Origin of the sequence: Burkholderia sp. MSh2 (assembly GCF_000731655.1) — a bacterium.
Classification (GTDB): Bacteria; Pseudomonadota; Gammaproteobacteria; order Burkholderiales; family Burkholderiaceae; genus Burkholderia; species Burkholderia paludis.
Map to the genome: position 1 here is coordinate 114,515 of NZ_JPGM01000029.1, position 56,302 is coordinate 170,816.

52 protein-coding genes and 1 pseudogene (1 of these 53 only partly in view) are annotated in these 56,302 nt (G+C 66.8%); 29 read left to right on the plus strand and 24 right to left on the minus strand.

Annotated elements, in window-relative coordinates; translation table 11 throughout:
* A protein-coding gene (locus tag GQ57_RS19275) for an HAD family hydrolase (protein ID WP_034198738.1) crosses the window boundary here: on the plus strand, window positions 1-268 show its final stretch. The gene continues 1,010 nt to the left of window position 1, outside the view; only the last 268 of its 1,278 coding nucleotides appear in the window; its start codon lies beyond the left edge, outside the window; its stop codon occupies window positions 266-268.
* Window positions 269-311: 43 nt separating this feature from the next.
* Here GQ57_RS19275 and GQ57_RS19280 read toward each other — a convergent pair whose 3' ends face one another.
* From GQ57_RS19280 to GQ57_RS19290, 3 genes are all read right to left on the minus strand, one after another.
* Window positions 312-1,085, minus strand: a complete 774-nt coding sequence (locus GQ57_RS19280; RefSeq protein ID WP_034198739.1) for a slipin family protein — start codon at window positions 1,083-1,085, stop codon at window positions 312-314.
* Window positions 1,082-2,632, minus strand: a complete 1,551-nt coding sequence (locus tag GQ57_RS19285; RefSeq protein ID WP_034198740.1) for an NfeD family protein — start codon at window positions 2,630-2,632, stop codon at window positions 1,082-1,084. The genes GQ57_RS19280 and GQ57_RS19285 overlap by 4 nt, the downstream gene beginning before the upstream one ends.
* Window positions 2,633-2,743: 111 nt before the next feature.
* Complete coding sequence (locus GQ57_RS19290; protein ID WP_034198741.1) at window positions 2,744-3,778, minus strand: AraC family transcriptional regulator; 1,035 nt, start codon at window positions 3,776-3,778, stop codon at window positions 2,744-2,746.
* Window positions 3,779-3,915: 137 nt separating this feature from the next.
* On the opposite strand from GQ57_RS19290, the gene GQ57_RS19295 reads away from it, so the two are divergent.
* The 6 genes from GQ57_RS19295 (at window position 3,916) to GQ57_RS19320 (ending at window position 11,540) form a co-directional block, all read left to right on the plus strand.
* Window positions 3,916-5,049: an acyl-CoA dehydrogenase family protein gene (locus GQ57_RS19295; RefSeq protein WP_031398759.1), complete on the plus strand. Its 1,134-nt coding sequence runs from the start codon at window positions 3,916-3,918 to the stop codon at window positions 5,047-5,049.
* Window positions 5,050-5,349: 300 nt separating this feature from the next.
* Complete coding sequence (locus GQ57_RS19300; RefSeq protein WP_034198742.1) at window positions 5,350-7,056, plus strand: AMP-binding protein; 1,707 nt, start codon at window positions 5,350-5,352, stop codon at window positions 7,054-7,056.
* 109 nt (window positions 7,057-7,165) lie between these two features.
* Window positions 7,166-8,695: a CoA-acylating methylmalonate-semialdehyde dehydrogenase gene (locus tag GQ57_RS19305; RefSeq protein WP_031398761.1), complete on the plus strand. Its 1,530-nt coding sequence runs from the start codon at window positions 7,166-7,168 to the stop codon at window positions 8,693-8,695.
* Between the two features lie 18 nt (window positions 8,696-8,713).
* Window positions 8,714-9,613 (plus strand): 3-hydroxyisobutyrate dehydrogenase, encoded by a 900-nt coding sequence (gene mmsB, locus GQ57_RS19310; RefSeq protein WP_031398762.1) that lies wholly within the window; start codon window positions 8,714-8,716, stop codon window positions 9,611-9,613.
* Complete coding sequence (locus GQ57_RS19315; RefSeq protein WP_031398763.1) at window positions 9,613-10,404, plus strand: enoyl-CoA hydratase; 792 nt, start codon at window positions 9,613-9,615, stop codon at window positions 10,402-10,404. The genes mmsB and GQ57_RS19315 overlap by 1 nt, the downstream gene beginning before the upstream one ends.
* Entirely contained in the window at window positions 10,401-11,540 is a 1,140-nt protein-coding gene (locus GQ57_RS19320; protein ID WP_034198743.1) for an enoyl-CoA hydratase/isomerase family protein, read from the plus strand. The genes GQ57_RS19315 and GQ57_RS19320 overlap by 4 nt, the downstream gene beginning before the upstream one ends.
* A gap of 40 nt (window positions 11,541-11,580) precedes the next feature.
* Here GQ57_RS19320 and GQ57_RS19325 read toward each other — a convergent pair whose 3' ends face one another.
* On the minus strand, window positions 11,581-12,516 hold the full coding sequence (locus tag GQ57_RS19325; RefSeq protein ID WP_031398765.1) for a LysR family transcriptional regulator: 936 nt from the start codon (window positions 12,514-12,516) through the stop codon (window positions 11,581-11,583).
* A 178-nt stretch (window positions 12,517-12,694) separates the two neighbouring features.
* On the opposite strand from GQ57_RS19325, the gene GQ57_RS19330 reads away from it, so the two are divergent.
* A complete protein-coding gene (locus tag GQ57_RS19330) occupies window positions 12,695-14,233 on the plus strand; it encodes an MFS transporter (protein ID WP_034198744.1) in 1,539 nt (512 codons plus the stop codon).
* A gap of 33 nt (window positions 14,234-14,266) precedes the next feature.
* Here the strand turns inward: GQ57_RS19330 and GQ57_RS19335 are convergent, their stop codons facing one another.
* The 8 genes from GQ57_RS19335 to GQ57_RS19360 form a co-directional block, all read right to left on the minus strand.
* Window positions 14,267-15,640, minus strand: a complete 1,374-nt coding sequence (locus GQ57_RS19335) for an efflux transporter outer membrane subunit (protein ID WP_034198745.1) — start codon at window positions 15,638-15,640, stop codon at window positions 14,267-14,269.
* Window positions 15,641-15,652: 12 nt separating this feature from the next.
* The gene (locus GQ57_RS19340; protein WP_034198746.1) at window positions 15,653-17,740 is read right to left on the minus strand and encodes a MacB family efflux pump subunit; all 2,088 of its coding nucleotides are present in this window, start codon (window positions 17,738-17,740) and stop codon (window positions 15,653-15,655) included.
* A 2-nt stretch (window positions 17,741-17,742) separates the two neighbouring features.
* The gene (locus GQ57_RS19345) at window positions 17,743-18,930 is read right to left on the minus strand and encodes an efflux RND transporter periplasmic adaptor subunit (RefSeq protein ID WP_200880667.1); all 1,188 of its coding nucleotides are present in this window, start codon (window positions 18,928-18,930) and stop codon (window positions 17,743-17,745) included.
* Window positions 18,931-19,307: 377 nt separating this feature from the next.
* Window positions 19,308-20,030 (minus strand): DsbC family protein, encoded by a 723-nt coding sequence (locus GQ57_RS39705; protein ID WP_081896709.1) that lies wholly within the window; start codon window positions 20,028-20,030, stop codon window positions 19,308-19,310.
* A 19-nt stretch (window positions 20,031-20,049) separates the two neighbouring features.
* The gene (locus GQ57_RS39710; protein ID WP_081896710.1) at window positions 20,050-20,832 is read right to left on the minus strand and encodes a DUF3658 domain-containing protein; all 783 of its coding nucleotides are present in this window, start codon (window positions 20,830-20,832) and stop codon (window positions 20,050-20,052) included.
* A gap of 960 nt (window positions 20,833-21,792) precedes the next feature.
* Window positions 21,793-22,368, minus strand: coding sequence for an HD domain-containing protein (locus tag GQ57_RS19350; protein WP_034198748.1), 576 nt, complete (start codon window positions 22,366-22,368; stop codon window positions 21,793-21,795).
* A 99-nt stretch (window positions 22,369-22,467) separates the two neighbouring features.
* Window positions 22,468-22,677 carry a hypothetical protein gene (locus tag GQ57_RS19355; RefSeq protein ID WP_031398771.1) on the minus strand — a complete coding sequence of 70 codons (210 nt, stop codon included), beginning with the start codon at window positions 22,675-22,677 and terminating at the stop codon, window positions 22,468-22,470.
* A 114-nt stretch (window positions 22,678-22,791) separates the two neighbouring features.
* Window positions 22,792-23,358, minus strand: coding sequence for a helix-turn-helix domain-containing protein (locus GQ57_RS19360; RefSeq protein ID WP_034198785.1), 567 nt, complete (start codon window positions 23,356-23,358; stop codon window positions 22,792-22,794).
* Between the two features lie 585 nt (window positions 23,359-23,943).
* Here GQ57_RS19360 and GQ57_RS19365 point away from each other — a divergent pair.
* From GQ57_RS19365 to GQ57_RS19375, 3 genes and pseudogenes are all read left to right on the plus strand, one after another.
* Window positions 23,944-24,440, plus strand: a pseudogene (locus tag GQ57_RS19365) (DUF308 domain-containing protein); the annotation flags it as partial.
* A gap of 66 nt (window positions 24,441-24,506) precedes the next feature.
* Window positions 24,507-25,085, plus strand: coding sequence for a hypothetical protein (locus tag GQ57_RS19370; RefSeq protein ID WP_031398774.1), 579 nt, complete (start codon window positions 24,507-24,509; stop codon window positions 25,083-25,085).
* A 196-nt stretch (window positions 25,086-25,281) separates the two neighbouring features.
* Complete coding sequence (locus tag GQ57_RS19375; protein WP_031398775.1) at window positions 25,282-26,013, plus strand: ribonuclease T2; 732 nt, start codon at window positions 25,282-25,284, stop codon at window positions 26,011-26,013.
* A 55-nt stretch (window positions 26,014-26,068) separates the two neighbouring features.
* On the opposite strand, the gene GQ57_RS19380 is transcribed toward GQ57_RS19375, so the two are convergent.
* Window positions 26,069-26,935 carry a metal-dependent hydrolase gene (locus GQ57_RS19380; protein ID WP_034198750.1) on the minus strand — a complete coding sequence of 289 codons (867 nt, stop codon included), beginning with the start codon at window positions 26,933-26,935 and terminating at the stop codon, window positions 26,069-26,071.
* Entirely contained in the window at window positions 26,932-29,631 is a 2,700-nt protein-coding gene (locus GQ57_RS39715; RefSeq protein WP_081896712.1) for a fatty acid desaturase, read from the minus strand. The genes GQ57_RS19380 and GQ57_RS39715 overlap by 4 nt, the downstream gene beginning before the upstream one ends.
* Before the next feature lie 61 nt (window positions 29,632-29,692).
* On the opposite strand from GQ57_RS39715, the gene GQ57_RS19390 reads away from it, so the two are divergent.
* Both GQ57_RS19390 and GQ57_RS19395 read left to right on the plus strand, forming a co-directional pair.
* Window positions 29,693-30,403, plus strand: coding sequence for a hypothetical protein (locus tag GQ57_RS19390; RefSeq protein ID WP_031398778.1), 711 nt, complete (start codon window positions 29,693-29,695; stop codon window positions 30,401-30,403).
* A gap of 9 nt (window positions 30,404-30,412) precedes the next feature.
* Entirely contained in the window at window positions 30,413-31,528 is a 1,116-nt protein-coding gene (locus tag GQ57_RS19395) for a hypothetical protein (RefSeq protein WP_034198751.1), read from the plus strand.
* Here the strand turns inward: GQ57_RS19395 and GQ57_RS19400 are convergent.
* Both GQ57_RS19400 and GQ57_RS19405 read right to left on the minus strand, forming a co-directional pair.
* The gene (locus tag GQ57_RS19400; protein ID WP_034198752.1) at window positions 31,516-32,415 is read right to left on the minus strand and encodes a hypothetical protein; all 900 of its coding nucleotides are present in this window, start codon (window positions 32,413-32,415) and stop codon (window positions 31,516-31,518) included. The genes GQ57_RS19395 and GQ57_RS19400 overlap by 13 nt on opposite strands.
* Window positions 32,412-33,308: a metal-dependent hydrolase gene (locus GQ57_RS19405; protein WP_034198753.1), complete on the minus strand. Its 897-nt coding sequence runs from the start codon at window positions 33,306-33,308 to the stop codon at window positions 32,412-32,414. The genes GQ57_RS19400 and GQ57_RS19405 overlap by 4 nt, the downstream gene beginning before the upstream one ends.
* A 95-nt stretch (window positions 33,309-33,403) precedes the next feature.
* On the opposite strand from GQ57_RS19405, the gene GQ57_RS19410 reads away from it, so the two are divergent.
* Genes GQ57_RS19410 through GQ57_RS19420 form a run of 3 tightly spaced genes read left to right on the plus strand, consistent with a single transcriptional unit; the run spans window position 33,404 to window position 37,078 of the window.
* A complete protein-coding gene (locus tag GQ57_RS19410; protein WP_034198754.1) occupies window positions 33,404-34,342 on the plus strand; it encodes a fatty acid desaturase family protein in 939 nt (312 codons plus the stop codon).
* Entirely contained in the window at window positions 34,342-35,937 is a 1,596-nt protein-coding gene (locus GQ57_RS19415) for a GH3 family domain-containing protein (RefSeq protein ID WP_034198755.1), read from the plus strand. The genes GQ57_RS19410 and GQ57_RS19415 overlap by 1 nt, the downstream gene beginning before the upstream one ends.
* Before the next feature lie 13 nt (window positions 35,938-35,950).
* Window positions 35,951-37,078: an aromatic ring-hydroxylating oxygenase subunit alpha gene (locus GQ57_RS19420; RefSeq protein WP_235215094.1), complete on the plus strand. Its 1,128-nt coding sequence runs from the start codon at window positions 35,951-35,953 to the stop codon at window positions 37,076-37,078.
* 54 nt (window positions 37,079-37,132) lie between these two features.
* Here the strand turns inward: GQ57_RS19420 and GQ57_RS19425 are convergent, their stop codons facing one another.
* The 3 genes from GQ57_RS19425 to GQ57_RS19435 all read right to left on the minus strand — a co-directional run bounded on the left by GQ57_RS19425 (window position 37,133) and on the right by GQ57_RS19435 (window position 39,201).
* Window positions 37,133-38,062 carry a fatty acid desaturase family protein gene (locus tag GQ57_RS19425; protein ID WP_031398787.1) on the minus strand — a complete coding sequence of 310 codons (930 nt, stop codon included), beginning with the start codon at window positions 38,060-38,062 and terminating at the stop codon, window positions 37,133-37,135.
* 105 nt (window positions 38,063-38,167) lie between these two features.
* Window positions 38,168-38,509: an aromatic-ring hydroxylase C-terminal domain-containing protein gene (locus GQ57_RS44275; RefSeq protein ID WP_425321991.1), complete on the minus strand. Its 342-nt coding sequence runs from the start codon at window positions 38,507-38,509 to the stop codon at window positions 38,168-38,170.
* 59 nt (window positions 38,510-38,568) lie between these two features.
* Entirely contained in the window at window positions 38,569-39,201 is a 633-nt protein-coding gene (locus tag GQ57_RS19435) for a cysteine hydrolase family protein (protein WP_034198757.1), read from the minus strand.
* 336 nt (window positions 39,202-39,537) lie between these two features.
* Here GQ57_RS19435 and GQ57_RS19440 point away from each other — a divergent pair, with 336 nt between their 5' ends.
* Both GQ57_RS19440 and GQ57_RS19445 read left to right on the plus strand, forming a co-directional pair.
* Window positions 39,538-39,927, plus strand: a complete 390-nt coding sequence (locus tag GQ57_RS19440) for a VOC family protein (RefSeq protein WP_031398790.1) — start codon at window positions 39,538-39,540, stop codon at window positions 39,925-39,927.
* An 85-nt stretch (window positions 39,928-40,012) separates the two neighbouring features.
* The gene (locus tag GQ57_RS19445; protein ID WP_034198788.1) at window positions 40,013-40,525 is read left to right on the plus strand and encodes an AAA family ATPase; all 513 of its coding nucleotides are present in this window, start codon (window positions 40,013-40,015) and stop codon (window positions 40,523-40,525) included.
* A 103-nt stretch (window positions 40,526-40,628) separates the two neighbouring features.
* Here the strand turns inward: GQ57_RS19445 and GQ57_RS19450 are convergent, their stop codons facing one another.
* Window positions 40,629-41,159, minus strand: coding sequence for a hypothetical protein (locus GQ57_RS19450; protein WP_031398792.1), 531 nt, complete (start codon window positions 41,157-41,159; stop codon window positions 40,629-40,631).
* A gap of 377 nt (window positions 41,160-41,536) precedes the next feature.
* On the minus strand, window positions 41,537-43,642 hold the full coding sequence (locus GQ57_RS19455; RefSeq protein ID WP_160257534.1) for a carboxypeptidase-like regulatory domain-containing protein: 2,106 nt from the start codon (window positions 43,640-43,642) through the stop codon (window positions 41,537-41,539).
* 592 nt (window positions 43,643-44,234) lie between these two features.
* Between GQ57_RS19455 and GQ57_RS19460 the strand changes: the two genes are divergently transcribed.
* Window positions 44,235-45,401: a LuxR family transcriptional regulator gene (locus tag GQ57_RS19460; protein WP_235215095.1), complete on the plus strand. Its 1,167-nt coding sequence runs from the start codon at window positions 44,235-44,237 to the stop codon at window positions 45,399-45,401.
* Here the strand turns inward: GQ57_RS19460 and GQ57_RS19465 are convergent.
* Entirely contained in the window at window positions 45,385-45,609 is a 225-nt protein-coding gene (locus tag GQ57_RS19465; protein ID WP_034198759.1) for a hypothetical protein, read from the minus strand. The genes GQ57_RS19460 and GQ57_RS19465 overlap by 17 nt on opposite strands.
* 1 nt (window position 45,610) lies before the next feature.
* Between GQ57_RS19465 and GQ57_RS19470 the strand changes: the two genes are divergently transcribed.
* The 3 genes from GQ57_RS19470 to GQ57_RS19480 all read left to right on the plus strand — a co-directional run bounded on the left by GQ57_RS19470 (window position 45,611) and on the right by GQ57_RS19480 (window position 48,312).
* Entirely contained in the window at window positions 45,611-46,015 is a 405-nt protein-coding gene (locus GQ57_RS19470) for a hypothetical protein (protein WP_034198760.1), read from the plus strand.
* 317 nt (window positions 46,016-46,332) lie between these two features.
* Complete coding sequence (locus tag GQ57_RS19475; RefSeq protein WP_235212688.1) at window positions 46,333-47,001, plus strand: alpha/beta fold hydrolase; 669 nt, start codon at window positions 46,333-46,335, stop codon at window positions 46,999-47,001.
* Window positions 47,002-47,391: 390 nt separating this feature from the next.
* Window positions 47,392-48,312, plus strand: coding sequence for a proline dehydrogenase family protein (locus GQ57_RS19480; RefSeq protein ID WP_031398798.1), 921 nt, complete (start codon window positions 47,392-47,394; stop codon window positions 48,310-48,312).
* A gap of 254 nt (window positions 48,313-48,566) precedes the next feature.
* On the opposite strand, the gene GQ57_RS19485 is transcribed toward GQ57_RS19480, so the two are convergent.
* Together GQ57_RS19485 and GQ57_RS44380 are read right to left on the minus strand one after the other, a co-directional pair.
* On the minus strand, window positions 48,567-49,550 hold the full coding sequence (locus GQ57_RS19485; RefSeq protein WP_081896714.1) for a helix-turn-helix domain-containing protein: 984 nt from the start codon (window positions 49,548-49,550) through the stop codon (window positions 48,567-48,569).
* A 104-nt stretch (window positions 49,551-49,654) separates the two neighbouring features.
* Complete coding sequence (locus tag GQ57_RS44380) at window positions 49,655-49,873, minus strand: DUF4189 domain-containing protein (protein ID WP_081896715.1); 219 nt, start codon at window positions 49,871-49,873, stop codon at window positions 49,655-49,657.
* Between the two features lie 563 nt (window positions 49,874-50,436).
* Here GQ57_RS44380 and GQ57_RS19490 point away from each other — a divergent pair.
* The 7 genes from GQ57_RS19490 (at window position 50,437) to GQ57_RS41895 (ending at window position 56,164) form a co-directional block, all read left to right on the plus strand.
* On the plus strand, window positions 50,437-51,582 hold the full coding sequence (locus GQ57_RS19490; protein WP_034198761.1) for a helix-turn-helix transcriptional regulator: 1,146 nt from the start codon (window positions 50,437-50,439) through the stop codon (window positions 51,580-51,582).
* Between the two features lie 447 nt (window positions 51,583-52,029).
* Complete coding sequence (locus GQ57_RS19495) at window positions 52,030-52,347, plus strand: hypothetical protein (RefSeq protein WP_034198762.1); 318 nt, start codon at window positions 52,030-52,032, stop codon at window positions 52,345-52,347.
* Window positions 52,348-52,487: 140 nt separating this feature from the next.
* The gene (locus tag GQ57_RS19500; protein ID WP_031398802.1) at window positions 52,488-52,919 is read left to right on the plus strand and encodes a hypothetical protein; all 432 of its coding nucleotides are present in this window, start codon (window positions 52,488-52,490) and stop codon (window positions 52,917-52,919) included.
* 123 nt (window positions 52,920-53,042) lie between these two features.
* A complete protein-coding gene (locus tag GQ57_RS19505) occupies window positions 53,043-53,318 on the plus strand; it encodes a hypothetical protein (protein WP_052001394.1) in 276 nt (91 codons plus the stop codon).
* Between the two features lie 122 nt (window positions 53,319-53,440).
* Window positions 53,441-54,505: a helix-turn-helix domain-containing protein gene (locus GQ57_RS19510; RefSeq protein WP_034198763.1), complete on the plus strand. Its 1,065-nt coding sequence runs from the start codon at window positions 53,441-53,443 to the stop codon at window positions 54,503-54,505.
* A gap of 146 nt (window positions 54,506-54,651) precedes the next feature.
* Window positions 54,652-55,203, plus strand: a complete 552-nt coding sequence (locus GQ57_RS19515; protein ID WP_152603303.1) for a hypothetical protein — start codon at window positions 54,652-54,654, stop codon at window positions 55,201-55,203.
* A gap of 418 nt (window positions 55,204-55,621) precedes the next feature.
* On the plus strand, window positions 55,622-56,164 hold the full coding sequence (locus GQ57_RS41895) for a hypothetical protein (protein WP_152603304.1): 543 nt from the start codon (window positions 55,622-55,624) through the stop codon (window positions 56,162-56,164).
* Window positions 56,165-56,302 lie beyond the last annotated feature (138 nt).

A 56,302-nucleotide genomic window follows, 5' to 3' on the forward strand; every position in this document is an offset into this window, starting at 1 on the left:
GAAGAAGGGCTACGGCCCGCTGCTGGTGTTCGGCGACAGCGACGGCGACGCGTGGATGCTGCGCGACTTCAAGGACACCGCGGCCGGCGTGATCGTCAACCGGATGAAGACGGGCGAGATCGGCGCGGACAGCAAGCTCGCGGCCGGGCAGATCGGCAACCCGGACGCGCGTTTCCTGCTGCAGGGGCGCGACGAGCACACGGGCCTGATGATTCCGGACGAGAAGTCGATCAAGTACGGCAAGACCGAGCGCAAGCTGCTGGCCTGACGCCCGACGGGCGTTGAAGCGCACGGGCCGGGCCCCGCGCGCTTCACCCCTCCCGCTTCCCGCTCCACCGCTCCAGCAACACCCCCAGCAGGTCGATCGGCAGCGGAAACACGATCGTCGAATTCTTGTCCGCCGCGATCGTCGTCAGCGTCTGCAGGTAGCGCAGCTGCATCGCCTGCGGCTGCTGCGCGAGCCGCTGCGCGGCCTGCAGCAGCTTTTCCGACGCCTGCAGCTCGCCCTCCGCGTGAATCACCTTCGCGCGCCGCTCGCGTTCGGCCTCGGCCTGCCGCGCGATCGCGCGGATCATCGTTTCGTTGAGGTCGACGTGCTTGATTTCCACCGTCGACACCTTGATCCCCCATGCATCGGTCTGCGCGTCGAGCGTCTTCTGGATGTCGGCGTTCAGCTGCTCGCGCTCGGCGAGCAGCGCGTCGAGTTCGTGCTTGCCGAGCACCGCGCGCAGCGTCGTCTGCGCGAGCTGGCTCGTCGCCTCGAAGAAGCGCGCGACCTGGATCACGGCTTTCTCCGGATCGACCACGCGGAAATACACGACCGCATTCACCTTCACCGACACGTTGTCGCGCGTGATCACGTCCTGCGCGGGCACGTCGAACACGACGGTGCGCAGGTCGATCCGCACGACCTGCTGGACGATCGGGATGATCAGCACGAGCCCCGGCCCCTTCACCTTCCAGAACCGGCCGAGCATGAACACCACGCCGCGCTCGTATTCGCGGAAGATGCGGATCGACGACGCGACGAGCACCGCGACGAAGACGATCAGGACGCTGCTGAAGCCGAACGTGTAGCCGATCATGACGGCTCTCCTTGATGTTGTTCTTGCGCGGCCACGTCATAGAGCGGGGCGACGGTGAGCAGCAGCCCCTGGCGGCCGGTGACGCGCACGCGGCAGCCCGCGGCGAGCGGTGCATTGCTGGCGACGCGCCAGCGCTCGCCGCGCACGCGCGCCCAGCCGGCGGCGGACGGCGCGGCGCCGCCCGCGCCGTGCGGCTGGTCGGCCAGCAGGCCGTCGTCGAGCACTTCGCCGATGCTGCCGACCATCGCCTCCGCGCCCGTCACGACCGGGCGGCGTCGCGCCCGCAACGCGACGCTCGACACGCCGGCGACGAGCAGCCCGCCGCCGAGCGCGAGGCTCGCGATCACGGGCCACGGAATCCCGTAGCCGGGCACGTCGGTGTCGATCAGCATCAGCGCGCCGATCGTGAACGACACGATGCCGCCGAAACCGAGCACGCCGAAGGTCGGCAGGAACGCCTCGGCCACCAGGCAGCCGAGGCCGAGCAGCACGAGGCCGAGCCCCGCATAGCTGACCGGCAGCAACTGCATCGCGAACAGCCCCACCAGCAGGCAGATCGTGCCGACGACGCCCGGCAGCACGAAGCCGGGGTTCGCGAATTCGAAGAAGAGGCCGTAGATGCCGATCGTCAGCAGGATCAGCGCGACGTTCGGATCGGCAATGATGGCCAGGAAGCGGCTGCGCCAGTCGGGCTCGACCACGACGAGCGGCGCATGCGCGGTCGCGAGCCGCACCGTGCCGGCGGCGGTCACGGCGGTGCGGCCGTCGAGCTGGCGCGCGAGGTCGTCGGGATCCTGCGCGATCAGGTCGATGACGTGCTGCGCGCGCGCCTCGTTCGCCGACAGGCTGACGGCTTCCCGCACCGCCCGCTCGGCCCACGCGGCATTGCGCCCGCGCAACTGCGCGAGGCCGCGGATGTACGCGGCGGCGTCCTGCGTCGCCTTGCGGATCTCGGTCGACTGGGTGTCGTTCGGCAGCGCGGCCGACGTGGCGGCCGCATCGGACCCGCCCGCCGCGCCCGGCGCCCGCGGAGCGGCCGGGTTCGCGCCCGGCGGCGCGGCGCCGCCGATGCCGAACTGCACGGGCGACGCCGCGCCGAGATTGGTGCCGGGCGCCATCGCCGCGAAGTGGCTCGCGTAGACGAGGTAGGTGCCCGCGCTCGCGGCCCGCGCGCCGCCGGGCGCGACGAACGCGGCGACCGGCACGGGCGAGCCGAGGATGGCCTTGATGATCTGCCGCATCGACGTATCGAGGCCGCCGGGCGTGTCGAGCTGCAGGATCGCGAGCGGCGCGTGACGGCGCGCGGCGCGGTCGAGCGAGCGGACGATGAAATCGGCGCTGGCCGGCCCGATCGCGCCGTTGACGGGGATCACGACCACCGGGCGATCGGCGGGCGCTTCGGCCGGCTGGGGCGCGGCGACCGCGGCGCATACGACAAGCAGCGCCGCGAACAGCGCGGCGCGCGCGACCCGCGCGGACAGCGGGTGACGAGGGTGGCCGCCGGGCGTGGCAGGCGCCGGCGGCGGCCCATGACGGTGAACGAGCATCGGGACGTCCGGGCGGCGCGCGGCCGCGCGCCGTCCGGCTTGCGGAAAGGGCGTGGGCCCGATGCTTAAAGATTAGGCGGTTTCGGCGGAAAGCGCGAAGCGCCGGCCGGGTCAGCCCGCGCCGCCGCCCCGCGCAAGCACTTCGTCGCGATAGTCGGCCGGGCTGCGCCCGCTCCATTTGCGAAACGCGCGGTAGAACGCGCTCGGCTCGGCGAAGCCGGCCGCCGCCGCGACGTCGGCGATCGTGCGCGCGGGGTCGGCCAGCGCCTCGAATGCGAGATCGCGCCGCAGCGTGTCCTTGATCGACTGGTACGCGTGGCCTTCCTGGTGCAGTTTGCGCCGCAGCGTGGCCTCGGCCACGTGCAGCCGCGCGGCCATCCCGCCCGCGCCCGGCCACGCGGCGGGCGGCATGCCGCGCAGCACCGCGCGCACGCGCTGCGCGAGCGCGTTCGGATTGCGGTACTTGACGATGAAACTGGCCGGCGCGTTGCGCAGGAACGTCTTCAGCGTCTTCGCGTTCTGCACGACCGGCAGCGTCGCGAATTCGGGATCGAAATCGACATACGAGTCGGGCTCGTTGAAACGCATGTCGTCGCAGAACATCGCCGGGTATTCGTGATCGGCCGGCGGCGTGTCGCAGCGGAAGCTCGCGTGCAGCAGCGGAATGCGCCGCCCGATCAGCCAGCAGGTGAGCCCGTAGACGATGATGAAATAGGTCGCGTACGTGAACATCGCGGGCGTTGCGCCGTTGTTGCGGTGCACGAAGCGCAGCCGCACGCGCTGCGGGGTCGCGTCGAGTTCCGCGTGCAGGTCGTCGAGCACGCAGTGCATGAAGTTCACCGCGCGCGCCATCGCGTGCAGGCCGTCGCGCGCGGACAGCGCGGCCTGGCTCATCGCGATGAAGCTGCCGCTGCGCATCGGGTGGCGATCCTGCCCGAAAAACTCGTCGTCGAGCGTGCGCGCGATTGCGTTCCACAATGCGCCGTATTGTTGCGCGGACACGCGTGCGCGCGGCTGCCCGAGCAGCGCGGGCGCGATGCCGGCCTGCGCGAGCAGCGGCTCGGCCTCGACGCCGCGCCGGGTGGCGAGCGCGACGCTGTAGGCGACCAGGCTGATCGCGACGGTTCCCTTGTCTTCCTGCTTCATCCGTGCCGCCGGTGTGGCAAAAACGCTCAGTGTAAATGAGCGACGCGAGCATCGAACAGTCGGGCGTGCTTGCCTACACTTGTTGCATCGAAACGCAAGGACGGTCGCGCCCGGCGGCCGCGGGAGACAGCAGCACCATGGACGAGCTTTACACCGAAGACCAGCGGATGATCCGCGATGCCGCGCGCGCGTTCGCCACCGAGATGCTGGCGCCGAACGCCGCGCAGTGGGACCACGACGCGCAGTTGCCCGACGCCATCGTCGCGCAGCTCGGCGAACTCGGCCTGCTCGGGATGATCGTGCCGCAGGAGCTGGGCGGCTCGTATACGGACTACGTGGCCTACGCGCTGGCGATGGAGGAAGTGGCCGCCGGCGACGCGGCGTGCGCGACGATGATGAGCGTGCACAACTCGGTCGGTTGCGGGCCGATCCTCGGCTTCGGCACGCCCGCGCAGAAGGATCGCTGGCTGGCCGACATGGCGTCCGGCCGCGTGATCGGCGCGTTCTGCCTGACCGAGCCGCACGCCGGCTCCGAGGCGAACAACCTGCGCACGCGTGCGGAGCTGCGCGACGGCAAATGGGTACTGAACGGCGCGAAGCAGTTCGTGACCAACGGCCAGCGCGCGGGCGTGGCGATCGTTTTTGCCATGACCGACCCGGAGGCCGGCAAGCGCGGCATCTCGGCGTTCCTGGTGCCGACCGATACGCCGGGCTTCATCGTCGGCAAGCCTGAAAAGAAGATGGGCATCCGCGCGTCGGATACGTGCCCGATCACGTTCGAGAACTGCGCGATTCCGGAAGAGAACCTGCTCGGCCAGCGCGGCGAGGGGCTGAAGATCGCGCTGTCGAATCTCGAGGGCGGACGCATCGGCATCGCCGCGCAGGCGCTCGGCATCGCGCGCGCCGCGTTCGACAAGGCGCGCCGCTATGCGGGCGAGCGCGTGCAGTTCGGCAAGCCGATCGCCGAGCATCAGGCGATCCAGCAGAAGCTCGCCGACATGGCCGTGCAGATCAACGCCGCGCGCCTGCTCGTGCATCACGCGGCGAAGCTGCGCACGGCCGGGCTGCCGTGCCTGTCGGAAGCGTCGCAGGCGAAGCTGTACGCGTCCGAGATGGCCGAACGCGTGTGCTCGGACGCGATCCAGATCCACGGCGGCTACGGTTATCTGGTCGATTACGAGGTCGAGCGTCACTACCGCGACGCGCGCATCACGCAGATCTACGAAGGCACGAGCGAAGTGCAGCGGATGGTGATCGCGCGACAGCTTTGAGTCGCGCCGGCCATCGCCGACGAAACATCATGCAGGACACGAGGAGGCCAGGGCGGTGAACGCGGCGCGCAATGACGCGACCGTGCGCCGCATCGGAGGGGATCGGGCATGCGCCGCGGCGCGTGCGCCGGTCGACCGCGAAGCACGGGGCCCGCGCAGGCGCGGAAGCGCCAACGTGGGCCGACCGCGCAGGGCATGGGGCCCACGTAAGCGCTGAAGCGCCAACGTGGGCCGACCGCGCAAGGCATGGGGCCCACGTAAGCGCTGAAGCGCTAACGTGGGCCGACAGGAGACGACACGATGACGGTACAGGCATTCCTGGACGCACGCGACTTTCTGCTGCGCCATCGCACGGACTACGACACCGCATACCGCGATTTCGCGTGGCCGGCGCTCGATGCGTTCAACTGGGCGCTCGACTACTTCGACCCGATGGCGCGCGGCAACGACCGGCCCGCGCTGTGGATCGTCGATGCGGCCACCGGCACGGGCGATCCGTATTCGTTCGCGCAGATGTCCGAACGTTCGTCGCGGATCGCGAACTGGCTGCGCTCGATCGGCGTCGTGCGCGGCGACCGGATCCTGTTGATGCTGCCGAACCGCGTCGAACTGTGGGACGCGATGCTCGCCGCGATGAAGCTCGGCGCGATCGTGCTGCCCGCCACCACGCAACTGTCGCCCGACGACGTGCGCGACCGCGTGCAGATCGGCGGCGCGAAATACGCGATCGTCGACGAGAACGAGACCGCGAAATTCGAACAGCCGGATCTCGGCCTCGCGCGGAAGATCGTCGCCGGCGCGCCGCGCGAAGGCTGGCTCGCGATGAACGACGGCTACGCGGCGAGCGACGCGTTCGAACCGGACGCCGTCACGCACGCGAACGATCCGATGCTGCTGTACTTCACGTCGGGCACGACGTCGAAGCCGAAGCTCGTCGAGCATACGCACCGCACCTACCCGGTCGGCCATCTGTCGACGATGTACTGGGTCGGCCTGCAGCCGGGCGACATTCACTGGAACATCAGCTCGCCGGGCTGGGCGAAGCACGCGTGGAGCTGCTTCTTCGCGCCGTGGAACGCGCAGGCCTGCGTGTTCGCATTCAACTACGCGCGCTTCGAGCCCAAGGTCGTGCTCGATGCGCTCGTCAAATACCAGGTGACGACGCTGTGCGCGCCGCCGACCGTGTGGCGCATGCTCGTGCAGCAGCCGCTCGCGTCGTTCGACGTGAAGCTGCGCGAGATCGTCGGCGCGGGCGAGCCGCTGAATCCCGAGATCATCGAGCGCGTGAAGAAGGCGTGGGGCATCGCGATCCGCGACGGCTACGGCCAGACCGAGACGACCTGCCTGATCGGCAACTCGCCGGGCCAGCCGGTCGTCGCGGGCTCGATGGGCCGGCCGCTGCCCGGCTACCGGATCGCGCTGCTCGACCCGGACGGCGCCCCCGTGACCGAAGGGGAGGTCGCGTTGCCCATCGGCGCCGACGCCGCGCGCCCGGTCGGGCTGATGAGCGGCTACGCGAACAACCCCGATGCGACGGCCCACGCGATGCGCGACGGCCACTACCGCACGTCCGATATCGCGATGCGCCGCGACGACGGCTATTACGTCTACATCGGTCGCGCGGACGACGTGTTCAAGTCGTCCGACTACCGGCTGAGCCCGTTCGAACTCGAGAGCGTGCTGATCGAGCATCCGGCGATCGCCGAGGCGGCCGTCGTGCCGAGCCCCGACCCCGTGAGGCTGTCGGTGCCGAAGACGTTCGTCATGCTGCGCCAGGGCTACGAGGAAAGCCCGGCGCTCGCGCTGGAGATCTTCCGTTTCTCGCGCGAGAAGCTCGCGCCGTACAAGCGCATCCGCCGCCTGCAGTTCGCGGAGTTGCCGAAGACGATCTCGGGAAAGATCCGCCGCGTCGAGCTGCGCCGTCGCGAGATCGAGCGCGGCGACGACCCGAGCGCGCGGATGCCCGGCGAATACTGGGAAGAAGATTTCGCCGCCGAATTGAAGTGATCGACCGCGGGCCGTGCGCGCCGCATTCCGCGGCCGCGGCCCGCAGCCGGATTGAACCGGCCGCGCGGCGACATGACGCTGCGCGGCCCTCTGCCAGGAGATGGGATCGATGAACGCGAATCCGACGCCCCGCACGGGGCAAGACGTGCCGACGGTCAAGCTGCTGATCGACGGCGCTTTTGTCGAGTCCGCCACGAACGAGTGGCGCGACATCGTCAACCCCGCGACGCAGCAGGTGCTCGCGCGCGTGCCGTTCGCGACCGTCGCGGAAGTCGACGCGGCCGTGCAGGCCGCACACGCCGCCTTCGCGACGTGGAAGAACACGCCGATCGGCGCGCGCATGCGCATCATGCTGAAGTTCCAGGATCTCGTCCGTACGAACCAGCAGCGCATCGCGAAGATGCTGACCGCCGAGCAGGGCAAGACGATTCCCGACGCCGAGGGCGACATCTTCCGCGGCCTGGAAGTCGTCGAGCACGCATGTTCGATCGGCACGTTGCAGCTCGGCGAGTTCGCGGAGAACGTCGCGGGCGGCGTCGATACCTACACGCTGCGCCAGCCGCTCGGCGTGTGCGCGGGCATCACGCCGTTCAACTTCCCCGCGATGATCCCGCTGTGGATGTTCCCGATGGCGATCGTGTGCGGCAACACCTTCGTGCTGAAGCCGTCGGAGCAGGACCCGCTGTCGACGATGGCGCTCGTCGAGCTCGCGATCGAGGCCGGCGTGCCGAAAGGCGTGCTGAACGTCGTGCACGGCGGCAAGGAGGTGGTCGACGCGATCTGCACGCATCCGCTCGTGAAGGCGATCTCGTTCGTCGGCTCGACCGCGGTCGGCACGCACGTGTACAACCTCGGCAGCGCGCACGGCAAGCGCGTGCAGTCGATGATGGGCGCGAAGAACCACGCGGTCGTGCTGCCCGACGCACACCGCGAGCAGGCGATCAACGCGCTCGTCGGCGCGGGCTTCGGCGCGGCCGGCCAGCGCTGCATGGCGACCTCGGTGGTCGTGCTGGTCGGCCGCGCGCGCGACTGGCTGCCGGACATCGTCGAGAAGGCGAAGGCGCTGAAGGTCAATGCGGGCGCGGAAGCCGGCACGGACGTCGGGCCGGTCGTGTCGAAGGCGGCGAAGGAACGCATCCTGTCGCTGATCGACGCGGGCGTGAAGGAAGGCGCGAAGCTCGAACTCGACGGCCGCGACGTGAAGGTGCCCGGCTACGAGCACGGCAACTTCGTCGGCCCGACGATCTTCTCGGGCGTGACGACCGGCATGTCGGTCTACACGCATGAAATCTTCGGGCCGGTGCTGGTCGTGATGGAAGCCGACACGCTCGACGACGCGATCGCGCTCGTCAACGCGAACCCGTTCGGCAACGGCGTGGGCCTGTTCACGCAGAGCGGCGCGGCCGCGCGCAAGTTCCAGAGCGAGATCGACATCGGCCAGGTCGGCATCAACATCCCGATCCCGGTGCCGGTGCCGTTCTTCAGCTTCACCGGCTCGCGCGGCTCGAAGCTCGGCGACCTGGGCCCGTACGGCAAGCAGGTCGTGCAGTTCTACACGCAAACCAAGACGGTCACCGCGCGCTGGTTCGACGACGACGCGACGGCGGGCCCGGTGAATACGACGATCCGGCTGCATTGAGCGGCGGAGGACACGAACATGAAAATCGGTTTTATCGGCCTCGGCCACATGGGTGCGCCGATGGCGCTGAACCTGCTCAAGGCCGGCCATGAGGTGCACGCGTTCGACCTGAGCGCGGACGCGCTGCGCGCGCTGCAGGACGCCGGCGGGCAGGTGGCCGCGTCGCCGCGCGATGCGGCGTCGGGCGCGACCTTCGTCATCACGATGCTGCCGGCCGCGCCGCACGTGCGGTCGGTGCTGTCGGGCGAAAACGGCGTGCTGGCCGGCCTCGGCGCCGGCGCGACCGTGATCGATTCGAGCACGATCGATCCGGCCAGCGCGCAGGCGTTCGGCGCGCTGGTGCGCGAGCATGGCGGCGCGTTCGTCGATGCGCCCGTGTCGGGCGGCACCGGCGGCGCGGCGGCCGGCACGCTGACCTTCATGGTCGGCGGCAGCGATGCGGATTTCGAGCGCGTGAAGCCGGTGCTGGCCGGCATGGGCAAGAACATCGTCCACTGCGGCGCGACGGGCATGGGGCAGGTCGCGAAAGTCTGCAACAACCTCGTGCTCGGCATCTCGATGGCGGCCGTATCGGAAGCGATGTCGCTCGGCGTCGCGCTCGGCATCGACCCGAAAGTGCTGGCCGGCATCGTCAACACGTCGACGGGCCGCTGCTGGAGTTCGGACACCTACAACCCGTATCCGGGCGTGATCGACACCGCGCCTTCGTCGCGCGGCTACTCGGGCGGCTTCGGCACCGACCTGATGCTGAAGGATCTCGGCCTCGCCAACGACGCGGCGAAGCAGGCGCGCCAGCCCGTCTATCTCGGCGCGCTCGCGCAGCAGCTGTATCAGACGGTGAGCAGCCGCGGCGACGGGCAGCTCGATTTCTCGGCGGTGATCCGCCTGTACCAACCGGCAACGAAGAAGGACGCGTAATGATCGAACTGGACTACGTCGACGACGGCGCGATCGCGTGCGCGACGCTCAAGCGTCCGCCCGCGAACGCCTTCACCGCCGACGGGCTGCAGCAACTGCAGGCAACCGTTGCCGAACTGAACGCGAATCCGCGCGTGCGCGCGCTGGTGATCACGGGCGACGGCCCGAAGTTCTTCAGCGCGGGCGCCGATCTCAACACGTTCGCCGACGGCGACCGCGCGGTCGCGCGCGCGATGGCGTCGCGCTTCGGCGCGGCGTTCGAGGCGCTGCACGATGCGCGTGTCGTGACGATCGCGGCGATCAACGGCTATGCGATGGGCGGCGGGCTCGAGTGCGCGCTGGCATGCGACCTGCGGATTGCCGAGACGCATGCGCAGATGGCGCTGCCCGAGCCGTCGGTCGGCCTGCTGCCGTGCGGGCTCGGTACGCAGACGCTGCCCTGGCTCGTCGGCGAAGGCTGGGCGAAGAAGATCATCCTGACCGGCGCGCGCGTCGACGCGGCCACCGCGCTGCGGATCGGCCTCGTCGAGGACGTCGTGGAATCGGGCGCGGCACGCGATGCGGCGCTGGCGCTTGCGCGCAACGTCGTGCGGCAGAGCCCGCATGCGGTCGCGTACAGCAAGGAGCTGATCGGCCTCGCGCGCCGCGGCGTGCCGCGCGGCGCGGCGCTGGCGGTCGAGCGCGAGCGCTTCGTCGACCTGTTCGACACGAACGATCCGCGCGAGGGCGTGGCCGCGTTTCTCGGCAAGCGCGCGCCGCAATGGCACACCGACGGGGAGCCGCAACGATGAGCACGCCGGTCTCGACTCCCGACGCCTTCGCACAGCCCGCGCCGGAGGTGCTGTTCCGCGTGGTGAACCGCGTGGCGCTGATCACGCTGAACCGGCCGGCCGCGCTCAACGCGCTGTCGTACGCGATGATCGGCGAGCTGGCCGCGCTCCTCGCGCGCTGCCGCGACGACGACCAGATCGTTGCGGTCGTGCTGCGCGGCGCGGGCGAGAAGGGCTTCTGCGCCGGCGGCGACGTGCGCGCGCTGCACCGGATGGTGGCGCAGCGCGAGACCTGGCTGCCGTTCTTCGTCGACGAATACCGGCTCGACTACGCGATCCACACGTTCCCGAAGCCGGTGGTCGCGCTGATGGACGGCGTGACGATGGGCGGCGGCATGGGCCTCGCCCAGGGCGCGGCGCTGCGCGTCGCGACGGAACGCAGCAAGATCGCGATGCCGGAGACGCGCATCGGCCTCGTGCCCGACGTCGGCGCGACGCATTTCCTGTCGCGCATGCCGGTGGAACTCGAACTGTACGTCGGGCTGACCGGCGCGCTGCTGTCGGGCGCCGACGCGCTGACCGCGAAGCTGGCGGACCTGTGCGTGCCGTCCGCGTGGCTCGACACGTTCGAGACGCGCATCGAGAGCGTCAAGTGGGACGGCGACGTGCTGCCGCTGCTGCGCAAGGTGTTCGAGCCGCCGTGCAACGTCGTGCCGCATGCGGCGCTCGACGGGCAGATGCCGTGGATCGTGCGTCACTTCGACAAGCGCTCGGGCGTCGAGCGGATCGTCGCGACGCTGACGCAGGACCTGGCGCGCGACGAACTGGCGCGCGAGCACCGTCAATGGCTGCAGGCGGCGCTCGATGCGCTCGCGAGCCACTCGCCGACGATGCTCGCCGTGACGCGCGAGGCGCTGCTGCGCGGCCGGCAGATGACGCTGGCCGAATCGTTTCGGATGGAACTCGGCATCGTCGCGCGAGCGATCGAGGAAGGCGACTTCTGCGAAGGCGTGCGCGCGCATCTCGTCGACAAGGATCGCAAGCCGCGCTGGGCGCCCGCGTCGCTCGTCGAGCTGCGCGCCGAACGCGTGCGGCATTTCCTCACGTCGCCGTGGAAGCTGTTCGCGCATCCGCTGGCCGATCTCGGCGCGGCGTGACGACCCGACGCGCCGCCCGGCGCGTCGGCTTCCATTCATCTCATCGCGTCCTGTCCCGGCGCGCGTCGTCCTGGCGTCCGATCATCGGCGGCACGGCCTGCGCGAGCGCGTCGATCACGCAGCGCGTTTTGCGCGGCAGGTAGCGCGTCTTCGGCCACAGCGCGTGGATGTCGCCTTCGCAGACGAAGCAGCGGTCGAGCACGACCGTCATCTCGCCGCGCTTCACGTAGTGATCGAGCAGCCAGCTCGGCAGCCACGCAATTCCGAATCCCGCCGCGCCGGCCGCCGCGATCGCCTGCACGTCGTCGAAACTCAGCTGGTGCGGCATGTCGATACGGACCGTCGAGCCGTCCGGCGCGCGCAGGTCCCACGGTTGAACCACGCCCGAACGTGAATACGCGATCGTCCGGTGGTGCTTCAGATCGTCGAGCGACGTCGGCATCCCGTGGCGCGCGAGATACGACGGCGCCGCGCCGAGGCTGCCGTATTGCCTGCCGAGCCGCCGCACCGCGAGGCTCGTGCTGTCCGCGAGCGTGCCGATCCGCACCGCGAGGTCGATGCCTTCCTCGACGAGATCGACGAAGCGGTCGCTGATCGATACGTCGATCCGCAAGTGCGGATAGGTGCGCGCGAGATCGAGCACGACCGGCGTCACGCAGTGGTGCCCGAACGCGAGCGGCACGCTCAGGCGCAGCTTGCCGCGCGGCTCGTTGCGGCCGCAGTCGAGGTCGGCCTCGGCCGCTTCCAGCTCCGCGAGCGCGCGCACGCAGCGGTCGTAGTACGCCTGGCCGTCGTCGGTCAGGCTCTGGCTGCGCGTCGTGCGCTGCAGCAGCCGCGCGCCGAGCCGCTTCTCGAGCCGCGCGACCGCCTTGCCGACGGCCGAGCGCGTCATGTCGAGCCGCTCCGCGGCCAGCGCGAAGCTGCCCGATTCCACTACCTGGACGAAGGTCGTCACGCCGTCGAGTCTGTCGGTCATGGCAGGGTGCGTCGATTGGGTCCTGTAATTCCCGAGTCTGGCGAAACGGGTGCGTCAATGGGGATCGAGATTCTCACTATAGTACCGATTCCCGTCCAGCGTGCGTTGCCGGCCGCACGCGGGCCATCCTTCTCACCTGGAGGTGCGCGGCCCGTTGCCGGGCCGCCGCGCAATACGCATGACGCTATCCGACTCCCGCAGGAATGCGGTCGCGCTCGCGGCCGTCTGTCTCACGTCGCTGATGTTCGGCCTCGAAATCTCGAGCGTGCCGGTGATCCTGCCGACGCTCGAACACGTGCTGCATGGCGATTTCAACGGCATGCAGTGGATCATGAACGCGTACACGATCGCATGCACGACCGTGCTGATGGCGGCCGGCACGCTCGCCGACCGGTTCGGCCGCAAGCGCGTGTACGTGATCGGCACCGTGCTGTTCGGCGCGACGTCGCTGCTGTGCGGGCTCGCGCCGAACGTGCCGGTGCTCGTCGCGGGGCGGCTGCTGCAGGGCGCCAGCGGCGGCGCGATGCTGATCTGCCAGATTGCCGTTCTGTCGCACCAGTTCCGCGAGGGCCGCGAGCGCGGCCGCGCGTTCGGGATCTGGGGGATCGTGTTCGGCATCGGGCTCGGTTTCGGGCCGATCGTCGGCGGCGCGATCGTCGCGCTGGCGAGCTGGCCGTGGGTGTTTCTCGTGCACGCGCCGCTCGCGGCCGTCGCGCTCGCGCTGATCGGCGGCGCGGTGCGGGAATCGCGCGATCCGCATGCGGGCAAGCTCGACGTGGCGGGCATCGTCACGTTGTCGCTCGCGGTGCTCGGCCTGGCGTTCTACATCACGCAAAGCGCCGAACTCGGGCTGACCAGCGCCGCCGGGCTCGGCGTGCTGGGCGCGACCGTGCTGGCGCTGGCCGGCTTCATCGTCGCGGAACGCGCCAGCGCGCGGCCGATGTTCGACTTCTCGGTGTTCCGGATCCGCGCGTTCACCGGGGCGATCTTCGGCTCGATGGGCATGAACTTCAGCTTCTGGCCGTTCATGATCTACCTGCCGATCTGGTTCCAGGTCGCGCTCGGCTACGACAGCGTGACGGCCGGCCTCGCATTGCTCGCGTACACGCTGCCGACGCTGGTCGTGCCGCCGGTCGGCGAGCGGCTCGTGCTGCGCTACGGGCCGGGCGTCGTGATTCCGGGCGGCCTGTTCACCATCGCGGCCGGTTTCGCGCTGATGCGGCTCGGCAGCGCGGCGGAGCACGCGAGCTGGCTGACCATGCTGCCGGGTTGCGTGATCGCCGGCATCGGCCTCGGGCTGACGAACACGCCCGTCACCAACACGACGACGGGCGCGGTGCCGAGCGCGCGGGCCGGGATGGCGTCGGGCATCGACATGAGCGCGCGGATGATCTCGCTTGCGCTGAACATCGCGGCGATGGGCTTCGTGCTGGTCGCGGGGATCGTCGCGAGCCTGAAGGCCGGCGTCGCGGGCGCGATCGGCGATGCGGCGTTGCGCACGCTCGCGCAGGAGATCGCGTCGGGCCGCGTCGACGGGCTGCAGGCCATCGCGCCGGCGCTCGCGCAGGCCGATCCGACCGGCGCGGCGCTGCACGCGGCGCTCGTGCACGGATTCGGCTGGGTGATGGTGTACGGCGCGGCGGGGGTGGCCGTGCTCGCGGCCGCGAGCGCGGTGGCGTTCGCGCCGGCGCGGCGCGAGGCGGCCGTGTGCGAATGACGCCGGGCGCGGCCGGCCCGGCGCCCACGCCGGTCAGGACATCCCGCCGCCGAGCGCGCGGTACAGCGTCATCTGGTTGTTGAGCCGGTTCAGGCGCGTCTGTTCGTCGGCGCCTTGCGCGTCGCGCAGCCGCTGTTGCTGGTCGAGCCACGGCTGCACGGCGGTCGCGCCGGCCGCGAACCGCGCGGCGGCCAGCCGCTCGGCGCGCTGCGCCTGGGCCAGCGACAGCGCGCGCTGCTCGGCCTCGCGTTCGAGCTGCACGCGTGCCGACAGTGCGTTCTCGACTTCCGCGAGCGCCGTATAGAGCTTCTGGCGGAACCCGACGACGGCCTCCTCGTACTGCGTCTTCGATACCTTGACCTGCAGTTGCATCGTGTTCCACTGGATGAACGGCAGCGCCAGGCCGAGCCCGAGCGTGCCGACCGGATTCGCGAGCACGCGCTCGAGGCTCGTGCTCGACGTGCCGGCCTGGCCGGTCAGCGTGAAGGTCGGATAGAAGCTCGTGCGCGTGGCGTCGACCTGCGCGAGCGACTCGCGCAGCCGGAACTCCGCCGCGCGCAGGTCGGGGCGCCGGCCCAGCAGGCTGGCCGGCAAATCGGCCGCCACGTCGGGCGGCGCCGCGTCGGGCAGCGCCGCCGGCTCGGCCGCGCGCTGCTGCGGCGGCCGGTCGAACAGGATCGCGAGCGCGTGGCGGCTCTCGGTGCGCTGCTGGATCAGCTGCGTCTGGGCGGCGCGTTGCGCGGCGAGGCTCTGTTCCGCCTGCGCGAGATCGAGCCCCGACACGGCGCCGGCCGAGTGCCGCGACCGGACGATGGCGAGCGTGCGCTCCGCATACGCGATGTTCGCGTCGCCGAGCGCGATCTGCCGGTTCAGATAGCCGAGCCGCCAGTACAGCGACGCGGTCGTGCCGATCAGCGACAGCCGCGCGGCTTCGAGATCGGCGGCCGTCGCGTCGGCTTCCCAGCGCGCGGCATCGCGCAGCGCGGCCAGCCGGCCCCACAGGTCGATTTCGTAGCTGAGCGAACCGTTCACGCCGCTCGAGCGGCTCATCTGGTGCGTATCCAGCGTGCGCGACACGGCGCCGTTCGCGCCGACCGTCACGCTGGGCGTCAGGTTCGTATCGGCCAGCCCGGCCTGCAGTTGCGCGCGATACACGCGGATCGCCGCGATCGCGAGGTCGTTGTTGGCGCGCAGCGCGTCGTCGATCAGCGCGTCGAGTTGCGGATCGCCGAAGCTGCGCCACCAGTCGCGCGTCGCGGCCGGCGCGCCGGCCGCGACCGGCGCCGCCCAGTTCGCGGGCATCGCGACGGCGGGCAGCGGGGCATGGCGCGCGCCCGTGCAGCCGGCCAGCAGCGCGGCCGCGCATGCGAGTGCGCCCAGGCGGTGAAGCGGTGAGGTGTACGTCATGGCAGTCTTTCGTCAGTCGCGCGCGAGCGCATCGATCGGATCGAGCCGCGACGCATTGCGCGCGGGCATGAAGCCGAAAATCACACCGGTGAGCGTCGAGCAGACGAACGCGGTGACGATCGCGCCGGCCGAGAACACCATCTTCCATTGCGCGACGAACATCGAGAACACCGCACCGAGGCCGAACGACAGCGCGATGCCGATCGTGCCGCCGAGCAGGCAGACCAGCACGGCCTCGACGAGAAACTGCTGCAGGATGTCGGACTGGCGCGCGCCGACGGCCATCCGGATGCCGATCTCGCGCGTACGCTCGGTGACCGACACGAGCATGATGTTCATCACGCCGATCCCGCCGACCACGAGCGAGATCACGGCGATCAGCGACAGCAGCAGCGTCAGCGACTGGCCGGTCTTCTCGACGGTCTTCACCACGCTGTCCATGTTGTACGTGAAGAAATCCTTGCGGCCGTGGCGCTGGGTCATCAGCTTCTCGAGGCTTTTCTCGGCGGCGGCGCTCGGCTGCCCGTCGCGCACGCGCACGGTGATGCTGTCGAGATGGCGCTGCCCGAACAGGCGCCCGCTCGCGGTCGTGTACGGCACCCACACGTTCAGGCTTTTCACGCTGCCGAACGCGCTCTTCTTGTCGGCCGTCACGCCGATCACGACGCACGGCACGTTGTCGACCAGGATCACCTCGCCGATCGGGTTGCGCGCCGCGCCGAACAGCTTGCGGCGCGTGTTCTGGTCGATCACGGCCACCTGCACCTGGCGGCGCACCGCGTCCTCGTCGAACGCTACGCCCAGCGCGAAGCGCATTCCGCGCGCCTGGAAGAAGCGGTCGCCGACGCCGCTCACGAGCGCGTTCACGTCGACGTTGCGATAGCGCAGCAGCAGCGTGCGCGACGTTTCGGGCGTCGCGCTGTCGACGTACGGCTGCTCGGCGAGCGCGGCGACGTCGGCGGGCACGAGCGTCTGGATCGCGTCGGCGCGGCTGTCGCCCCAGTCGGCGCCCGGATAGATGTTGATCGTGTTCGTGCCGATGCTGCCGATCTCGTCGAGCATGTAGCGCTTCGCGCCTTCGCCGATCGCGACGATCGATACGACCGACGTGATGCCGATGATGATGCCGAGCATCGTCAGCAGCGTGCGCAGCCGGTGCGACACGAGCGCGATCCACGCCATCCGGCACGCCTCGGCGAAGCGGCCGGTGCCGGCCGCGAAGCGCCGTGCGCGCGTGCCGGTGCCGGCGTCGCCGGGCGGCGGCGCGGCGTCGTGCGCGGATGCGGATACGGATGCAGATGCGGGTGCGGGTGCGGGTGCGGATGCGGATGCGGATGCGGGCGGCGTGCCGGCCGCCGCGTCGGGCGTGTGCGCCGCATCGATGCCGGCTTCCGCGAGCGCGTCGGCGTATTGGCGGTTCGGCCGGTCGGCGACGATCTCGCCGTCGCTGATCTCGATGATGCGCCGCGCGTGGCGCGCGACCGCCTTGTCGTGCGTGACGATCACGATCGTATGGCCGAGCGCGTTCAGCTCGTGCAGGATGCGGAGCACGTCCTGGCCGCTTTTCGTGTCGAGCGCGCCGGTCGGTTCGTCCGCGAGGATCACCTGGCCGCCGTTCATCAGCGCACGCGCGATGCTCACGCGCTGCTGCTGGCCGCCGGACAACTGCCCGGGCCGGTGGTGCGCGCGATCCGCGAGGCCGAGGCGCGCGAGCAGTTCGCGCGCGCGCTCGTGCCGCTCGGCGCGTGCGGTGCCCGCATAGATCGCGGGCATTTCGAGGTTTGCGACCGCATCGACGTGCGGCAGCAGGTGATAGCGCTGGAACACGAAGCCGAAGTGCTCGCGGCGCAGTTGCGCGAGCTCGTCGCTGTCGAGCATGTGCGTGTCGCGCCCGCCGACCGTGTAGGTGCCTTCGCTCGGATGGTCGAGGCAGCCGAGGATGTTCATCAGCGTCGACTTGCCGGAGCCCGACGCGCCGACGATCGCGACGATTTCGCCCGCGTGGATCGACAGGTTGACGTCGTTCAGCACGACGATGTCCTTGTCGCCGGCCGGAAAGCGTCGCGTGACGGCGGATAGTTTCAGCAGGGGCCGGCGCATCGTCATACCGCGTCCGCCAGCGGCGCATGCTCGTCCGCGGCCGCTTCGCCGATCACGACGCGCTCGCCGTCCTTCAGGCCGGCCAGCACTTCGACGCGCACGTTGTTGTTGATGCCGATGTGGATGCCGCGCGTTTCCGTGCTGCCGTCGGCGCGCAGCACGCGTACCGCGTAGGTGCCGTCCTTGTTCCGTTCGCCGAGCGCGGCGGCCGGGATGTTGAGCGCGTTGCGCGCGTTGCCGAGCACGATGCCGACTTGCGCGGTCATCGAGATGCGCAGCCGGTGCGCGGGGTTCGGCACTTCGAACAGCGCGTTGTAGAACACGGCGGCGTTCGGCTTCGCTCCGCCGCCCGCGCCGCCGCCGAGTGCGCCTTGCGCGTCGGCGTAATTCTGCGGCGCCGGTTCGATCGCGCGCAGCTTGCCGTAGTGGCGCCTGTCCGGTTCGCCGAGGATCGTGAAATACGCGGCCTGGCCGGCGCTGACGCGGATCACGTCGGCTTCGGACACCTGCGCCTTCACGGTCATCGTGTCGAGATCCGCGAGCTTCAGGATCACCGGCGCCTGCTGCTGGGCGATCACGGTCTGGCCTTCCTGCGTGACGATCGCGACGACCTCGCCGTCGATCGGCGCGACGATGCGCGTATAGCCGAGATTGGCCTGTGCGGTCTCGATCTGGATGCGGGCCGAGCGGATCTGCGCGGCGAGCGACGCGAGCGTCGCGCGCTGCACGTCGAGCGTGGCGCGTGCCGCCTCGAACTGCTCGCGCGACGTCGCGTCGTCGGGCAGCATCGCCTGCTGGCGACGGAACGCGAGTTCGGCCTGCGTGAGCTGCGCGGCGGTCGACCGATGTTGCGCGCGCAGGTTGTCTTCGCTGGCGCGTGCCTGGCGCAGCGCGTTTTCCGAAATCACGGGATCGATCTCGGCGAGCCACTGGCCCTTCGTGACCTTGTCGCCGAGCTTGACCTTCAGCGTCTTCAACTGCCCCGAGACCTGCGCGCCGACGTCGACCTGCCGGAAGGCCTGCAGCGCGCCGGTTGCGAGCACCGCGTTCTCGAGATCGCCGCGCGTGACGGGCGCGGACAGGTACTGCGGATGCTTGTCGGGCGCGCACGCCTTCAGCGTGACGCCGGCGGCGATGACGACAATGGCGGCGGTAGCCAGCGCGATGCGCCGGCGGCGATGGGTCTTCAGAGTCATGAGAACGCGGCGAGGATGAAGCGGTGCCGGCGATGCGTGCGGCCGGGCGGGACGATCCGGCCGGCGTCGCATGCCGGGCGCGTGGCCCGCGACAGTGCCCGCGTACGCATCGCGCGGGCGTGCCGGTTCGAATCAGTAGTCGATGTTAAGCGAAAATCTCGAGTCAAATCGTGTGGAAATTGTGCTGAATTGTGGCAGTCGAAATATTGAATCGAATATCGAGCGCTGCAATCGGTGAAATATAAGTGAAATGAGTAAGCGGGTTCAAGCGTGCGATGACGGTGGCAGCATGACCGACCTGTCGGCCGCCGGCGGGAGGATAGCGGTCTTTTCGGCTTTGCTGTAAGCGGGAAGTCGGAAAATGGTCAGTGTCACATGCGCTCGATCCTGGAAATCAGGTCGTTTCCAGAAATAAATCCTTCGACTCTTTCTCCGGATGGTAGGAATGTAGTCGGGGTTCCCTTGATATTGAGTTTATTTCCAAGTGAAATCAGATTTTTGATGTCGGGTTGACACGGTGTGCGAGAGGTGGTGATTTTTCCTTCTTTAAACCATTGTCTCCATGCCAGAGACGGGTTGTCGGAGCAGAGAATCGTTCTGGATTTTTCAACGGAATCTTTGGAAAGGATGGGGTACAAAAAAATGTGGATGGTCGAATCGGGAATTTTGTCTAACTCGAAGCTCATGTTTTTGCAAAATGAGCAATTGGGATCGAAGAATGTGACGATTACTCGTTTGCCGTTTCCTTTTATGGTGGTTATTGCGTTATGAAATGGAAGGCTTGAAATATCTATGCTGTTGATTTCCTTGGATCGGATCTCTGTCAGGTCCTTCTGGCTGGAGGTGTTGATTATGTTTCCAATGACGATGTGTGCACCGGTTGGGTCGCTGTAGAAAATCCGGGTGTTGGCGATTACCTCATACAGGCCGGGTATCGGGGATTTTTCCACAGTATCTATCTTCAATTCTGGAATTTTTGCTTGCAGAATTTTCTTTAAATCTCCTTCATCGTGGGTTGCGAATGACTTTCCGTGAGTGGCAGCAAGGACGATGGCCAAAAATGACGTGGCCAGTATTTTTGAATTTCCAGGCATGATGATCGAGTATCGTAATTCAATTAACCTTGTGGAGGATGGTTTGTGGGTTTTTTGGCCGCACGGACGTTTGTGTGATAGTTGAGTTTGTCTGTTTTTCTATTACTCCATTCGCAACGAATTTTTCAAGTCGTTGATAGAGAAAGATATCGCCCGGGAACTGTTGATGTCCGGCTTGGAGGTTTGCCATGATACGGAGCACTAGTGACGGCGAGCGCTCCCAGTCTGTTGCCATGGCATTGATGATGTGCTCGTCAAAACTTGATGATGTGAAGGGCTGTATTTTTCCGTCAGGGCCGATTAATCTGAAGTCGGCGTTTTCGTGGAGCAGCACATTCCATTCATCTATGTACGAACTGATTTCTTTAGATCCAATTTTTACCGCTCTGTCAAGGGATTCGGAAAAATCCTCCGTAGTCGGATGTGCAAGATGATAGGGAGGGGAGGTGATCGAAATCATGAAAAATTGTTGTATTCTGAATGTGCTTATCCAGTTAAGAAAATTCGAATACTCTTCGGATGAGAGTGCGTCTATCCATGTGTAGATTTCAGCGGATTCATCGATAGTAATGATCGGGATGCGGGCTTCCGAATGATCGGGGGGGTAGCCAAAATTATCGATAAACCATGTTGTGAGAGTCTGGGTGTTGCGATTTTTGAGGGGACCTAGGTGCCAGTCCCCGTTGATGAGAATGCATGATCCTGCGATGGCTTTGCTTCCCACAGCCGCTGAAACGACATCGAAGGCTGCCTTCGAAAAGGTTATGTGAAGTATTCTCGTGCACGCCTTTTCTGAGTTCATGAGTCTATCTCCGTGAAGTACATTTTTTCTAAATATGCGAAGTGATGGCCGATGAAGTGGTTGTTTCGTCTCAAGTAAGTGGGGACTGGTTATTAATGATGGGCGGCGTTTTGTGAATCGGTGTTCTCGTGGCGAAGCGGCGAATTATTTATACGAGGCATCCGCTTACCATCGGCCACCATCCATTCGATCGATTGCATCTATTTAAGCAATCTGCACATTTCGTCATTCCGGAGCTGTTTCCCGGTCTGCTGCCGTATCGCTGAATGCACATCGTGTAGGAGATCGAGCAATTTGTGAATGCTCGTTGATTGGGGCTGTTTGGCCCTTCCAGAATCCTGTTGGCAAGCCCGTCGGCCGTGGCGATGCCGGGATGGAGCAGGGTAAGAGTCATGCCGAGCACGACTGCGGTCGATCGGATAAATTTCCCTGAAAGGATTCGTTGCTTGATGTTCATCGCGATTTCCTTTTCGGATGGTTGAGAGAATCAATGCTTTGTTTTGATGAGCTGGATTTGTATCAATTAATTATTGACAGTCCTAATTTTGTGATTTTTGTGTTTGTTAGGTTAGTTTAATGTTGGCGTATTTTCAATTAACTATTTTTTAGAGATAAATAAATTGTTTCGGAATGTCATAATGTTAAATTTGTGAAATCGAATGGAGATTCATCCGATGGTTGCCTTTTGCGAGTGGGCGTCGCGAAGCATGAGGAGGCGGGAACAAACCCTCAGGTACCCGGGTGGCAAATGAAGGGGCCTGGCTTCAATGGGCGCGTGTCGGCTCGCCTTCGGCAGGCATTCCGAGGCCCCGGCAGGCCTGCGGGAGAATCGTTGCCGTAACGTCGACCGTCGGCAAAACAGGCGCGATTTCGCGTTTGCTACGGCGAATTCAGCGGGGCCGCCACCTGAGTGGCGGCAAGGGTGTCTGGCGACACGGTATTTGCGCGATCGTGGGGGGCTTACCGGTGACGTGCGTCGATCCTGCGTTGCGTATCGCCGTCGACGATTTCGCGGATCGCGCTGAACAGCGGCGCGGCGTCGGTATGGCGGCGGCCGTAGCCGAGATTGAACGCGTAGTCGAAATCGGGCGGATTGCTGCCCTGGTTGTGCTGCAGGATCGTTTCCAGCTTGTCGAGCGCCTTCGTCGCGCGTGCCTCCGGCGACGCGGCCGCTTCGTACTCGTCCCACAGCGCGACGATCTCGTCGCGCAGCGGTCGATCGAGCGATGCCGTCAGCGTCAGCAGGTCGTCGCGTTCGTGCGCGCTTTTGTCGGGATGCGCAGCTTGCTCGATCGCGGGGATGTCGCCGTGCAGCGCTTCGCCGAGATCGTGGACGACGCAGAGTTTCAGCAGCTTCAGCGTGTCGATGCCGGGCAGCGCGTCGGCGAACACGAGCGCCATCAGGCACAGCCGCCAGCTGTGCTCGGCCGTGCTTTCCGCGCGCCCGGCCGATGTGTGGCCGCTGCGCAGCACATCCTTCAGGCGTTCGGCTTCGCGCAGAAAATCGAGCCGCGCGTGGAGCGTATCGGGGGTCATGGTGGGTGTCCTTGCGATGGGCCGTCAAGCGTACTGCGGCCGCGCGCGGCTCGTCCACGCATGAAATATGCGCGGCGGCCGGCGTGCGTCGGCGTGCCGCTATTTCAGCGAGAGCCCGGCCCAGCAGAACAGCGCGAAGAAGCCGGCCTGGAGCAGGACGACCAGGCCGAAGATGCGGGGGTGGTGGCGGCGCGCCACGCGCCTGCCGCCGGCGTTCGCCACACCCGAGCGAAGCGCGATCAGCACGGCGGCGCCCGTGTAGAGCATGAACGAGACGATCACGAGTTCCCGGACAACGAGTCGCAACATAGGACTTATCTCCTCGGGGTGCCGCCGTTCACGGCGGCGTCTTTCGCATGATGCGCCGCGCGTGGCGGAGTGCGCGGCACCGTCGGCTGCAGGCGCTTCGTCGCGACGCGTTGCTCACGCGTCCTGGAGTGTTTCCACGAGCCGGGCGGCCGAGCCGTCCGACAGCGTCATCCGTGTCCACCGGCACCGGCTGCCGCGAATCGGCACGACGCGCGATGCATTGGTGCCGGTGTCGAACTCGACGCTCGGCGGTCCGGCGCGGTCATGCCAGCCGAGCGTGTCGAGCGCGGCTTCCATGCGCGCGATTTCCGGCGTCGCGTAGCGCCACAGCGACGTGCCGAGCAGCATCGGCAGCGGTTGCGAGAACTCGGCCGCGCGCGCGGGCGAACTCGCGAGCAGGCGGTGCGTGAGGTCGCACACGAGATGCATGCGGCCCGCGCTGCCCGCGACCAGCCGCGCAAGCGCGCGGTCGCCCGCCGAATCGAGGCGCGCGGAGAGCAGCCGCTCGGCCGTCGCGCGCTCGTCGGGCGACATCTGCTGGACGCCGGCTTCCCAGCGGGAGATCGTCGATTGTGCGACGCCGAACAGTTCGGCCGCATGGCTTTGCTTGACGCGGTGCAGCGCGCGCCAGCGCTTGAGTTGCGGTCCGAGCGCCGGGGCGTGAAGCGGTGAGGCGGGCATGGCGGTGCTCCGTTCGGGGTGGGTGTCGCGTTGGCGCCGGCATGCGATCGATCCGGTCATGGTGCGGCCCGTCTCTTGCGCGGTCCGGCTTCTGACGCCCTCGTAGCGGGATTCTGGCGCATCCGCCCAGGGTTGTCGAACGGGAAGTCTGCCGTGGCAGCGTTGCCGGTCCCGCGCCTTCCGGCGCGTGCCGCGACGCCCCGGCCCGCCGACAACGTTTTCGTCGCGCTTTGAAGCATCGCCGCCATATCTTATGATTCGGCCGGTGCGGACCCGTACCGGCCGCCATCGGTCATGTCGAGGCATGACGCGCCGGTACGAATTACCGCCCGTCGGCCGGCGCGTCGTGCGATGCGCGGTCGAAACGACAGGACACGCGTGGCCAGCGCGTTTCCCGAAAAATGACGAGAGGGCACGATGGTACGACTGGTCTTGCTGATGCCGGGCATCGAATACCTGCGCACCCGCTGGCGCGGGCTGGCCTTGCCGGGCCGGGTGCGGGCCGTCGCGGGCGTCGCGGGCGTCGCGATCTGCGTCGACGCGCTCGACGGCGTGCTGCATTTTCCGATCCGGATCTTTGCGTGGCTGTTCCAGCCCGACCACGCGACCGGGTCGAACGCATGGCGCCCGTCGACCGTGCGCGTGCGGAGCCGCCACTACGATCCGGCCAGGCTGCACGCATTCGGGTCGTCGTGCCGGCAGGACGCGACGTACAACCTCACGCACCGCAACTGCTCGAGCACCGTGTCGAACGCGCTCGAAGCCACGCTCGACGGCGCGATGTGGCGGCTGAAGGGCGCGCGTACCGGCTGGGGCGCGTTCGTGCGTCGGCTGGTCACGCCCGAGCCGCGGGTTGCCGCGCAGATCCGCAAGCGCGCGGTGACGATGGCGTGGACGCCCGGGCTCACGCTCGACCATGCGCGCGCGCCCGGCATGCTCGCCGACCCGCCGCCGTTCGCGTGGTGGAAGGTCGCGCGCTCGGCCATGAAGGCGATCATCGCGTCGCGCCGCGCCGCGCTTGGTGCGAACAGGGCAGTACGGCGCGGTCGCCCGGCGGATCGAAGGCCGCGCCGATGAAGTGAGCGTGTGCCGCCGGCCGAGGGCCCGGCGACGGTACCCATGACAAGAACCCACAAACGCAAACCACGATGAACAAGACACGCGTTATCCGCATCCTGATTCCCGCCGCACTGGCTCTGACGGGCGCCCGCCTCGCGCAGGCGAACGCCGACGAAGTGCCGCGCATGAGCAACGACGTGTACCGGACTTCGGTGTCGTTCTGCGCGAACGTCGAGGCCGCCGAGAAGATCGAGTGCCAGGGCGACATGATTGCCGCCGGCAGCCGGATCGTCGCGGCGATCGGCGGCCTGCCGCCGTCGTCCGCCACGTCGATCGACGAAGGCGCGCGCAGCAAGCTGCCGGCGGCGGAGCGCAAGGGGCTCGCGCCTGTCGAGCCGGGCGCGATCGACAAGGACGACGATCTCGCCGGTCTTGCCGGCATGGTGCGCCTGTGCGACGTGTACGAATCCGAACCGGCATCGCGCGCGCGGCATCATGCGGCGCTGAAGCAGCAGGCGCCGGATGCCGCGCCGCGCGTCGAGGCGTTGCTGGCCGATGCATCGACGGCGGCGCGCCAGCGCGTCAGCATCGGCGTGTGGCAGATCCTCGCGCTCGAAGGCCCCGAATCGGCCGCGCGCGCGTGCACGCAGCTGGGCACGGGATCGTGAGCGACGGCGTGCCGCCGGGATGGCGGCGCGCGTCGTGCGTGTGACGCGGCCCGTGGCGCGGCAGCGCGCCTGCGCCACGCGGAATCATTCGTCCACCTTCACATTCGTGCCACGTTGCATCGGCAACAATCGGGGGCAGACATTCGACAATCTTGCGGCGCATCCCGCGACCGCAAGTCTTTTCCGAGGAAACGCCATGCTGAAGACGCTCGCCCGCGCCGCCGCCGCACTCGCCGTCGCTTCCGTTTCGCTGCACGCCGCCGCACAGACCAGCTACGACTACCTGTTGCTCGCCGCATCGTGGGAGCCCGGCTTCTGCGCGTCGCACGACACGCCCGAATGCACGAACCTGGCCGGCACGTACGCGGCGACGAGCCTGTCGCTGCATGGCCTGTGGCCGAACAACTACGACGGCAACCAGCCGTTCTACTGCGGCGTGCCGCAGAACGACATCGACCTCGACAACGCGCACCAGTGGTGCAGCATGGACGCCTACCCGATCAGCAGCGCGACCCGCAACACGCTGTCGACGTACATGCCGGGCGTCGCGTCGTGCCTCGACAAGCATGAATGGTTCAAGCACGGCACCTGCTCGAACTCGGCATCGCCCGACGCGTACTGGAACCAGGCATCCGGCATGATCAGCCGGCTCGGCAACACGTCGTTCAACGCGTTCCTGCAGGCGAACGCGGGCAAGACGGTGACGCGCAACCAGTTGCTCGCCGCGTTCGAAGGCGCGTTCGGCAGCAATACGCGCAGCGCGGTGTCGCTGAAGTGCACGAAGACGAACGGCGTCAGCTACTTCAGCGAGGCGTGGATCGCGGTGAAGACCAATGCGACCGCGCAGTTTCCGAGCGCCGCGTCGCTCGTGACCGACGGCAACACGCAGGGCACGTGCCCGACGTCGGGCGTGTATATCGCGAAGTAACGCGGCGTACCTGCCGGGCCGGTGGCGGCATGCCGGCCCCGGCGCTCGCGCCGGGTCAGACGCGCTCCTCGAGCGTCCGGCGCGCGGCGCGCAGCACGTCGCCGCTGTCGAGCCGGGCCGGATGAAACCACGGCGCGAACCAGAACAGCCATGCCGGCGCGATGCGCGTGAACACGCCGGGATGCACGAACAGCCACCATTGCAGCCGCACCCATTCGCGCACGTTGCGCCGCTGCCGGTCGGCGGCGGCGAGACGGTAGATGAAATACGCGAGGTCGAGGACGAAATACACCGATACCGCGAGCATCGCGCCGCAGCGAATCAGGTAACGCCTGAGCGGGCGCGGCTCGACGGTGGCGAGGACGTCGAACGCGACCGCCTTGTGTTCCGTTTCCTCGACCGCATGCCAGCGCCAGATCGCGGCCATCGTCGGCTCGGCGCCGTCGAGTATCTCCGGATGCGTCAGCAACTGGTCGGCCAGGATCGCCGTGTAGTGTTCCAGGCAGGCCGTCAGCGCAAGGCGCGTGAGGGCCGGCATGGCCGCGAGGCTGGTCTGCTGGCGGCGCCGGATCAGCGCTTCGAGTGCATCGACCGGCGCGCCTTGCGCGGCGAGCCGCTGGTTGTAGGCGCGGTGCTCGCGAATGTGCGTCGCTTCCTGGTGAATGAAACCGGCAACGTCGTCCGCGAGCGGCGTGCCGGCGGGAATCTTGTCGCGGAAGTGGGCGACGCTGTCGATGAAGAACCGCTCGCCGAGCGGAAACATGATCGAGAACGCATCGAAGAAACGCGTGACGTGACACCAGCCGCGGTACCAGTACCGGGGAACGGCGTCGTCGAGCGGAAAACGCAGGTCGCGTCGTGGAATCGGGGGCGACGCCGGGCGGGCGTCGGGCGTGCGCGAGCGCCGGAACGGAAATTTCATGTCGGATCGGTGGCCGGGCGTGTCAGGCGCTTGCTCCATCGGATGCCCGGCTGTTCCAGATAACGGTACGAGAGGGTAGCCGCCAGCGCGATCGCGCCGAGCGAGCCGATCGCGGTCGCGGCCAGTCGCGGCCATCCGGCGTGCGCGAGGCCGCCGGTGCGCCACAGGATTTCGTCGGCGACGAGCAGCACCGGAAGGTGGCAGAGGTAGATCGAATAGGCGCGCTCGCCGATCCAGTCCAGCATGGCGTAGGGCCGGCCGCGGCGACGGGTGTCGTCGTCGCGCTCGCCGGCGGTTGCCAGCCATACGAGGCCGGCGGCGGCCAGCGCGAGGATCGCGAGCGGATCGCCGGGCGAGATCGACGGCGCGCCGACGAGCAGGGCCAGCAATACGATCCCGGCAGGGGCCACGAGGCGCCGGGCGGCGAGCCAGGCGGCCACGCGGCGCGATGCGTGGCTGCGGTGCAGCGCATACACGCCCGCACCGAGCACGAGCGCGTCGATACGCGTGAACCAGCGCAGGTCGAACGCGTGGCCGGGCTGCGTGTTGAGCAGCACGACACCGGCCAGCGCCACGACCAGCACCGTGCGCAGGCGGATCGCGAGCAGCGCCGTCGCGAGTACGAGATAGAACTGTTCTTCGAGCGACAGGCTCCAGTAGATCGACGTCAACTGCGGCAATCCGCATCGGGCCGCGGCACCGTCCGCATGGCAGCCGGCCCAGAAGATATTCGCATAGCCGAATGCGCCGGCGGCCGTGCCGCGCAGTTGCGCGGTCAGGTCGACGGGGCCCAGGGCCGTCAGCACGGAGCCCAGCGCGAGGCCGACGGCCAGCCATGTCCATGCGGCCGGCAGCAGCCGGCCCGCGCGCCTGATCCAGAACGCACGCCAGTCGGCCGCATCGATGCGGCCGTTGGCGCGGCCGGCCAGCAGCGAGCGGCTGATCACGAAGCCCGAGATCGCGAAGAACAGGTCGACTCCGCCCCACAGCGACAGGCGATCGGCGACGGTGCCGTCCGGCAGCGCGAGCAGGTAGTGCTGCATCAGCACGAGCAGGATCGCGACGCCGCGCAGCATCTGGATGCCGGGCAGCCGCGGCAGGGCGGATGCGCGATGCGGTTCCGCGGTTCGTGGTTGCGGGTCCGGCAGGGGCGCGAGGGGCCGCGTTCGGAGCGCGTCGGCGGCTTCGGCGGGCCGGGCGGCTTCGGCCGCGGATGGCCCGGATGACGGAACGTGCCGCCCGGTCATCGTGCGGCCGCGCCACAGCAGCGCGACGAGGTCGCGCGATGCCAGCTGCGGTTCGCCGTCGTCCACCGCGTTCGGCAACGCGTGCCACGGCACCGCCGGATTCCGGTGATGCTGCAGGTGCAGGTTGATGTGATACGGCCACACGAGTACGCGGCCGATCCAGCCCGTGCGCCATGAATACGTCCAGTCCGCCCAGCCCGGCGTCGCATGCGGGCCGCCGCTGTGCTCGGCCATGCTGCGGATTTTCTGCAGCAGCACCGACAGCGTGAGCAACGGCACGAACCATAGCGCGGCGACCAGCATGAGCGTGCGCGCGGAACAGGCCCACACGAGCAGTGCGACGATCGCCACCCAGACTGCCGCCGCCGCGTGGAACGGGCGGCCGAGCCGCATGTTCTGCCCACCCGCGCGACGGAACGCCGCCATGTTGCGCACCATGTTCAGCACGAACAGGTCGCCGAGGAACTGGCGCGCGAGCGGCGCCGCGCCGAGCGGCCGGAACCGCCACGGCTGGCCGTGATAGAGGAAGCGCCGCTCCGGGTCTTGCCCGGTGCCGAGATGGCGGTGATGCGCGAGATGCAGCGGCCGGTAGAACTCGACGGGCACGAGCCCCGGCACGCCGATCGCGAGGTTGATCAGGAAATCGTTGAGGCCGCGTCGGCGCGTGAGGTGATAGTGGGCCGCGTCGTGATACAGGATGAACAGCGCATGCTGTCGCGTCGCGACGACGAGCGCGGCGAGCGCATACGGGAGCCACGAGCCGAATGCGACAGCCACGCGGATCGCCACGACGATGCATGCCCATTCGAACAGCGCGGCCGCCGCCGTGCGCAGGTCGGCCTTCGCGCGCAGCAGCGCGAGCGTTGCCGCGCCGGCGGCGAGGCCGACCGCGCCGCCCCACGCGACATCCGCGATGCGATGCTGGCCGGTGGTCAGCACCGTCGCCGTCAGCAACGCGCTCCACGCGACGAACAGCAGCGCCGTGCGTTGCCGCAGCGCCAGCAGCACGAGCGCGATGGCGACCGGCAGCGCGACGTGCCCGCTCGGCGACGCGGCGAGCGGCGTATCGATCCGCTGCAGCCACGCGATCCAGCCGCTGTCGGCGGCCGGCCACGACACGGCGGTGGGCCGCAGCAGATGGCACACGAGGCACAGCCCCGTCGCGAGCGCGCCCGCGAAGAACGCGGGCAGCAGCCACGTGCGCCCGCGCCCGAGCCAGACGAGCGCGGGCATCACGAGCAGGTAGGTCAGATAGAGCGGCACCGTGCCGGGCACCAGCGGAATCGCGCGATCGAGCGCGCTGGCCGGAACGGTCGCGACCGGTCCGAGCGGCAGGTGCGTGACGAAGCGGTAGAGTGCGCCGGTGACGACGAGATAGACGACGAGGAGCAGCCATGGCCGGGCGATCGGCGCGACGTTCGAATCCTGGCGGGAAAGGACGTGGGGCATGGCGGCGGCGGGTGGGTAACGGGCTATCATAGCAAGCTGTTCAGTCTTGCAGGAGTACCCGATGGAGTTGCGTGCCACCGCCGTCGAGCGTGCGGCCCTGGGCCCCGACGACATCGACCGGATGTTCTCGCTGTATGCGGCGTCCTATTGCGACACGGGCCGCGCGCAGTTCGACCGCGACCTCGGCGACAAGACGCACTGCATCGTGCTGCGCGACGGCGGCGGCGCGATCCAGGGTTTCTCGACGCTCAAGCAGTACGACACGCACTGGCGCGACACGCCGATCCGCGTGATCTTTTCCGGCGATACGATCATCGATCCCGCCCACTGGGGCACGCAGCATCTCGCGTTCGCGTGGATCCGCCACGCGGGCGACGTGTGGCGGCAGGCGCCCGCCGTGCCGCTGTACTGGTTCCTGATCTGCAAGGGGCATCGCACCTATCGCTATCTGCGCGCGTTCGCGCGCGACTACGCGCCGCGCGCCGACAACCTGACCGCGCCGGCGACACAGGGCCTGATGGATTACCTGGCCGCGAGCCGCTACGGGCACGCGTACGATCCCGCCACCGGCCTGCTGTCGTTCGACACGCCGCAGGGCCGGCTCGCACCCGCGCTCGCGGAAGTGCCGGTCGCGCACCGGCGGCTCGCCGATGTCGACTATTTCCTCGCGCGCAACCCCGGCTATGCGCGCGGCGACGAACTCGTGTGCCTGTGCGAACTGTCGGCGTCGAACCTGCGGCCGCTCGCGCGCCGGCTGTTCGACGGCGCGTGAGCCGCATCCATGCGGATCCGTCTCGCGCAACCGGCCGACAACGCGCGCATCCTCGAATTCCAGGCCCGCCACGCGATGCAGGGCAGCCTGCCGCTGCGATTCGACCGTGCGCCGGACTACTTCGCGCTGCACCGCTGCCATGCGCGGCACCATGAGGTCTGGCTCGCGGAGGACGAGCGCGCGGCGCTGAAGGGGCTCGCGAGCCTCGTCGTGCGCGACGGCTATCTCGGCGAACGCGCACAGCCGGTCGCCTATCTCGGCGACCTGCGCCTGATGCCCGACCGGCGGCTCTCGCGCGAATGGACCGACTCGGTGCGCGAACGCTTCGCGGCGCTGCGCGCCGAAGCCGGCGTGCGGCACGCGTACTGCTGCATGATCCGCGACAACCGGCTCGCGGTGCAGTCGCTGGCGCGGTCGCGGCGCGAGAACCGGCTGCGCTTCTCGCACTGGCACGGCTACGAGAACGTATCGATCTATGCGCAGCGCGGGGTATCGTCCGCGCCGCGCCGCGCGGACGGCATCCGGATCGTCGACGCGCAGCCGCATCACGCGGATGCGCTGCGCGCGTTTCTCGATGCCGAGTCGCGCCGCCAGCCGTTCGGCGGCGTGTTCTCCGCGGACGAGTTCGCGCGGCGGCTCGATACGTGGCCGTCGTTCGGCATCGGCGCGTTCCTGCTGGCGCTCGACGCGCGCGGCAACCTGCACGGCTGCGTCGCGCCGTGGGATGCGGGGGCGATCAAGCGGATCGTGCTCGAGCGGCTGCCGTTGCCGTTGCAGGCGGTCCGCGCCGCGTTCAACGCGTGCGCGCCCGCGTTGCGCCGCCCGCGGATCGCGGCGCCCGGCGAGCCGTTGCGCGACGTCTACCTGACGCACCTGCAGGTGCGCGACCGCGTGCCGTCGGTGTTCGCCGCGCTGCTCGACGCCGCCTGGCTGCGCGTGCGCAAGCACCATGCGCTGATGCAGCTGTGCCTGTACGACGGCGATCCGCTCGGGCCGGCGCTCGCGCGCTATCGCGCCGCGCGTACGCCGATGGATCTCTACACGCTGTCGACCGGGGCGCCGGCCGAGCCGCTCGACGGCCTGCTGGCCGGCCGCGTGCCGGGTTTCGAGATCTACCTGGTCTGAGCGCGCGTGACGTGCAGCAGGTCGGCCAGCGCGAGCCAGAAACGGCCGGCGTCGAAGCCGAGCCCGCCGAGCACGGGCTGGCCGTGATCGAGCCGCGGCAGGCAGATCTGCGGCACGCCGGCCATCACCTGGTGTTCGAGATAGAACTGCCCGTCGTGCGCGCAGCCGGGACGATGGCCGTTCAGCCGCCCGTGATGCGAATCGAAGCGCGTGGACGCCTCGATCGACCAGCTCACGCCGTGCACGAGATGGAGATCGCGCGGCAATGCCGCGAGCATCGCGCCGACGCGCGGATCGCGGTGGCTGCTGATGTCGCGCGTGCCGGCGTCCGCCCAGCGCATGCGCAGCAGGCGCCGCGCGACGCGGTCGGGCCACGGCGCGGCCACGTGCGGCGGCACGCCGTGACGGAAGATCGTATCGACGATCGCAGAGGGGCCGCACGGCGGCTGCACGAGCGCCATGCCCGCGCAACGCGCGGCCAGCGCCGGATCGCCGACGAGCGCGGCGAGCGTGTCGATGCCGCCCTTGCTGTGCGCGAGCACGACGAATTCGTCATCGGCCGGCAACCGTGCGCGCAGGTACGCGCCGATCTGCGCGCCCTGCTCGAACACGCCGTAGGCGGAACGCACGGGCGCCGTCAGCACGCGATAGCCGGCCGCGCCGAGCGTTTGCCGCGCGCCGCGATTGCAGCCGGGCAGCCATTCGGAATAGAGCCCGGCGACGAGCACGACCGTCGTCGTCCGCGGCAGGCGGGCCATGCGTCGCGTCCAGCCGTCGATGAACGCGTCGGTGCGGTCGAGGGCCGGTTCGGCTCGCGCGAACGGCGTGGCCGGGTAGTGGCGGCGCCACGCGTCGAACCCGTCGGGCGTCCATGGCGCGTGCGTCATGCGGGCGATTCCGGTTCGGGCTCGGGTTCGGCGGCGGCCAGGTACGGTTCGAGCGCGGCGCGCGCCGCGCGCAGCGCCGCGTCGCTGTCGATCCGGTCGGGATGGAAGCGCGGCGAGAACCAGAACAGCCACATCGGCATCACGCGCGTGAAGATGCCCGGCGCGACGAACAGCCAGCGCAGCAGTTGCAGCCAGCCGCGCAGGTTGCGGGTCTGGCCGTCGACCGCGACGAGGCGATGCACGAAATGGATCAGGTCGATCACGAAGTAGACCGAGATCCCGAGCATCGCGCCGCAGCGCACGACGTAACGCCGTGCCGCATTCGGCATTGCCGCCGCGAACACGTCGAACGCGACCGCCTTGTGCTCGGTTTCCTCGATCGCATGCCAGCGCCACACGGCCGCCATCGTCGGATCGGCCCCTTCGAGGATCGCCGGGTCGCTCAGCAGGCGATGCGCGAGGATCGTCGTGTAGTGTTCGAGGCAGGCCGTCAGCGCGAGCCGCGTGACGGGCGACACCTGCCGCGCGGCATTGCGCTGACGCGCGTCGAGCAGCGCTTCGAGCGCGTCGACCGGCACGCGTTGCGACGCCAGGCGCGCGTTGTAGAGCCGGTGCACGCGGATATGCGACGCCTCCTGCCGCACGAACGCATCGACTTCGGCCGCGAGCGACGCATCGCCGCCGACGCGGTCGCGAAATGGCCGCACGCTTTCGATGAAGAAGCGCTCGCCGAGCGGGAACATCACGGAAAACGCGTCGAAGAAGCGCGTGACGTGGCACGCGCCGCGATACCAGAAGCGCGGGATGCGGTTGTCGATCGCGAAATGCACGTCGCGCGTCGGCATGCGGGACGCGGCGTCGGCGTCGGGGGCGGTGCGGCGGAACGGGCGCATGCTAGTTCGGCCCCGTCGGGGACGGGGCGTGGGCCGTTGCCGGCGGCTGACGCATCTGTTGTATCCTCCCGTGCAAACAACCACCATTCCGAGCCATGAACCGACCGAGCGCGCAAGCCGCTGCGGCGCAAACCCGACGTTACGATCGCGCGAACCTGCTGGTGCTCGCGCTGCAGAGCCTGATCTGGGCCGGCACGCTCACCTGGCTCTCGCATACGGGCGCGGGCGCGATCAAGTGGCTCGTGCTCGTGCCGTTCTGCCTCGTGATGCAGGGCGTGTTCTCGATGATGCACGAAACCTTCCACGGGTTCGGGCATCGCCGGCCGATCGCGAATTATATGATGATGTGGTGGGCGTCCACGATGTTCGGCGCGGCCGCGACGCTCATTCACGTGAATCATCTCGGCCATCACGTGCGCAACCGCACGCGCGCCGAGCGCGCGGATTTCGCGACGGGCGACGAATCGCTGCTGCGCAAGTGCATCGAATACTACGCGGCGATCCTCGGCGGCATCTGGCTCGGCAGTTTCGCCGGCAGCTTCGTGCTCGCGCTGGTGCCCGGCCGCACGATGCAGCGGCTCGCCGCGCGCGGCGACGACAACACCTACGCGGCCGCGTTCAAGGAATTCAGCGCGGCCGACTTCCGCCGCATCCGCTACGAAACGCTCGCCGGCGTCGCCGCCTGGCTGCTGGCCGCCTGGCTGTTCGACTGGTCGGCGTCGGCGGTGCTGGCCGCGTATGTCGCGTTTGCGTTCTCGTGGTCGTCGCTGCAGTGGGTGTACCACATGCGCACGCCGCTCGACGTCGTCGAAGGCACGTACAACATGCGCGCGCCGACCCCCGTGCGCTGGCTGCTGCTGAACTTCAACTACAACCTCACGCATCATCGCCGCCCCGCGCTGCGCTGGCAGGACATGCACGCGGCATCGGACCTGCGCGAGACGCGGCCGCTGTGGTACGGCTGGCTGACGATCTTCACGCCGCCGCGCCGGCTGCCCGACGATCTCGCGCAACTCGACAAGACCTACTTCTGATGGATGCTTCCCGCAGCCCGGCCGACGCATGGCGCGCGTTCGCGCGCGCCGCGCAGCCGGACGTCGAGCGCTGGCTTGCTGGCCTCGCGGCGCCGGGCGACGCGCAGGCGCGACGGCTGACGGCGCTGCTCGCCGCGAACCGCGACACGGCGTTCGGGCGCCGGTTCGGCTTCGACCGGATCGACGGCCCCGCGCAGTTCCGCGAGCGTGTGCCCGTGCAGCCGGCCGCCGATTTCCTGCCGTGGCTCGATCGCGTGTCGCACGAGCAGGCGCCGGTGCTGACCGCCGAGCGCCCGGTGTTCCTCGAACGGACGAGCGGCAGCACCGCGCGCAGCAAGCTGATTCCCTATACGCCCGCGTTCCTGCGCGAGTTGCAGGCCGCGATGATCGTGTGGCTGGCCGACATGTACCGCGCGTGCCCGGCGCTCGGCGAAGGGCGTGCGTACTGGTCGATGTCGCCGCCGCTGCATGCGCCCGGCGTGGCGCCCAACGGGATACCGGTCGGCTCGGCCAGCGATCTCGACTACCTCGGCGACAGCAGCGCGGCCGCGCTCGCGTCGACGCTGCTCGTGCCGCCGCTCACCGGCGACGTGTCGACGTGGCGGCGCGAGACGCTGCGCGCGCTCGTTGCCGACGAGGCGCTCGCGTTCATCAGCGTATGGAGCCCGACGTTCCTGACGAGCGTGCTGCGCCCGCTGTTCGAGCGCGACGATGCCGACGGCGCGCGCGATCTCGCGTGGGTCGATGCGGCGCTGCCGTCGGAGCGGCGCGCGGCGCTGCGTCGTGCGGCGGACGCGGGCGATTGCCGCGCGCTGTGGCCGTGCCTGGCCGCCGTGAGCTGCTGGCTGGACGGTCCGAGCCGGCATTACGCCGACGCGTTGCGCGTGCGGTTTCCGCACGTGCAATGGCTGCCGAAGGGACTGTTTGCGACCGAAGGCGTCGCGAGCATTCCGTTCGGCGCGGGTGAAGGCTGCCCGCTCGCGATCGGCAGCCACTACCTCGAATTCGTGCGCGACGACGGCAGCGTGTGCGATGCCGAAGGGCTGCGGCCCGGCGACGACGCGCAGGTGCTGCTGACCACCGGCGGCGGGCTGTATCGCTATGCGCTCGGCGATCGCGTGCGCGTGGTCGGCATGAGTGCGCGCACACCGCGCATCGTGTTCGCCGGGCGCGCGGCGGCAAGCGTCGATCTCGTCGGCGAGAAGCTCGACGAGCAGATCGCGGCCGAAGCGCTGCATCGCGGGCGCGGGCCGTGCGACGAAGTCGGCGCGTGCCTCGTGCCGAGCGCGGCGCGAGACGGAATGCCCCATTACGTGCTGTGCGTTGCCGGCGACCTCGGCGACGCGGCGGCCGACGCGATGCGTGCGGCCGTCGAAGCCGAACTCGAGCGAGCGTTCCACTACGCACACGCACGCCGCCTCGGCCAGCTCGGCCCGCTGCGCGTGCGGCGCGTCGGCGGCTCGCCGGCGCGGCTCGGCGACCTGCTGCAGCAGGCGGCCGAGCGGGCCGGCATCCGCGCGGGCGACGTGAAGCCGTGCGCGCTCGTGACGCGGCCGGCGATGGCCGACGCGCTGCTCGCGATGACGAATGAATGACGCGATGAACGACATGATCGAACCACAGGGATGCGGGCGCGAGTGCCCGGCGCGCGACGCGGCGGATGCGCACGAACCCGCGCCGCCGGCCGACGGCCTGCGCGAGCAATGGTTCGTCGCGTGCACCGAACGCGAACTTCCGCGCGACAAGCCGCTCGGCGTGCGGATTCTCGATACCGGCATCGTGCTGTTCCGGCAGCGCGACGGCCGGATCGCCGCGCTGATCGACCAGTGCGTGCATCGCGGCACGCGCCTGTCGGCCGGCAAGGTCGACCGCGACACGCTCGTGTGCCCCTATCACGGCTGGCGCTACGACGGCGCGGGGCAGGTCGTCCACGTGCCGAGCATCGACGGCACGCGGCCGACGGACACGCCCGGCCGCTACCCGTTCCGGCAGCGCGCGCTGCCCGTGCAGGTGGCCGACGGGCTGGTGTGGGTGTATCCCGGCGCCGGCGACCCGTCGGCGCGCGCGATCTTCCGGATGCCGTTCCGCGACGTCGCGCCATGGCAGTCGTACTACATGGTCAACACGTTCGACGGCGACATCGCGATGCTCGCGCAGAACTTCATGGACGTGCCGCATACGGTGTTCGTGCACGACGGGATTTTCCGCAGCAGCCGCGGCCAGGCGATGGAAGCGACGGTCGCGGCGACGCCGGACAGCGTCGCCGTCACGTATCACGACGGCGACGACAAGATCGGCTTCTGCCTCGACTGGCTCACGAACCCCGATCGCGTGCCGCTCTCGCACGTCGACCGCTTCATCGCGCCGAACGTGACGCGCTGCGACTATCTGTGGGGCGAGCGCTCGGGTTTCCTGATCGTCAGCCAGATCACGCCGATCGATGCGCGCCGCTCGCGCGTCTATACGTACATCGCCTATCGCTTCAGGTTGCCGCGCGGGGTGCTGCGCGCGCTGCGGCCGCTGCTGAACCTGTACACGCACCTCGTGATCCAGCAGGACGTGCGGATCATGCGCGCGCACCGGCAGGGCCTCGACAACGCGCCGGGCTTTCGTGCGCACAACGTGCGCGCCGACATCGTGCACGTCGCGATCGACCGGCTGCTCGACGCGGTCAGGCGCGACGAGCCGCTGCCGGCCGAACAGTGCGGCGAGAAGGTGATGCGGTTCGAACTGTAGGCGCGCCGCGCGGGGCCGCGCGGCGAGGGCGGCCGGCGAGGGCGTGAACGGGCCCTAGCGTGCGGGCCCGGATGCCCGGCCTTCGGTCAGGTGACGATGCACGGCCGGCAGATGCTCGAGCGCGAGCGCCGGATACGCGTGATGGACCTGGTGATAGCCGATGTTGCGCGGATACAGCACGAGCTTGCCGATCCAGCCGAACGTCATCGTGCGCGTCATCCGCCAGATCGATTCCGGCGCGCGCTCGTCGATCTCCACGTGATCGTGTTCGAGCAGCACGCGGTTCGCGTTCATGATGCCGCCAACGATCCACGGCAGCCCGTAGTAGGTGAAGAACGGCAGATCCCAGTGCACGACGGCCGCGATCGCGAGCAGATAGCCCGCGCAATGCGGCAGGTCGGCGCGTGCGCATGCAATGACTTCCGGATGACGGCGCAGGTCCTGGCGCGAGCGGTCCTGCATGAAGCCGCGCGCGTACCACGGCCGGAACGCGGGCCACGCGAGCGCGAGCGGCGCCATCAGCGCGCGCAGCGGCCACCAGACCGGCAGCAGCGCGCCGCGCAGCATCATCGCGCGCCGCACCCAGCCGCCGCGCGCGGCGAGCCGGTGCAGGTACGGATCCTCGGCGGTGCCGACCGCGCGATGATGACGCAGATGGTGATAGCGCATCGCGGCGATCGACGATCCGATCGTCCAGCCGGCGAGCGCCTCGACGAGTGCGAGCGGCAGCGTCATGCGCCGCATCGGCAGGTGGCAGGCGTCGTGCAGGATCACGCCGAACGCCTGCAGCCGGCCGGCGATCAGCAGCACGGCCGCCGCGTAGACGAACGGGTTCGGCACGAAGCGGATCGCGGCCCAGCACAGCAGGATGCCGAGCCAGTCGACGCACGCGTAGCGGACGAGCCGCCACGGCCGAGCGCCGGCCGTGAACGGCAGCGTGCGGTTCAGTTCGGCAGGTGTCGGCAGGGCGGATGGGGTCGGCATTCGGTGGTGTCGGGCGTGCCGTGGGCGGCGCGCATGCAGGCTTGTCGGTCGGCAATATACACCGGTTTCGGGCCGCGGTCGGCCATCGTGCATGCGCCGCGGCGGTCAGTTTCCGGCGCAGGGCGCGCCGGACCAGCGCGTTGCCGCGCGGGCCGCGTCGTCGAGGTTCGCACCGTCTTCGCGGGCCCAGGCGACGAAACCGTCGGGCCGCACGAGCACGGCGCGCAATCCGAGCCGGTCCTGCGCGTCGCTCGCGACGTACGCGACCCGGTCGCGCCAGCGGCTCGCCAGCGCCTGCAGCGGCCGGCCCGCATCGAAATCCAGCAGCACGCCCTTGCCGTGCCTGAGGCGTTCGCCGAGCCGCGTTCCGTGGCCAGCGCGAAGTCCGGCGCGCTGCGGCCCACGAGCGGGTGGCCGCCGGGCGCGTACGCAACGGATACGCCGCACACGCGTTCGGCGAAGTAGGTCGCGCCGTCGGCGCGCCGCGCCCGGGTCCGGGCTTGCGCTCAGGCGAGCAGCCGCAACGCGTCCGCGAGCGACAGCACCGTCGTGCGCGATTCGAACGCGGTGGAGAACAGGTGCTCGTGAACCACCGGGTCCGGGTCGTAGCAGCAGTCCTTGACCGTGTACAGGCGGAAGTCCGCGTCGCTTGCGTGGGCGATCGACGACAGCATCACGCCGGTCGATGCGATGCCGACCATGATCAGCGAATCGATGCCTTGCTCGACCAGCCGCGCTTCGAGGCCGGTGCCGAAGAACACGCTGGCGCGATGCGCGACGATCAGCGGCTCATCTTCCCGCCGGCCCAGCTCCGGGCACGGGCCGTCGTCGACGAAGCGGCCGAGCTGCCTGATGCCCTGGCCGTTCTTGTTGCGCGGGCTGATTTCCGGATAGCCGGGGCTGAACCGGAGATTCGCGAACCAGACGCCGATGCCGCCGGCGCGCGCCGCGTCGCAGAGCCGGCGCGTATCGGCGAGCAGCCCGGGCGCGACCGACGGAAAGAGCTCGAGGATGTCGGTCTGGTAGTGCATGACGAGCAGCGCGGTGCTCGACGGCACGATGGCGGGAACCGGCGAGGGGTGGTCGTCGGTGTTCGTGCGGGTTGCCGTTGCGATATCCGGGGCGTTTGGCCGAGCCATGAACGAAGGTCTCCGATGGTCCGCGGGGAATGTCAGCGTTCCCGATTTGTACCGGAAAATCGTGCCGGCCGCCGAGGCGTTTTTCGTAGGCGCGTTGTATCGTGTCGTGCTGCGGGCCGGCAATCGTCACGCCGGTGCTCCGTTGCCGCCTGCCGGCCATATACTGGCGGTCGTTTCGTCGACTACCGGTCGGCCGGGCCGGTGCGATGCCGGCTTCGATGGCCGGCCCGAGATGCGCCGCTGTCGGGCTGCCGCTTTCGCGCGGATCGCGTGCGGCGCAGCAACGCCGGCAGGCCGTGCGCCCCTGTCACGTTGTATCCATGCGAGCTACGCGCCATGCCGGTTACCGGATTCAATCACTACAATCTGCGGGCGGACCGGTCGACACTCGACGCGCTCCGCGATTTCTACGTCGACATCGTCGGCCTGCGGCAAGGGTTTCGCCCGCCGGTCAAGAGCTTCGGATATTGGTTGTATGCGGGCACGCAGGCCGTGCTGCATCTGTCGGAAACGCGGCCGGACGAGTCTCGCCCGTCTCACGTCACCAATACGTTCGATCACGTCGCGTTTTCCTGCACGGATGCCGACGCAATGGCGCGCCATCTGACCGGGGCCAACGTGGCATTCACGCGCAAGCACGTTGCGCTCACGGGGCAGGTGCAGATATTCTTCAGCGATCCGGTGGGCCATCGCGTCGAGTTGAATTTTGCGCAAGCCGACGAATGATCGCGCGGGGCGCTTGCCGCCCGGTTCTCACCCGAAACAATAACAATGCGCCAGGTTGGCGCTCTACCCGGAGGAAGGCGGATTCATGGCAGCGGTACATATCGTTTTTGGGGCGCAGGGTGCAGGCAAGTCCACGTACGCGCGCACGCTTGCAACATCCACCGGCGCAACGCGCTTCTCGATCGACGAATGGATGGCGCAGCTGTACGGCCCCGATCTTCCGGATCCGGTCGACCTGAACTGGATCATGGCGCGCGTGCAGCGTTGCGAGAGTCAAATCTGGCGCACGGCCGAACAGATCGCGAAAAATGGCGGGAACGTCGTACTGGATCTCGGCTTCATGAAGGTGCGAAATCGTTCGGCGTTTGTCGAACGCGCCGAGAATGCCGGTATTTCGAGCGCGCTGCACTATGTCACCGCACCGCATGACATTCGTCGCGATCGTGTGTTGACCCGGAATGCGGAGCAAGGCGAAACGTTTTCGTTTGAAGTCTCGCCGGCGATGTTCGACTTCATGGAAAAGCAATTCGAAGATCCGACGGCGCTCGAGCTGGCATCGGCAACCGTCTTCGATTCTCATCGCCCGGCCGGGGCGTGAAGCTGCCGAGCGCCCGAGCCATCGAGGACCGAAGGGGCGCCGGCGGGCGGTTGAGGAGGCAAGCCGTCGGCGCGGCGAACTGCGGGGCGACGGCGAATCCCGGCTAACGCACGAGATCGCAATGAATCTGCAGGCTTTCCGTGGCGTTGCGGTGAATCCGGAATCCGTGTCGCGTCAGCGCGGCCTGGATCTGCGCCAGGGCCGACGCGCAGCGCCGCACGCGGCGCTGCTGCCAGCCGGGCGGCGTGAATACGCCGAGCGGCAGCATCCGGATGCGACGACCGTTCACGCTGAACGACACGTCGATGTGCGTTCCGTCGACATCGTGTCCGTTGCTGCCGAAAATATCGTCCAGTTCGCCGCGCCGGGCAGGGTAGAGCAGGCGGAACGTGCCGATGCCCAGCGCGCGAAACTGGCGACGGGCAAAACCGAGGCCGGATGCGCGGGGCTCGTAGCCACGTGTCAGGATCAGGTCGATCTGTGCGGGCAATTCGGTCTGGATTGCCTGCAGCTTGCCCAGGACGTGTGTATCCACGTGGACGTGCCGCGCCGGCCAGCGCGGACGGATCTGGACGCCGGCTTGAACGCCGTGCGTCAGGGTGAGGAGATTCGGGGGCATCGTCGGGTTGTCCATGGACGCAACGGGTAATCGGCGAGAGCCGTCGACGGGCGATTTTCGCATCGAGCATGCCGGCGTGGGGCGATATCGGCACATCGACGTCTCGAACCGGCCGGTTGCGATTCCAGCGTCAGCGCGCCTGTCCGTCTGAAATATAAACCCGCAGGCGGTTCCTTCGCGATGCCGTCGAGACGGCCCGGCCGGGCGAACGTCATGCTGCCTTCGACGTTCGGGATCGGCCGCGGCCGTGCCGCCCGGCTTGCGCCGGGCGGCCTCGACACGATACGCTGCGATGCAACGCTCGCGCCGAACGCGTTACGCCCGTGGCGCACGGTCCCGCACGCCGCGACCGTACGCCGCCCGGGCAGGCGCGCTCCGATGGCGCCCGGGCGTCAGGAGGCGCTTTTCGCGCTACTGCTGCTGCGCACCGTTTGATTCAGATAGAACAGAACCCCGGATGCGTTCTTGCTTTTGAGTTGAACGATACGGAACGCGGGATCGGCCGTGCTATTGATCGCCCAGAACGCCATGGCGGTGCCATTCCCGCATTTCGCGGCCGGCGCGGCCACGGTGGCCGACGTGACGCCCGGCAAGACGGGAACGTTCGACGATTCGACATCGCAATTGTTGTTGTCACGGGACTGGATGAAGACGCCGGTGGTGGTCAGCGGCGAATTCGCGGGCGGCGGCGTGAAGTCCACGGACATCGAGGTTTGCTGGCCGGCCAACGATCCCGTTGCCGTCAGGAAAGTCGCCGTGACGTCGCTGCCGAGCACCGGGAAATACCCCGCGTTGTAGGCGTTCTGGCCGAGCGTGGCATCCGCGAAGCTGTTGGGATTGGTCACGCTGTAGGTGCCGAGTGACGTGCCGCTCGAGTTGTACAGGGTGAACTGGTAGACCGCCTGCGGCGGGAGGGTCGACAGATTGATCGGCGTGCCGCCGGAGATCCAGTATCCCACCGACGCGGGCGGCGTATATGACGAAGGCGCCCACGACCAGCGGTACTCGCTCGTTCCGCTGATGCCGGAGGTGGGCGGACGGGTCAGCGCGGCAGACGGCGCCGTGCTCAGCAGATTCATGTCGCCGCTGCTGTCTTTCGCGAGCCACAGGCCGCACGGGCTCGATGCCGACGTCGCGGCCGGATTGCAGGTCGTTCCGCCGGGCAAGCCGGGCCCCGTGACATTGACGAAACTGATATTGGCACCCGAATGCCCCGTACCCAGACTCCCGACCGACAGATTCACGCCCGCATCGAAGAACGGGACATCGGGGTTGCCGGTTGCCGGGTCGGTATAGGTATCGAGGAAATTCCGGTAAGTGGTCCGCGTCGACACCGACAGGTTGTAGGGAAGCTGATTGCCGATGATGTCCCAGGTTCCCGACGGCGTCTGCTGTACGGTCGTATAGAGCGTGTATTGCCCGTTACTCCCGGATGCGCTCGATAATCCATAAGGAATACCGATCAATGCGCTGGTTCCCGCACTGTTGACGGAGACGACAACCGGTACCGAGCCGTTGAGGTTCAGGCTGGACGAGCTGAGGTCGGTGTTGTACTGCGTGATGTTCGTGAAACCATTCTCCAGGTAACTCGCGTCGATCAGGCCGCTGCATGCCGCGCCGGTTCCGCCTGCCGCGCCGCACGATTGCAGTGCGGCAGGGAGCGTGCCGAGGTAGGTCTGCAACGACACGAGCGCCGCGACCGTGCCCGAGCTGACCGTCGGCGCGACCGGTACGTTGGCCGCCGTCGACGTATTGTTCAGCGTGAGGTAAGCCGCCTTCTGCGACGCTGCGCTGGTCGGTGTCTTGTAGACCAGGTAGGTTACCGCGCCTTCCGGCACGACACTGACCATGTCGATCAGCGCATCCGCGCCCGAGTGATTCGCGGTGAAGGGGGTGCCGACCGGATCGAAGTTCGCAGGCAGGCCCGTTGCCGCCAGCAGATTGGACAGATAGGTGTCGAGCGTACCGGTGGCCGCGGTCACGCTCGCGCCCGTTACCGCGTTCAGTGTCGTCGCGGCGCCGGGCGTGACGAAATCCAGCGGGTTGCCGTCGGACGTCAGCAGGGCACTCAGTGCCGTGGTGAGCGTGGTGACGTTCGAGGTGGCGGTCTGGCCGGCTGTCGGCAAGCTCGCCAGTACCGACACCATCGGGCTGACCTGGGCGGACGGATCGGTGGCCACCAGCGCAACCGGTGCGGTGAGCGCACTCGTGACCAGCGTGAAATTGCCGTTCGTGTCCGCGGTGGCGGTGGCGGTCTTGCCGTTGACATCGGTGGCGGTGACCACGGCATTCGCGACGGGGTTGCCGCTCGCGACCGTTCCCTGGATCGCCGGCGGAGCAGCCAGCGCGGAGCCGCCTTGCGGTCCGCTGTCGGTCCCTCCACCGCATGCGGCAAGCCACAATGCGGCCGACGCGAGCACTGTGAGGCGTCCCCGGCTCGGCGTGATATGAGCAAATTCCATGCTGATTCCCCTGGTGGTCAATTCAAAGAAAACCACTCGATAGCCTGCGTCGATCCCGGCAGACACACGAGCAACCGAGTTTAGGAAATGCTTCGCGACTCTCGGCACGTCGGTCGAAGCGATCGGGCAAGCGACAAAAAATCGTGGCCCCGTGAACGTGCGTGTTCGATGTTTCAACTCTCCTTGCCAGGCCCGCTGCCGTGTTCGGTCCGGCGTTTCGCGATCCCTGGCCATACGTTGCGATTGCAGCGGGCTCGCCCATGCCGTTCGGAGTCGTCGCCGCTCGATCAGGTTGCCTGTATGGTTAGTATTTCTTATCGACGTTTCTGGACTGACGTCCATCGGAAACGATCAGTCAGTCAACCGAACGAAAGTGCTCCACATTCCCGGCTATTACAAAATCATTTCGTAAGCTGCCTGTGTGTTTTCCTCGAGCTTGAAGCGATGGCGGTTTGCCGACTTCCGGTTGCCGCTGCACCGCGTTAACCGCCCGGTACGGTTTCACGAGCAAGATTAGCTTGACGCTATAAGTGAAGCATCCACAATATTGGGGAAAATCGTCGGGCTCGATGCCCAGGCGAGGCGACAGCGGGTTGGCTATACGACAGGCGGCGGGGAAGCCACGGCAATGAAACGTACAGCAGATGAGGCGATAGCAGCGCTTTACACCGCCGCGGTCGATCCGAACCAATGGGATTCAGCCCTCGACGCATTGACTGCGCTGGCCGATGCACGGGCTGCGAACTGTTTTGTGCACGACGCGCTTTCGGGAAGCTTTCTGGAATATCGCTTCACGGGATACGGCTCGAACTGGGCGCAGGCTTATGCGGAGCATTACCACAGTCTCGATCTGGCGCGCGGCGTGCTGCTCGCCAAGCCGGGCGGAAGAATGTATCCGATGCATCGCTATGTACCCGACAGCGCGGTCCAGCGCAGCGAGTACTACCAGGACTTCTACGTGCGCGAGGGGCTTCGCTATTCCTGCGGCGGCACGCTCCTGGAGGGCGATCAGCGCCTGATCCTTGCGGTCCATCGTCCGGTGGGCCATCGCCCTTACGACGAGACGACTGTCGGCGAGCTTCAACGGGTGCTGAGCCACTTGCCCAATGTCTTTCGCGTGCGAAACCTGGCCGCCAGTACGGCGGATCAAGCACTGATGACCAGTGCCGCGCTCGACGCGCTTCCTCGCGCCGCCATCGTTGTCGACGCGGAACTCAATGTCCGCTATCTCAATCGCGCAGCGGAAGCCGTGCTGCGCGAGTCCACCGCGGTGAATGTTCAGATGAATCGCCTGACCCTCGACGGGCTCGGGCTTGCGCAACAACTGGCGCACAGGGTCCGGCGCGCCTGCCTGACGGTGCCCGAGACGGACGCCACCGCGCTTTACGTGCGCCAGGAGCGCGACGGGCTGGTCATCGAGGTCAGTGTCGTGCCGCTGAAACCGCAGGTGGCGACCGGCCTCGGTTCGCCGCAGCCGCTGGCAATGGTTCTCTTGCGCCGGCCGTTCCGCAAGACGGAATGGCCGTCGTCGGCCGCGCGGTCATTTGCCCTGTCGGGCGCCGAAATGGCTGTTGCAGCAGCGATCGCCGCGGGGCTGACGCCGGGCGAATATGCGGTACGGAAAGGCGTGCAAATCAGTACCGTCCGCAGTCAGATCAAATCGATCCTTCAGAAGACCGGCACGCGGCGCATCACGGACATCGCGATACTGTTTGCCGAGATCGACATGTCCGCGTCGGGCCCCAGGAAGTCGCCAGTGGAAGAGTCGATGTCGGCGCTCAGTACGAGCGAGTGACTGCCTGGCGGTTGGCTTGTGTGTCGCTGCCCGGGTGTTCGCCTGTTGTGTTGCGATAGACGAGTCGCGCCTGACTTTGCCGCTTCACCGTTTCGCCGGCCGGAATCGGCCGAGCGTGGCGTTCGACATCGTCGTCGAAATCTTCGACAATCGGCCGCACTTTCACGAACGACAGCGGCCGCGGGCCGACACCCGGGGCGGCAAGCACGATGGCGAAACCAATCTTGATCCTGGTGCTGAAGGGTTCATTCCCGGATGCTTTTTGCTTTGTCGAGACGCTGCTTCAGTCTCTTGGATTTCTGCTCGCCAATCCTGACAGCGGACGGGTCACACACTGGAGCGACGACGGCCAGCAGAGCGCGGTATCCCGAGCCGGGATCGTTGACGAGGCACCGGCAGGCGTGGTGAAGAACGTGCAGTTTTGGCGGTCCGGCGATGATGACCTATTCGTGTCGTGGATCGATGTGTCGCCGGGATGGGAATTTTCTTTTCATCTCAATGGCGTTACGGCGGAATTGAAGGTCGCGTTGGCAACCGCGCTCTCAAAGGCGGTCCTGGTCGATTTGAAGCTGCAATATGGGGAAGAGAGCGCATTGAGGATCGATTTTGACTGACGCTGCAACCGGGAGCCTTGCCCGGATTCGGTTTGCCAGATCCAGCGACCGGTTTGGGTGCAATTGACTGGCTGTAGGGCAGGTCCGTCTGCAGCCCCCCGGCCTCCGCGCAGCTTGAAGCTTGTCGCATCGACGGGGTGAATCCGCAGCCGATAGTGGTCAGTCGACGATCCGGTTGAAATTCTCGACAATCCGCAGGACGTCGCCGCCTTGCTGTGCGAGGTTGCGAAATCGCTTCCGAAGCCCGCCACCTATCCTCACAAGGTGCAATGCCTTTACCGCTCGTCTTTTTGCCTGCAATGCCATGCGACGGACGCATGTACGCCGATCAACTCGAAGGGTTGAGCGATCTGGTCGCACCGTCAGTTCGGATACTGGCCTGTCCCACGCTCGCCGAAAGTGCCGAGAGGCTGCTGGCTTCCATCGACGGGCCGTTCATCATCGCAGGCACGGCCTACGGGGGCAGTGTCGCGATGGAAGTCTTCGCGCGCGCGCCCGAACGCGTGCGTGGGCTCTGGTTGATGAACTGTCAGCCGGGAGTCCATCCGTACCCGGATGTCGCTCGCGCCACCAGCCGAAGGATCCGGACAGGAGAGCATGAGCAAGTGCTCGCGGAATTCGCCGAGAACGCGATTCCCCCTGACGACGTCGGCTCGAGAGCCGCGTTCGTTCAGATGGCTCGTGATGCCGGGGCCGAGATGTTTGCACGACAATCCGATGCGACATCGACCCGCTCGGACCATTGGTCGACGCTGGCAACGAGCACGACTCCAACGCTTCTCATCTGGGGAGCAGCGGATCGCTTCGTTCCGGCGGAAGTCGGTCGGCGTGTCGCCAGGCTCATGCCGCATGCGCGATTCGAGTTGCTGGAGGGGTGCGGACACTTTCCGACGCTTGAGCGGCCAGCGCGATGCACGGACATTGCCCGGCGCTGGCTGGTCGAGCAAGTGATCGGCAGCCCGGCCCAAGGCCTGGCAGCTGGATGAGCGAATGCTCAAGACGTCGAGCGAGGACCGATCGCTTCAAGACATCGAGCGGTTGAATCTGCCGCCGGCTGTTCACGGTCACGAGCCGGACACATTCCGCATCGGCTCACGACCGCCGTTCATTGGCTCGTGCTACGATCCGCGAAGCCTGACTGACATACCGAAGCAGGCAGTCACTCACCCGTAGCGAACCGCAAAAGACTCTCCTCGCACAATGTACGCAGCTGCCTGGCCTCCCTCGAAAACGCATTGAACGCCACTGGCGATGCAATGGCTGCATCCGCCCTGGCATTCGTTCCGGATCTGCTTGGAATGGCAGTCCGGCGATGTCGCTCGAATCGACTGACCTCATTCGGATTCGTGCGACTGCGTTTTTCAAGAGACCACAACATGCGTATTCTCAACGCGATGGCGGCTCGCGCCATCCCGCTCGTTCCCCGTTCGCTGATCCGCAGGATTTCCCGTCGATATATCGCCGGCGAGACGCTTCGCGATGCGCTTGCGCGCGTCCAGGCGCTCCACGCAGCCGGCTTCCGGACAACCGTCGATGTGCTGGGCGAGAGTGCGATATCGTCCGATCAGGCGGAGTCGATGACCCGCGACTATCTCGATCTCGTCGAGACGCTCGGCATGGCAAATGAACCGGCCGAGCTGTCGATCAAATTGACTGCGCTGGGGCTGCATCTCGACGAAGACGCCTGTATGGCGAGAGTCGCGGCGATACTGCGATCGGCGGCAGAACACGGGCTCGGTGCATGCATCGACATGGAAGACATCGGTTGCACCCGGAAAACGCTCGATGCGTTCGCGAAGCTCGAAGCCGACGAATATGCAATCGGAATCGCACTGCAAGCGTACTTGACGCGCACACACGACGATATCGTTCCACTGCTGGCGCGCAAGAGCCGCATGCGCATCTGCAAGGGCATCTATGCGGAAGCAGACGAGCATCTCGTCGACGGTGCATCGAGGGATCGCGCGGCAATCAATGCGCACTTCGCCCGACACGTATCGAGTGCGATACAGGCGGGATCGTTCGTGGGTATCGCGACCCACGATGCGCAATTGATCGATATGCTGACCACCTGGCTGAAACGCGAGCGGATCGACCGGTCCCGGTTCGAATTCCAGATGTTGCTGGGCGTATGCGAGCCGGCGCGCGATGCGCTGCTTGCCGAAGGATTCAATGTGCGTGTCTATGTGCCGTACGGTCGCGACTGGTATGGCTACAGCATCCGGCGAATCAAGGAGAATCCGCGGATCGCCGGATATGTCCTGAGGGCGGCGATACGTAACGATCGGGCGCGCTGACACCTGCAGCGTCCATCCGCAGATTGGGGCCAACCAGATGGTTGGTCCCGGTCTTGTGATTATCGGGTGCGTTTGCGAGGTGCTTCCGTGTCGGACGGTGGTCTATGCCGCGAGCGGCGCCATGACGCGTTCGCCGTCGCCGAGGAGGAGCGGCGCTTGTCGACCGCATTCCGCAAACCGGCCCTGTTCACTTTGTCGACCCTGCGCTCGGTGGCACGTTGAGCGCTCTTCGACCGACAAGCGTCGCGCCCCGGCTATCGCCGATCTTGCCGTGTCTGGTCGAACGCTTCGCTAGGGGCGTAGCCGTATCGTGTCTTGAAAATCCGGCTGAAGTATTTCTCGTCGATGAAGCCGAAGCGTCGTGCGATAGTCCGGATTTTCTCGCTGCTCCGCTGGCCGCTCGACAGCACCTGATGAGCCAGATGGAGCCGACGCTGACGGATCTCGCGCATGACGCCGCCGGAAGGGGTGAAGAGCTGATACAGCTTGGCACGTGATATTCCCGCTTCCCGGCAGATACGATCGGGCGTCAGGTCGGCCTCGAGCAAATGCATGTCGATGTAGTGACGTATGCGCCGGGCAAGCAGTTCGTCGACGACGTGAGGGGATTCCGGGAGCCCGTCGGACGCATTCTGCACGCAGGCCAGAAGCAGTTGCGTCGTTGCATCGGCAATGTAGGGAAGCTCGGCCGCGCTCAGTCCGGGCAGGTTTTCGCGAAGCGAAAGCAGGTGGTCCCGTAGCAGGGCGACCGACCCTTGGGATAGCGAATACCCGTGTAGCCGCTCTACCTTCGGAGGTAGCAGTGAGCGCGGCACCGCGAGGGAAATCTCGTGGCCGCTGGTGGCGATGTACTCGAACGGTCGTCCGTAGTCGAGCAGGTACACGTCGGCGGCCCGCTTGATCTGCGAGACGGATCGGGTGCGAAGGCTGAGCGATCCGCTGACTTGCAGGTTGAAGCAGTAATAGTCGTGATAGTCCGCACGGACATGGCGCGGGGTTCGAGCGGCGCCGAAGCTTGCCGCAGCCGGCCCGCCTTTTCCTTTCCAGACGCGATTTTCGAGGACGAACGGTCCGAACGAGACATGCTGGCAGTGCAGGTCGAACGCAGCACGTGCGCTTCCGTCCGGAGAAAAATCGAAGAACGGCACTTCCACCGCCCATGCTTCGAATTGCTCGTCAGGCGGGGCATCGGACGTCGAAAATCGTTCGACATGCGGACGCGATGGGTCGCTTGGCATAGGAAGTCAAGATCGTTGGCAGACAAGCCAACATGCTCGCGCGGCATCGTGCGGCCAGTCAGTTCATCCGCGGTAGCGATACTGCCGGCGCCGCAGGCCGGTGGTCATCCGACGAGGCGCCAGCAGGGTCTTGCCAAGATAGCATGCCTGGTGAAGAAAGCGAAAACCATGGCGGCACGATGATTGCAATAAGTTAGTTCGACTTTGCAGTCGGCCCCACACCCGTCGCGGCAATCCGGCACAGCAAACTGTACGGCGTTACTTTCGGATGACTGATTGGTTGATGTGCCCGACACGGCGTTGGGCACGACGGGCGATGCGATTGCTCCCCAAGTCGTGACCCGTCGCTGAAAGGTTTACCTTTCTGTGTTGTAAAAATCATGACCGCCCGGGCGTCAATCGTCAGTGGGTACGTAAAAAATTTATCGTTCAGTAGCTAATTCGTGTTTATTAAAACGCGTGTCCACCAAGTGTAGACGCTACGCTACCTTCAATTGAAACAGTATGGATTAAGATACTTCCGGCGTCATCTCTGCGTCTAAAATCGACTCCCTGGCGCCTTTTCCCGCGCTGGCGGTCCGCGAGCACGGTCGCGGCATACGTCGGAGCATGAATAAAAAGCGTGGATTTTAGATGGAATGAAGTGGCGAGATTAAATGAATTCGAATTCGGGTATTTTAAAATTAGAGGCCTGGTGCCTTGGAGTGTCGGCAGCGGTATCTCCTGTATGGGAAATGTTTTGAAAAGCGTGGCAAGCATTAACCTGTCGCGCGTTATTTGACAATGAAAGGTCCAGCTTGCGGTGGGCATGACGGCATGTCGCTTTTGCCGGCGATTGCGTTGCCCGGCCCAGCGGACCGGAAACCCACGGAATGGGGAAGCGGGTATGACATTCCTCGATAACGGTCTGTCCGCCCTGGTCGGCCGGCTTTACGACGCCTCGCTTGACGGTAGTCAATGGGTAGGGATGGCCTCGACGATCGCAGCGACGTTCAACGCGAATAGTGCCGTTCTGAAGCTCCATGACGGTGCGAGCGTGCAATTGCTCGAGTGCACCGATAATCTGCAGATACCACCGGCACGCCTGGATTGGGCAAACCACTGGCACCAGAACGATCTTTGGGTCAATCGCGCGGTGGCGCGCAGCGTTGAGACCATCTTTACGGATCGCGATCTCGTCACGCCGCGCGAGCAGCGCGAAAGCGGTTTCTATCAGGAGTGGCTGTGTGAACTCGACATCCATCATGTCGTCGGCACGCTGTTTCCGGTCGGTGACGGTGCGCTTGGCGTGCTGGGTATTCACCGCCCGAAATCGGCGCGCCACTTCGGCGCCAGGGACCGCCGGAGGGCAGCGTTTCTCCTTCCGCATCTCCAGCGCGCTTTCCAGTTGAGCCAACGCTTGTCCACCGTCCGGCACGAAGCCGCGCTGGAAGCGCTGAACCGCGTCGATACGGGCGTGCTGGTCACGAATCAATCGTGTCATGTGCTGTACGCGAACGCGATGGCGGAGTATCTGCTTCGCGCGAGCCAGGCAATTCATGGTCTGGCAGGACGCGTACGCCTTGACGATAGTGCGTTGCACGAGCGGCTTGTGCAGTTGATCCGGTCCTCGGTGTCGACGGCGTCCGGCCGGGCGAAACCGCTGGGCCGGACGTTGAAGGTTCCACGCACCGGTCGTTTGCCCCTGACGCTGAGCGTCAGTCCGTTGAGGCCGAGCGGCCTGATCAGGACGGCCACACCGCTGGCGCTCGTTTTGCTGCGCGACCCGGAATATCCGACAGCGAGCGTGTGCCATTTGCGAGAGTTGTTCGGCTTTACCCCGACCGAAGCAGCCATTGCCGCCGACCTCGGGACGGGGCTTTCGCTGGATGAGATTGCCCGACGCAAGGGTATTGGCATGGGCACGGTCCGATCCCATCTGAAGCGAATCCTGTTCAAGACCGGCACGAATCGACAGGCTGAAGTGGCAGTGCTCGTGGCGCGAAGTGTGGCGTTGTTTCGACCGCCGGAAGAGGAAATCTCTCCCAAATGAGAGGCGACAAGTATCCCCGTCGTCGGTAATCTCGTGCCTGAAAACGGGAGCGCGGCTGCCTCGCTCCATACATCGCCGATGGGATTCGGACGACGATGGCGAGACGCGAAGAATCATGTCGAGTGATGACCGGAAATTTAATGCAGGAATACTGATTAGATGTCGAGGTGACCATGCAATGTGGTGAGTGTTCGGCGTCTGTCGATTCCAGGCGGTTGAGCGAGGCGCCGCGATGGATGATCCAGGCACGCGATACAGCATGCTTGCAAGTCTGGAGAGCACGGCCGCGCCGGCTGGAGATTGAATAAAAAAGGGACGCTTATGAAACCCATTGCATGGATGGTGATGGCTACCTGTCTCGCGCTCACTGCGTGTGGCGGCGATGATGCTTCGACGGGGAGCGGTTCCGCCTCGTCGCCTTCGGGGCCGTCGTCTTCGGGCGGGGGCATGGCGCAGGCGCTGTCGACGAAACCGGACCTCGGCGAAAACCATCCGCCGCAACTTGCCCTCGACGATGCCGGGAATGCCACGGTGGCGTGGAGCGATGTGGGCACACCGGGTTCGACGCATATCTTTGCGAGTCGCTACGTGAACAATGCCTGGAGCACACCGACGCTGTTCGGCAAAGATCCGCAGGGCGCGTTTGCGGCAGCCCTGGCAGGCAACTCGGCCGGCAATCTCGCGCTGCTGTATGTCCTTGACGTCATGGAGCAGGGGGTGACGGTCAGTGAGGTGCAGACGAGCTTCCTTACCCCCGGATCGTGAGTCCGCCACCCCGAGTACGTGAGGCTGGCTGCTACGCCCTTGGGGGCGGCGGCCTGGTCCTCATCGTCCGAACGGCTGTTTGCTTGCACGGCGCGTTCTTCGGTTCGCATGTCGCAACACCTATCTTTCAGGAATTCAGCATGCTTCGCAAAATCGTGTGTATCGGACTCTGTGTCGGGATGTCCGCCTGTTCAGGTATGGGGGGCGATGATGCCAGTCGTCCGTCGCCATTCGACAGCGCCTATCTCAAGGCCCATGTCATTCCGGGCAAGACCACCGAAAGCGACGTCGCGCAGATGTTCGGCGACCCCTTCCAGAAAAAGAGCTTCCCTCAACTGGGCAAGGACATGTGGGTGTACTCCAACGTCCATATGCCGGGGCAGGGAAACCGGTTGCTGTCGATGGCGGGCATGGCCGCGGGCTTCATCCCCGGTGCGGGGCTTCTCGCCCAGGCGACCAACGCCGGACAGATGGTGGATGCAACGTCGGGGCCGACCAAGGCCAAGACGATGCAGTTCGAATTCAACAGCAGCAACGGCACGGTCAAGGACTGGTTCGGCGACGTGCAGTAAGACGAACCCGGGTAATGGAGAGGTCGCCGCGACATGCTGGCGTGTTGCGGCGCGTGTGAGGGCATGAAACGTCGGGAAGTTGATAGAACATGACCATGCGGAAGGCGTTGCAGCCGACACGGAATGCCCCTCGTCTTGTCGGCGCGCGGATCCACGCAGATCGACATGGCTTGCGTCAAGAAGTCGACGGCGCGGACGTTGGGGTCGGGATCGTCCGACGACGTCATGCTTGGCAACGCGCAGGATGGACCGACCGGGATGTCGGGCGGAAGGAACGTCGGGTACGACGCGACCGCCGGCAAGGGAAGGCGTTTCGGCTGCACGGTTTTCATCGTGCCGGGCATGACGCCGATCGCCTACCCGATCGGCAGGGACCGGGAATGCTTATCGGCGAATTGATCGAGTCGACGCATGCGATGTGCCCGGCAAGACAGAGATCGGCGGCACGAGCCGGTCGTGCCTGTCGTCGTTGCGTGGGCGATCGTCGTGTCGGCGCCGGCTTCCGGTATCGGTGATCCACGATGGTTGCGGATTTCCCGCTGGATACCTATCGGTTCACCACGCTGGGCGTGCCGGAAAGCGAACGCTTCGACGCATGGGCTGCGGCGCTGTCGCTCTGCGATTGCGACTCGCCCACCGACGCAACGGTGCCTTTCGATGCCGAATTTCATGCGATGCGTTTCGGGCCCTTCGTGCTGACATCGCAGCGCTGGGTGCGAACGGAGCATCCCGTGTCTTACCGCGCCGTGCGAAGCGCTCGGAAGATTGTGGCCGATGGCCTCGATTACTTTCACGTGATGTGTCAGTTGACGGGCAGCGCGGTGGGCGAGTTCGGATCCAGGCGGGTTCATGCCGAGGGTGGGGCGCTTTATGTATGTGACATGAGTCTGCCGTTTGATTGTGTCGTGACGGCGGGCGATGCCATCGGCTTGCTGGTTCGCCGCGATATGCTCCAGGACCTGGATCCGAATCGACGCGGCGACATCGTCAATCCGACCATGGGTGCCATTCTCACCGAGCATTTGCTTACCCTGCGAGGCAACATGGCAAAGCTGGGCGTTGGCGATATCCCGTACATCGTGCGGGCCACCAATACGCTTCTGCGTGCAGGGTTGACGCGACCCGGCGAGGTGCTGCCCGATGGCCTTTCCGAGGTTGATTTCGCGTTGATTCGTCGTGCAAGGCAATTCATTGACGCGAACCTGCCACGGGCCGATTTGACGCCCGAGAAGATCAGCGACGCTATCGGTATCTCCCGCTCCAGGCTATACAAGCTTTTGCAGGGCAGTGGCGGCATCATGCGCCAGATTCAGCGGCGGCGACTGTCTCGTGCGTATGACGTGCTGACGGATCCGGATCTGCCGAAAGAGCGTATTGTTCAGGTGGCCCGGCGTCATGGTTTCGTTGACGAAAAATACTTCAGCCGGATTTTCCGGGCGACGTTCGGTTGCACGCCACGGGAAGCCATGGCGCGTCGACACGCCGTGCAATTTCAACCACGCACGTCTGTAATTGACATATCCGGTCCCACGTTTGTTCAATGGCTCAAGGCCGATGGAGACATGCCCGTGTCGTTCGGGATCTGACGACGATGCGCGTGGCGAACGCGCAAGCAGCGGTAACGTGCGTCCGGACGGAAGTCGCACGACTGGAGACTGACGGTTCCGCGTTCGCTGTCTTGCGCAGGTCGTATGACAGAGACGGAACTCGATATTTTTCGCAGGGGAAATTGATGCGCACATCGATCATGGCCGCCGGGCTGATTCTGGCAGGGGTTGGCGTTGCCGGCTGTGTTGCGCCGCGACAGCCTTGGGTGGCTCAACCGGCGCTCACTCAGCCCGCCGCGCCTGCCGCGGCCAAGGGGCCACCGACGCTAGAAGAAGTAGACAAGGCAATCGAAGCGATCGACAAGATCACCGCGGATGACCGTGACAGGATTGCGCGGGATTTCGCTCCCAAGGAAGACCTGGAGATCGATCGCGAAATGCGCCAATTGCTGATCGAAGCCAGGCCCATCGTGATCTCGCGTGACAAGGACAAGGCGGGCGATTGGCGAGCGAAATACAACGCGCTCGCGGCGCGACGGAATCAGGCCGAAAAGCGCTTTACCTACGACTGGTTCAGGCGGCATCCGGGTATGGCCTCGCAAGATACCGGCTCGCCGTTCGCCGGACGCACGGACCCGGGCTGCATCGGTGGACATTGCCAGTGGACGCCCCCTCCGCCTGAACCACGGACATGTACCGTCAATGGGATCGGGTGGGTCGGGCAGGCGCCGTGCTGAACACGCGGATCGCATGAGCGATCAAGCGCTCCGGAACAACTCTTTCAGGGCAATGGCGGCATCTTGCGGCAGATCCGGCGACAGTGGCTGAATGGTGCTCATGATGTGTTGACTGACCCGGATATACCGAAAGAGCGCATCGTCCAGATGCGCCCGGTGTTGCGGCTTGGGTGACGAGAACTATTTCAGCCGTAGATGACTGCATCGCGAGTGTCGGGTCCGACGTTTTTCAAGGACTTGAAGATCGCGGGAAAATGTCGGTATAGCTCAGGCTCAGGAAATAGCACACGTGTCGGGCGTGGAAATGAAAGCAATGCGTAATAAATTTCCGGTCGAGAGGACATCCCGTCTCGCGCCCGATGCGCCGCGTATGTCGCATGACCGGGATGGGAATCGATAATTTTCACAGGGGAATTCGATGCGTACCTCGATCGTGGCCATGGGGCTGATTCTTGCAGCGGCCGGTCTTGCCGGCTGCGTAGCAACGGGGCAGCCCTGGGCGGCTCAACCCGCGAAATCTCAAGCTGCCAACGGGAAGGCGCCTGTCTCGACGCCTGCCCAGATAGATGCGGCGATCTCGGCGATGGACAAGATCACCGAAGGGGATCGGGATTCGGTCGCGAAAGATCTTGTTCCCAAGGAAGATATCCAATTCGATCAGGAAAAGCGGCAATTGCTGGTGGAGGTTAAATCCGTTCTGGCTTCCGGTGACAAGACCAGGGCGCGAGACTGGAAAAGACGATGGGACGAGCTTGAAGCCCGGAAGGCCGAGGTCGACAAGCGCTTCCTGAATGCCTGGTTTGCCAGGCATCCGGGTATGGCCGGGCAAGATACCGGTTCGCCATTCGCGGGGCGAACGGACCCGGGTTGCATAGGCGGACGTTGCGAGTCTCCGCCGCCCGGGCCGTCACGGACATGCATCGTCAACGGGAACGGGTGGGTCGGGCAGGTACCGTGTTGAGCCGATTGCCCGGCAGCCGGATCGGGGTGCATTGGCGCGCCGCAGCAACGGTAGCTGAAGCCATCCCCAAAGCCATGGCGGCCCGCACCGGAGGCGGTGCCCCCGAATTGCCGTGTCCATGACTCCGGTGCGGCGTCC

Coding starts and splice junctions, on each gene's coding strand:
- GQ57_RS19480 (WP_031398798.1), top strand. CDS start 47,392: ATGCGTATTCTCAACGCGATGGCGGCTCGCGCCATCCCGCTCGTTCCC.
- GQ57_RS19340 (WP_034198746.1), bottom strand. CDS start 17,740: ATGCGCCGGCCCCTGCTGAAACTATCCGCCGTCACGCGACGCTTTCCG.
- GQ57_RS19405 (WP_034198753.1), bottom strand. CDS start 33,308: ATGCGCCCGTTCCGCCGCACCGCCCCCGACGCCGACGCCGCGTCCCGC.
- GQ57_RS19435 (WP_034198757.1), bottom strand. CDS start 39,201: ATGGCTCGGCCAAACGCCCCGGATATCGCAACGGCAACCCGCACGAAC.
- GQ57_RS19420 (WP_235215094.1), top strand. CDS start 35,951: ATGATCGAACCACAGGGATGCGGGCGCGAGTGCCCGGCGCGCGACGCG.
- GQ57_RS19510 (WP_034198763.1), top strand. CDS start 53,441: ATGGTTGCGGATTTCCCGCTGGATACCTATCGGTTCACCACGCTGGGC.
- GQ57_RS19325 (WP_031398765.1), bottom strand. CDS start 12,516: ATGACCGACAGACTCGACGGCGTGACGACCTTCGTCCAGGTAGTGGAA.
- GQ57_RS19315 (WP_031398763.1), top strand. CDS start 9,613: ATGATCGAACTGGACTACGTCGACGACGGCGCGATCGCGTGCGCGACG.
- GQ57_RS19500 (WP_031398802.1), top strand. CDS start 52,488: ATGCTTCGCAAAATCGTGTGTATCGGACTCTGTGTCGGGATGTCCGCC.
- GQ57_RS19425 (WP_031398787.1), bottom strand. CDS start 38,062: ATGCCGACCCCATCCGCCCTGCCGACACCTGCCGAACTGAACCGCACG.
- GQ57_RS19380 (WP_034198750.1), bottom strand. CDS start 26,935: ATGAAATTTCCGTTCCGGCGCTCGCGCACGCCCGACGCCCGCCCGGCG.
- GQ57_RS19475 (WP_235212688.1), top strand. CDS start 46,333: ATGTACGCCGATCAACTCGAAGGGTTGAGCGATCTGGTCGCACCGTCA.
- GQ57_RS19460 (WP_235215095.1), top strand. CDS start 44,235: ATGAAACGTACAGCAGATGAGGCGATAGCAGCGCTTTACACCGCCGCG.
- GQ57_RS19330 (WP_034198744.1), top strand. CDS start 12,695: ATGACGCTATCCGACTCCCGCAGGAATGCGGTCGCGCTCGCGGCCGTC.
- GQ57_RS19360 (WP_034198785.1), bottom strand. CDS start 23,358: ATGCCCGCCTCACCGCTTCACGCCCCGGCGCTCGGACCGCAACTCAAG.
- GQ57_RS19410 (WP_034198754.1), top strand. CDS start 33,404: ATGAACCGACCGAGCGCGCAAGCCGCTGCGGCGCAAACCCGACGTTAC.
- GQ57_RS19400 (WP_034198752.1), bottom strand. CDS start 32,415: ATGACGCACGCGCCATGGACGCCCGACGGGTTCGACGCGTGGCGCCGC.
- GQ57_RS19350 (WP_034198748.1), bottom strand. CDS start 22,368: ATGACCCCCGATACGCTCCACGCGCGGCTCGATTTTCTGCGCGAAGCC.
- GQ57_RS19280 (WP_034198739.1), bottom strand. CDS start 1,085: ATGATCGGCTACACGTTCGGCTTCAGCAGCGTCCTGATCGTCTTCGTC.
- GQ57_RS19305 (WP_031398761.1), top strand. CDS start 7,166: ATGAACGCGAATCCGACGCCCCGCACGGGGCAAGACGTGCCGACGGTC.
- GQ57_RS19370 (WP_031398774.1), top strand. CDS start 24,507: ATGAACAAGACACGCGTTATCCGCATCCTGATTCCCGCCGCACTGGCT.
- mmsB (WP_031398762.1), top strand. CDS start 8,714: ATGAAAATCGGTTTTATCGGCCTCGGCCACATGGGTGCGCCGATGGCG.
- GQ57_RS19505 (WP_052001394.1), top strand. CDS start 53,043: ATGCCCCTCGTCTTGTCGGCGCGCGGATCCACGCAGATCGACATGGCT.
- GQ57_RS19355 (WP_031398771.1), bottom strand. CDS start 22,677: ATGTTGCGACTCGTTGTCCGGGAACTCGTGATCGTCTCGTTCATGCTC.
- GQ57_RS19450 (WP_031398792.1), bottom strand. CDS start 41,159: ATGGACAACCCGACGATGCCCCCGAATCTCCTCACCCTGACGCACGGC.
- GQ57_RS19395 (WP_034198751.1), top strand. CDS start 30,413: ATGCGGATCCGTCTCGCGCAACCGGCCGACAACGCGCGCATCCTCGAA.
- GQ57_RS19390 (WP_031398778.1), top strand. CDS start 29,693: ATGGAGTTGCGTGCCACCGCCGTCGAGCGTGCGGCCCTGGGCCCCGAC.
- GQ57_RS19445 (WP_034198788.1), top strand. CDS start 40,013: ATGGCAGCGGTACATATCGTTTTTGGGGCGCAGGGTGCAGGCAAGTCC.
- GQ57_RS19485 (WP_081896714.1), bottom strand. CDS start 49,550: ATGCCAAGCGACCCATCGCGTCCGCATGTCGAACGATTTTCGACGTCC.
- GQ57_RS19515 (WP_152603303.1), top strand. CDS start 54,652: ATGCGCACATCGATCATGGCCGCCGGGCTGATTCTGGCAGGGGTTGGC.
- GQ57_RS19470 (WP_034198760.1), top strand. CDS start 45,611: ATGGCGAAACCAATCTTGATCCTGGTGCTGAAGGGTTCATTCCCGGAT.
- GQ57_RS19285 (WP_034198740.1), bottom strand. CDS start 2,632: ATGCTCGTTCACCGTCATGGGCCGCCGCCGGCGCCTGCCACGCCCGGC.
- GQ57_RS39705 (WP_081896709.1), bottom strand. CDS start 20,030: ATGCCTGGAAATTCAAAAATACTGGCCACGTCATTTTTGGCCATCGTC.
- GQ57_RS19295 (WP_031398759.1), top strand. CDS start 3,916: ATGGACGAGCTTTACACCGAAGACCAGCGGATGATCCGCGATGCCGCG.
- GQ57_RS19290 (WP_034198741.1), bottom strand. CDS start 3,778: ATGAAGCAGGAAGACAAGGGAACCGTCGCGATCAGCCTGGTCGCCTAC.
- GQ57_RS19300 (WP_034198742.1), top strand. CDS start 5,350: ATGACGGTACAGGCATTCCTGGACGCACGCGACTTTCTGCTGCGCCAT.
- GQ57_RS19490 (WP_034198761.1), top strand. CDS start 50,437: ATGACATTCCTCGATAACGGTCTGTCCGCCCTGGTCGGCCGGCTTTAC.
- GQ57_RS19415 (WP_034198755.1), top strand. CDS start 34,342: ATGGATGCTTCCCGCAGCCCGGCCGACGCATGGCGCGCGTTCGCGCGC.
- GQ57_RS19320 (WP_034198743.1), top strand. CDS start 10,401: ATGAGCACGCCGGTCTCGACTCCCGACGCCTTCGCACAGCCCGCGCCG.
- GQ57_RS19375 (WP_031398775.1), top strand. CDS start 25,282: ATGCTGAAGACGCTCGCCCGCGCCGCCGCCGCACTCGCCGTCGCTTCC.
- GQ57_RS39715 (WP_081896712.1), bottom strand. CDS start 29,631: ATGCCCCACGTCCTTTCCCGCCAGGATTCGAACGTCGCGCCGATCGCC.
- GQ57_RS19335 (WP_034198745.1), bottom strand. CDS start 15,640: ATGACGTACACCTCACCGCTTCACCGCCTGGGCGCACTCGCATGCGCG.
- GQ57_RS19440 (WP_031398790.1), top strand. CDS start 39,538: ATGCCGGTTACCGGATTCAATCACTACAATCTGCGGGCGGACCGGTCG.
- GQ57_RS39710 (WP_081896710.1), bottom strand. CDS start 20,832: ATGAACTCAGAAAAGGCGTGCACGAGAATACTTCACATAACCTTTTCG.
- GQ57_RS19495 (WP_034198762.1), top strand. CDS start 52,030: ATGGCGCAGGCGCTGTCGACGAAACCGGACCTCGGCGAAAACCATCCG.
- GQ57_RS41895 (WP_152603304.1), top strand. CDS start 55,622: ATGCGTACCTCGATCGTGGCCATGGGGCTGATTCTTGCAGCGGCCGGT.